The organism is Acetobacter lambici (genome assembly GCF_011516885.1).
Classification (GTDB): domain Bacteria; phylum Pseudomonadota; class Alphaproteobacteria; order Acetobacterales; family Acetobacteraceae; genus Acetobacter; species Acetobacter lambici.
In genome coordinates this window covers 1-57,671 of the sequence record NZ_WOTD01000011.1, presented here as the reverse complement: position 1 = coordinate 57,671, position 57,671 = coordinate 1, and the positions used below count along the sequence as shown (strand labels likewise).

At 60.3% G+C, this 57,671-nt stretch carries 49 protein-coding genes, 3 tRNA genes and 1 pseudogene (1 of these 53 running past the window's edge); 26 read left to right on the top strand and 27 right to left on the bottom strand.

Features of this window, described 5'->3' with window-relative positions:
* The 3 genes in view from GOB86_RS07430 to dnaE are tightly spaced (at most 3 nt apart) and all read right to left on the bottom strand, a layout consistent with a single transcriptional unit that may run on beyond the window.
* On the bottom strand, positions 1-144 hold the 5' end (the start) of the coding sequence (locus tag GOB86_RS07430; RefSeq protein WP_165991721.1) for an aminotransferase class IV. 654 nt of this gene lie to the left of the window's left edge; only the first 144 of its 798 coding nucleotides appear in the window; its start codon is at positions 142-144; the stop codon falls past the left edge of the window.
* Entirely contained in the window at positions 141-1,517 is a 1,377-nt protein-coding gene (locus tag GOB86_RS07425; protein WP_165991720.1) for a chorismate-binding protein, read from the bottom strand. The genes GOB86_RS07430 and GOB86_RS07425 overlap by 4 nt, the downstream gene beginning before the upstream one ends.
* A 3-nt stretch (positions 1,518-1,520) precedes the next feature.
* Positions 1,521-4,940: a DNA polymerase III subunit alpha gene (gene dnaE, locus GOB86_RS07420; RefSeq protein ID WP_165991719.1), complete on the bottom strand. Its 3,420-nt coding sequence runs from the start codon at positions 4,938-4,940 to the stop codon at positions 1,521-1,523.
* Positions 4,941-5,186: 246 nt separating this feature from the next.
* Between dnaE and panC the strand changes: the two genes are divergently transcribed.
* On the top strand, positions 5,187-6,026 hold the full coding sequence (panC, locus tag GOB86_RS07415) for a pantoate--beta-alanine ligase (protein WP_165991718.1): 840 nt from the start codon (positions 5,187-5,189) through the stop codon (positions 6,024-6,026).
* A 40-nt stretch (positions 6,027-6,066) separates the two neighbouring features.
* The gene (locus tag GOB86_RS07410; RefSeq protein WP_165991717.1) at positions 6,067-6,417 is read left to right on the top strand and encodes a RidA family protein; all 351 of its coding nucleotides are present in this window, start codon (positions 6,067-6,069) and stop codon (positions 6,415-6,417) included.
* Positions 6,418-6,551: 134 nt separating this feature from the next.
* On the opposite strand, the gene GOB86_RS07405 is transcribed toward GOB86_RS07410, so the two are convergent.
* Positions 6,552-6,627, bottom strand: a tRNA-Asn gene (locus GOB86_RS07405).
* Positions 6,628-7,061: 434 nt separating this feature from the next.
* Between GOB86_RS07405 and GOB86_RS07400 the strand changes: the two genes are divergently transcribed.
* Positions 7,062-8,099, top strand: coding sequence for an ABC transporter substrate-binding protein (locus tag GOB86_RS07400; RefSeq protein WP_165991716.1), 1,038 nt, complete (start codon positions 7,062-7,064; stop codon positions 8,097-8,099).
* Positions 8,100-8,201: 102 nt separating this feature from the next.
* Here GOB86_RS07400 and GOB86_RS07395 read toward each other — a convergent pair whose 3' ends face one another.
* From GOB86_RS07395 to gluQRS, 4 genes are all read right to left on the bottom strand, one after another.
* A complete protein-coding gene (locus GOB86_RS07395) occupies positions 8,202-9,116 on the bottom strand; it encodes a DMT family transporter (RefSeq protein ID WP_253544002.1) in 915 nt (304 codons plus the stop codon).
* Positions 9,117-9,162: 46 nt separating this feature from the next.
* Entirely contained in the window at positions 9,163-10,368 is a 1,206-nt protein-coding gene (locus GOB86_RS07390; RefSeq protein ID WP_165991715.1) for a pyridoxal phosphate-dependent aminotransferase, read from the bottom strand.
* Positions 10,369-10,371: 3 nt separating this feature from the next.
* On the bottom strand, positions 10,372-11,574 hold the full coding sequence (locus GOB86_RS07385) for a pyridoxal phosphate-dependent aminotransferase (protein WP_165991714.1): 1,203 nt from the start codon (positions 11,572-11,574) through the stop codon (positions 10,372-10,374).
* Positions 11,575-11,796: 222 nt separating this feature from the next.
* On the bottom strand, positions 11,797-12,756 hold the full coding sequence (gene gluQRS / locus GOB86_RS07380) for a tRNA glutamyl-Q(34) synthetase GluQRS (RefSeq protein WP_165991713.1): 960 nt from the start codon (positions 12,754-12,756) through the stop codon (positions 11,797-11,799).
* A 189-nt stretch (positions 12,757-12,945) separates the two neighbouring features.
* Between gluQRS and GOB86_RS07375 the strand changes: the two genes are divergently transcribed.
* Positions 12,946-13,509: an HNH endonuclease gene (locus GOB86_RS07375; protein WP_025826712.1), complete on the top strand. Its 564-nt coding sequence runs from the start codon at positions 12,946-12,948 to the stop codon at positions 13,507-13,509.
* A 22-nt stretch (positions 13,510-13,531) separates the two neighbouring features.
* On the opposite strand, the gene GOB86_RS07370 is transcribed toward GOB86_RS07375, so the two are convergent.
* Positions 13,532-13,798 carry a hypothetical protein gene (locus GOB86_RS07370; protein WP_165991738.1) on the bottom strand — a complete coding sequence of 89 codons (267 nt, stop codon included), beginning with the start codon at positions 13,796-13,798 and terminating at the stop codon, positions 13,532-13,534.
* Between the two features lie 187 nt (positions 13,799-13,985).
* A complete protein-coding gene (locus tag GOB86_RS07365; protein WP_165991711.1) occupies positions 13,986-14,198 on the bottom strand; it encodes a heavy-metal-associated domain-containing protein in 213 nt (70 codons plus the stop codon).
* 140 nt (positions 14,199-14,338) lie between these two features.
* Here GOB86_RS07365 and GOB86_RS07360 point away from each other — a divergent pair, with 140 nt between their 5' ends.
* On the top strand, positions 14,339-15,004 hold the full coding sequence (locus tag GOB86_RS07360; RefSeq protein ID WP_165991710.1) for a hypothetical protein: 666 nt from the start codon (positions 14,339-14,341) through the stop codon (positions 15,002-15,004).
* Between the two features lie 76 nt (positions 15,005-15,080).
* Here GOB86_RS07360 and hpnR read toward each other — a convergent pair whose 3' ends face one another.
* Together hpnR and ndk are read right to left on the bottom strand one after the other, a co-directional pair.
* The gene (gene hpnR, locus GOB86_RS07355; protein ID WP_165991709.1) at positions 15,081-16,622 is read right to left on the bottom strand and encodes a hopanoid C-3 methylase HpnR; all 1,542 of its coding nucleotides are present in this window, start codon (positions 16,620-16,622) and stop codon (positions 15,081-15,083) included.
* Positions 16,623-16,845: 223 nt separating this feature from the next.
* Positions 16,846-17,268 carry a nucleoside-diphosphate kinase gene (gene ndk, locus GOB86_RS07350; RefSeq protein ID WP_165991708.1) on the bottom strand — a complete coding sequence of 141 codons (423 nt, stop codon included), beginning with the start codon at positions 17,266-17,268 and terminating at the stop codon, positions 16,846-16,848.
* Positions 17,269-17,407: 139 nt separating this feature from the next.
* Between ndk and GOB86_RS07345 the strand changes: the two genes are divergently transcribed.
* Entirely contained in the window at positions 17,408-19,300 is a 1,893-nt protein-coding gene (locus GOB86_RS07345; protein WP_165991707.1) for an ABC-F family ATP-binding cassette domain-containing protein, read from the top strand.
* Positions 19,301-19,370: 70 nt separating this feature from the next.
* On the opposite strand, the gene GOB86_RS07340 is transcribed toward GOB86_RS07345, so the two are convergent.
* Both GOB86_RS07340 and GOB86_RS07335 read right to left on the bottom strand, forming a co-directional pair.
* The gene (locus GOB86_RS07340; RefSeq protein ID WP_194301124.1) at positions 19,371-19,763 is read right to left on the bottom strand and encodes a hypothetical protein; all 393 of its coding nucleotides are present in this window, start codon (positions 19,761-19,763) and stop codon (positions 19,371-19,373) included.
* A gap of 97 nt (positions 19,764-19,860) precedes the next feature.
* Entirely contained in the window at positions 19,861-21,045 is a 1,185-nt protein-coding gene (locus GOB86_RS07335) for an MFS transporter (protein WP_165991706.1), read from the bottom strand.
* Positions 21,046-21,201: 156 nt separating this feature from the next.
* Here GOB86_RS07335 and GOB86_RS07330 point away from each other — a divergent pair, with 156 nt between their 5' ends.
* The 5 genes from GOB86_RS07330 (at position 21,202) to GOB86_RS07310 (ending at position 25,684) form a co-directional block, all read left to right on the top strand.
* Positions 21,202-22,302, top strand: a complete 1,101-nt coding sequence (locus GOB86_RS07330) for an AI-2E family transporter (protein WP_165991705.1) — start codon at positions 21,202-21,204, stop codon at positions 22,300-22,302.
* Between the two features lie 82 nt (positions 22,303-22,384).
* On the top strand, positions 22,385-23,062 hold the full coding sequence (locus tag GOB86_RS07325; protein WP_165991704.1) for a winged helix-turn-helix domain-containing protein: 678 nt from the start codon (positions 22,385-22,387) through the stop codon (positions 23,060-23,062).
* Positions 23,059-24,495 (top strand): HAMP domain-containing sensor histidine kinase, encoded by a 1,437-nt coding sequence (locus GOB86_RS07320; protein ID WP_165991703.1) that lies wholly within the window; start codon positions 23,059-23,061, stop codon positions 24,493-24,495. Before GOB86_RS07325 ends, GOB86_RS07320 begins: the two co-directional genes overlap by 4 nt.
* A 113-nt stretch (positions 24,496-24,608) precedes the next feature.
* Positions 24,609-24,953: a hypothetical protein gene (locus GOB86_RS07315; RefSeq protein ID WP_165991702.1), complete on the top strand. Its 345-nt coding sequence runs from the start codon at positions 24,609-24,611 to the stop codon at positions 24,951-24,953.
* Positions 24,950-25,684 (top strand): SIMPL domain-containing protein, encoded by a 735-nt coding sequence (locus GOB86_RS07310; RefSeq protein WP_253543998.1) that lies wholly within the window; start codon positions 24,950-24,952, stop codon positions 25,682-25,684. The genes GOB86_RS07315 and GOB86_RS07310 overlap by 4 nt, the downstream gene beginning before the upstream one ends.
* Positions 25,685-25,839: 155 nt before the next feature.
* Here the strand turns inward: GOB86_RS07310 and infC are convergent, their stop codons facing one another.
* The 4 genes from infC to GOB86_RS07290 form a co-directional block, all read right to left on the bottom strand.
* A complete protein-coding gene (infC, locus tag GOB86_RS07305) occupies positions 25,840-26,376 on the bottom strand; it encodes a translation initiation factor IF-3 (protein ID WP_165991736.1) in 537 nt (178 codons plus the stop codon).
* 156 nt (positions 26,377-26,532) lie between these two features.
* Positions 26,533-28,464 carry a threonine--tRNA ligase gene (gene thrS, locus GOB86_RS07300; protein ID WP_165991701.1) on the bottom strand — a complete coding sequence of 644 codons (1,932 nt, stop codon included), beginning with the start codon at positions 28,462-28,464 and terminating at the stop codon, positions 26,533-26,535.
* A 54-nt stretch (positions 28,465-28,518) separates the two neighbouring features.
* Entirely contained in the window at positions 28,519-29,445 is a 927-nt protein-coding gene (locus tag GOB86_RS07295) for a glycosyltransferase family 9 protein (protein WP_165991700.1), read from the bottom strand.
* Entirely contained in the window at positions 29,442-30,266 is an 825-nt protein-coding gene (locus tag GOB86_RS07290) for a tetratricopeptide repeat protein (RefSeq protein WP_165991699.1), read from the bottom strand. The genes GOB86_RS07295 and GOB86_RS07290 overlap by 4 nt, the downstream gene beginning before the upstream one ends.
* Positions 30,267-30,365: 99 nt before the next feature.
* Between GOB86_RS07290 and GOB86_RS07285 the strand changes: the two genes are divergently transcribed.
* The 3 genes from GOB86_RS07285 to GOB86_RS07275 all read left to right on the top strand — a co-directional run bounded on the left by GOB86_RS07285 (position 30,366) and on the right by GOB86_RS07275 (position 33,423).
* Positions 30,366-31,595: a glycosyltransferase family 4 protein gene (locus GOB86_RS07285; protein WP_165991698.1), complete on the top strand. Its 1,230-nt coding sequence runs from the start codon at positions 30,366-30,368 to the stop codon at positions 31,593-31,595.
* Positions 31,596-31,631: 36 nt separating this feature from the next.
* Positions 31,632-32,444, top strand: coding sequence for an NAD kinase (locus GOB86_RS07280; protein WP_165991697.1), 813 nt, complete (start codon positions 31,632-31,634; stop codon positions 32,442-32,444).
* 85 nt (positions 32,445-32,529) lie between these two features.
* Complete coding sequence (locus GOB86_RS07275; protein WP_165991696.1) at positions 32,530-33,423, top strand: OmpA family protein; 894 nt, start codon at positions 32,530-32,532, stop codon at positions 33,421-33,423.
* Positions 33,424-33,524: 101 nt separating this feature from the next.
* Here the strand turns inward: GOB86_RS07275 and rnhA are convergent, their stop codons facing one another.
* The 3 genes from rnhA to ispH are packed head-to-tail and all read right to left on the bottom strand — an operon-like array spanning position 33,525 to position 35,988.
* Entirely contained in the window at positions 33,525-34,013 is a 489-nt protein-coding gene (rnhA, locus tag GOB86_RS07270; RefSeq protein WP_165991695.1) for a ribonuclease HI, read from the bottom strand.
* Positions 34,003-34,977, bottom strand: coding sequence for a homoserine kinase (locus GOB86_RS07265; RefSeq protein ID WP_165991694.1), 975 nt, complete (start codon positions 34,975-34,977; stop codon positions 34,003-34,005). Before GOB86_RS07265 ends, rnhA begins: the two co-directional genes overlap by 11 nt.
* 9 nt (positions 34,978-34,986) lie before the next feature.
* The gene (gene ispH / locus GOB86_RS07260) at positions 34,987-35,988 is read right to left on the bottom strand and encodes a 4-hydroxy-3-methylbut-2-enyl diphosphate reductase (protein WP_165991693.1); all 1,002 of its coding nucleotides are present in this window, start codon (positions 35,986-35,988) and stop codon (positions 34,987-34,989) included.
* A gap of 240 nt (positions 35,989-36,228) precedes the next feature.
* Here ispH and GOB86_RS07255 point away from each other — a divergent pair, with 240 nt between their 5' ends.
* Positions 36,229-36,819: a hypothetical protein gene (locus GOB86_RS07255; protein ID WP_165991692.1), complete on the top strand. Its 591-nt coding sequence runs from the start codon at positions 36,229-36,231 to the stop codon at positions 36,817-36,819.
* Between the two features lie 74 nt (positions 36,820-36,893).
* Here the strand turns inward: GOB86_RS07255 and GOB86_RS07250 are convergent, their stop codons facing one another.
* The 5 genes from GOB86_RS07250 to GOB86_RS07230 all read right to left on the bottom strand — a co-directional run bounded on the left by GOB86_RS07250 (position 36,894) and on the right by GOB86_RS07230 (position 47,398).
* The gene (locus GOB86_RS07250) at positions 36,894-38,258 is read right to left on the bottom strand and encodes an ABC1 kinase family protein (RefSeq protein ID WP_165991691.1); all 1,365 of its coding nucleotides are present in this window, start codon (positions 38,256-38,258) and stop codon (positions 36,894-36,896) included.
* A 2-nt stretch (positions 38,259-38,260) separates the two neighbouring features.
* Positions 38,261-40,105, bottom strand: a complete 1,845-nt coding sequence (locus GOB86_RS07245; RefSeq protein WP_165991690.1) for a M3 family oligoendopeptidase — start codon at positions 40,103-40,105, stop codon at positions 38,261-38,263.
* Between the two features lie 137 nt (positions 40,106-40,242).
* Complete coding sequence (gene gltB, locus GOB86_RS07240) at positions 40,243-44,799, bottom strand: glutamate synthase large subunit (protein ID WP_165991689.1); 4,557 nt, start codon at positions 44,797-44,799, stop codon at positions 40,243-40,245.
* Positions 44,799-46,244 carry an NAD(P)-dependent oxidoreductase gene (locus GOB86_RS07235; RefSeq protein WP_165991688.1) on the bottom strand — a complete coding sequence of 482 codons (1,446 nt, stop codon included), beginning with the start codon at positions 46,242-46,244 and terminating at the stop codon, positions 44,799-44,801. The genes gltB and GOB86_RS07235 overlap by 1 nt, the downstream gene beginning before the upstream one ends.
* A 197-nt stretch (positions 46,245-46,441) precedes the next feature.
* Positions 46,442-47,398, bottom strand: coding sequence for a complex I NDUFA9 subunit family protein (locus GOB86_RS07230; protein WP_165991687.1), 957 nt, complete (start codon positions 47,396-47,398; stop codon positions 46,442-46,444).
* A 189-nt stretch (positions 47,399-47,587) separates the two neighbouring features.
* Here GOB86_RS07230 and GOB86_RS07225 point away from each other — a divergent pair.
* Positions 47,588-47,674, top strand: a tRNA-Leu gene (locus GOB86_RS07225).
* Positions 47,675-47,860: 186 nt separating this feature from the next.
* Here the strand turns inward: GOB86_RS07225 and GOB86_RS07220 are convergent.
* On the bottom strand, positions 47,861-48,661 hold the full coding sequence (locus tag GOB86_RS07220) for an N-acetylmuramoyl-L-alanine amidase family protein (protein WP_408737348.1): 801 nt from the start codon (positions 48,659-48,661) through the stop codon (positions 47,861-47,863).
* A 588-nt stretch (positions 48,662-49,249) separates the two neighbouring features.
* Here GOB86_RS07220 and GOB86_RS07215 point away from each other — a divergent pair.
* The 10 genes and pseudogenes from GOB86_RS07215 to GOB86_RS07170 form a co-directional block, all read left to right on the top strand.
* Positions 49,250-51,946 (top strand): Rne/Rng family ribonuclease, encoded by a 2,697-nt coding sequence (locus GOB86_RS07215; RefSeq protein WP_242012544.1) that lies wholly within the window; start codon positions 49,250-49,252, stop codon positions 51,944-51,946.
* A gap of 127 nt (positions 51,947-52,073) precedes the next feature.
* Positions 52,074-52,799: an ATP phosphoribosyltransferase gene (hisG, locus tag GOB86_RS07210; protein ID WP_165991685.1), complete on the top strand. Its 726-nt coding sequence runs from the start codon at positions 52,074-52,076 to the stop codon at positions 52,797-52,799.
* A gap of 22 nt (positions 52,800-52,821) precedes the next feature.
* A complete protein-coding gene (hisD, locus tag GOB86_RS07205; protein ID WP_165991684.1) occupies positions 52,822-54,135 on the top strand; it encodes a histidinol dehydrogenase in 1,314 nt (437 codons plus the stop codon).
* A 69-nt stretch (positions 54,136-54,204) separates the two neighbouring features.
* Positions 54,205-54,423 (top strand): translation initiation factor IF-1, encoded by a 219-nt coding sequence (gene infA / locus GOB86_RS07200; RefSeq protein ID WP_003623225.1) that lies wholly within the window; start codon positions 54,205-54,207, stop codon positions 54,421-54,423.
* A gap of 2 nt (positions 54,424-54,425) precedes the next feature.
* The gene (locus GOB86_RS07195; RefSeq protein WP_165991683.1) at positions 54,426-55,058 is read left to right on the top strand and encodes a Maf family protein; all 633 of its coding nucleotides are present in this window, start codon (positions 54,426-54,428) and stop codon (positions 55,056-55,058) included.
* Positions 55,059-55,093: 35 nt separating this feature from the next.
* Positions 55,094-56,140 carry a ribonuclease E/G gene (locus GOB86_RS07190; protein ID WP_194301125.1) on the top strand — a complete coding sequence of 349 codons (1,047 nt, stop codon included), beginning with the start codon at positions 55,094-55,096 and terminating at the stop codon, positions 56,138-56,140.
* Positions 56,137-56,322: a DNA gyrase inhibitor YacG gene (locus GOB86_RS07185; RefSeq protein ID WP_165991681.1), complete on the top strand. Its 186-nt coding sequence runs from the start codon at positions 56,137-56,139 to the stop codon at positions 56,320-56,322. The genes GOB86_RS07190 and GOB86_RS07185 overlap by 4 nt, the downstream gene beginning before the upstream one ends.
* Positions 56,323-56,378: 56 nt before the next feature.
* A tRNA-Phe gene (locus tag GOB86_RS07180) sits at positions 56,379-56,454 on the top strand.
* Positions 56,455-57,117: 663 nt separating this feature from the next.
* Positions 57,118-57,588 (top strand): hypothetical protein, encoded by a 471-nt coding sequence (locus tag GOB86_RS07175; RefSeq protein ID WP_165991679.1) that lies wholly within the window; start codon positions 57,118-57,120, stop codon positions 57,586-57,588.
* Positions 57,516-57,671, top strand: a pseudogene (locus GOB86_RS07170) (IS5/IS1182 family transposase); the annotation flags it as partial. The gene GOB86_RS07175 and the pseudogene GOB86_RS07170, both read left to right, overlap by 73 nt.

Below are 57,671 nucleotides of genomic sequence, written 5' to 3'. Positions count from 1 at the left end.
ATGCAGGGGCAGATGCAAAACCCGCCCCCCTACAACACGCATGGTCTCGAACACACCATCGCCCAGCGTAAACCCTCTGTCGGCGGGGCTTATGCGGGCTTCGGCCTGCGTGCAAAGGCGGCCATTGAGCCAGACAAACATCATACTCCCTCCGCAAAGGCGGCAAAGGGTGCCAGTTTAAGCCGCATTTCCTCATATTCCTTTTGCGGGTCGGACAGCATGGTAATTCCTCCCCCCGTGCCCATGCGCAGTTGCCCCGCATGGGCCACAAAGCTGCGGATAATGACTGAACTGTCCATTCGTCCGTCCACACCAATACAGAAAAGCGTGCCACAATAGGCCCCCCGGGGGGTGGCTTCGAGTTCGTCAATAATTTCCATGGCCCTGTGTTTGGGCGCACCTGTTACAGAGCCGGGCGGCAGGGTGGCCGCCAGCAGGTCAAACACGTCGTGCTCCTGCCGCAGGTGCCCTCGCACTTCCGAGACAAGGTGATGCACATGCGCAAACCGTTCCACCGCCCATAATTCGGGCACACTCACACTGCCAATACGGGCCACGCGCCCGATATCGTTGCGCATCAGGTCTACTATCATCAGGTTTTCGGCGCGTTCCTTGTCATCACGCGCAAGATTTTGGGCCAGATGCTGGTCCTCGGCCTCTGTCTGCCCACGCGGGGCTGTGCCTTTTATGGGGCGGGTGGCAATGTGCCCGTTGCAATCGACCTGCAAAAAACGCTCTGGTGAGCAGGAAAGAATGGAAAACCCCTCCCCGCAGGACAAATAAGCCCCAAAGGGTGCTGGGGCAGCCCGCCGCAACCTGCGATACAGGCCGGGCGTACAAACGCTAGCGGGCAGGTCAGCCACATGCTGGCAGGTCATGTTGACCTGAAAAATATCCCCCTGCGCTATATAATTTTGCGCAGCACTCACAGCCTGACAATAAGCGGCCCGCATCTGGCTGGCCCGTAAAGGCAGGGGCTGCACGGGCGGGAGCGGCACGCCCTGTTCGGGCAGGGCGTGCCACCGGGCCTCGGCCCTGTCACAGGTTTGTGGGGCCAGCGCACCGCGTTCCAGACCGGTAAGGGCCGCACGCCGGGTTGTCCGGTCCCACACATAGGCATGATCATAAAAAGCGGCGGCAAACACAGGTTCGTCAGCACCTGTCTGGCGGGAGGGAATACCCTGCAACGCCATGCCAAACGTATAGCTGGCAAAACCTACCCAGCCCCCGCAAAACGGCAGATCACCCTCTGGGGCATCCCCTTGGTAATCCTGTTGAATTTTACGAAGACTATCCAGTATCTGCTCAGGCGCGCCAAAAGCCTGCGGCACGCCATCCAGCTCAACCCTGTTTGCAAAAACAAGCAGGGTATGCCGTGGGTTATGGCAGAATATCTGCCAACGGTTACGCCCATCGAGCGCACCACCACTATCGAGCAGAACGCACCATGGCGCGCTCCCCCACATAGCCAGAACCGTATCAGGCTCCCGCCATGGCAGTGCACGCACCCATGCCACGGGTCAGACCTGCTCCACGCGAGAGATACCCGCCAGTGTACGCAGCTTCTGCCCCAGTAGCGGAGTAACCTTGTAGCCCCCGCGCAGCCGGATTTCCACATCGCAGCTTTCGGCCACGCCGGGGAGCAATACAATACGGCCTGCACCACCTTTTTGTTCGCTCAACACGGTTTGCAGGGCTGGCAGGGCATCTTCCTTTTCCAGCCATATCCGCATTTCGCTCTGGCCCTGTGCGGCGGCCTGCTCCAACTCCACAATGTCGGACGCGGTAATGCGCATGGCCTCGCCCTCCAGCTTGAGTTCTGCCGTAACCAGCACGGCGCGCCCGGCCACCAGACTTTCCCGCACACGAGTCAGCACTTCGGAAAACACCGTGACCTCGCACCCACCTGTGGCATCGGACAGGCGCACCCAAGCCATTTTGTTGCCTGTTCGGGTCGGGCGCTCCTTACGGTCCACAACACACCCTGCAATTTTAACACGGCCCACCCCCGCTTCCGCCGCCGACAGCAGTTGGGAGGACTTGATAACCCCCAACCTGCGCAACACGGAGCCGTAGGAATCCAGCGGGTGAGCAGTCATATGGAAGCCAATAGCTTCTGCCTCCATCGCCAGTTTTTCAAACTCTGGCCAGTCCGGTCCCTCGGCCAGTCGCAAGGGTTCTTTCTCTCCCCCACCACCGAACAGGCCAATCTGCCCGGACGCAGCCTCCTGCGCCTGACTATGGGCACGGCGCAACAGTGCGTCGGCGGAATGGAAGACACGGGCGCGGTTTTTATCCAGACATTCAAATGCCCCGGCCTTGGCCAGATTTTCCATTTGCATGCGGTTGATGTGCTTGGGGTCTATGCGCGTTGCAAAATCGGCCAGATCGGCAAAGGGTTTATCCCCCCTTGTTGCGACCAGAACCTCCATGGCTCCAAAACCAACTTTTTTAACTGCCGCCAGTGCGTAGCGAATAGCGTATTCCCCATTCGGCAGAACTTCCACGGCAAAGTCGGCCTCCGATCGGTTGATGTCTGGCGGCAGCACGCTAATGCCCATGCGCTCGGCCTCCTGCCGCAGGGCTGCCAGCTTTTCCGTCCGCTCACGCGCAAGCGACATACACGCAGCAAGGAAAGCCACAGGATGGTTCGCCTTCATCCACGCGGTCTGGTAGGAGACCAGGGCGTAAGCTGCGGCGTGGGATTTGTTAAACCCGTAATCCGCAAACTTGGCCATGAGGTCGAACACCTCTACCGCCTTGTCGTGGTCAATGCCGCGACCGGTGGCCCCTTTTGTAAAAATCTCGCGCTGGTGGTCCATTTCCGAGCGGATTTTTTTACCCATGGCGCGGCGGAGCAGATCGGCCCCGCCAAGGCTGTAGCCCGCCATTTTCTGGGCAATCTGCATGACCTGTTCCTGATAGACCATAATGCCGTAGGTCTCTTCAAGAATTTCACGGATTTCCTCGTGCGGGGGTTCCCAGGCCTCCCCATGTTTCCGGCGGCAGTAATCGGGAATGTTGGCCATGGGGCCGGGGCGGTACAGGGCCACGGCGGCAATCAGGTCTTCCAGCCGGGTGGGGCGCATCTGTTTGAGCACGTCGCGCATGCCCGCGCCTTCAAACTGGAACACGCCTGCCGTATCCCCCCGGCTGAGCATGTCGTATGTCCGCGTATCGTTCAGGGGGATGGAGGCCAGATCCACCTCCTTGCCCATACGGTGGATAAAATCCACACCGCGTTTGAGAATAGTTAGTGTTGTCAGGCCCAGAAAGTCGAACTTGACCAGACCGGCCTGCTCAACAAACTTCATGTTATACTGGGTGACCAGCGTATCGCTCTTGGGGTCTCGGTACAGCGGCACCAGTTCCACCAGCGGACGGTCCCCGATCACAACACCTGCGGCATGGGTGCTGGCGTGGCGGAACAGGCCTTCCAACTGCTGGGCAATTTCGAGCAGTCTGCGCAAAGCCTCGTCGTTATCGCGCATTTCCTGCAATTTGGGCTCGCCCGCTATGGCCTCCTTGAGTGTAACGGGCTTTGCGGGGTTGTTGGGTATAAGCTCGGCCACACGGTTGACCATGCCGTAAGGCAGGCCCAGCACACGCCCTACGTCCCGCACGGCCGCGCGGGCCTGCAACTTACCAAAGGTAATAATCTGGGCTACGCGGTCAGCCCCGTATTCGCGCCGCACATAGGCAATAACCTCATCGCGCCGGTCCTGACAGAAGTCGATATCAAAGTCAGGCATGGACACACGTTCGGGGTTGAGGAACCGTTCGAACAGCAGGTTAAAGGGGATAGGATCAATATCCGTAATGGTGAGCGCCCATGCGGCCAGCGAGCCAGCGCCCGACCCACGCCCCGGCCCCACGGGAATGCCATGCGCCTTGGCCCACTGAATAAAGTCCGCCACGATCATAAAGTAGCCGGGGAACCCCATTTTGGAGATAATATCCAGCTCGAACGTCAACCGCTCGCGGTAGCGGGTCTGCAACGCCTCATCCAGCGTCATGGTGGCCATGCGGCGTTCCAGCCCTTCCCATGCCATGGCGCGCAGGGTCTGGTCCTCGGTCGCGCCCTCGCGCACCTTGGGGCACACGGGCAACAGAGGTTTGCGTGTTTCCACCTTTATGGCGCAGCGGCGGGCAATTTCGAGCGTGTTGTCACACGCATCGGGCAGGTCCGCGAACAGGGCGCGCATCATCTGCGGGGGCTTGAACCAGTGTTCAGGCGTTACGCGAAAGCGGTCTTTTTCCGCCATGGTGCGGCCTTGGGCAATACACACCAGCGCATCATGCGCCTCGTACATTTCGGGCTTGGGGAAAAAGCACTCATTGGTTGCCACAAGGGGTAGGCCAAACTGGCTGGCAAGGCCGATTACACCCGGCTCCACCGCTCTTTCAATCGCCAGATTATGGCGGTGCAGTTCCACAACCAGCCTGTCACCAAACGCTTCGTGCAATTGGCTCAGCCAACGTGTGGCCTCGTCCTTCTGCCCTTCGGCCAGCATCTGGAACAACGGGCCGCGTGTGCCGCCAGTCAGCAGCATCAGCCCTTCGGCGCGTTCGCACAAAACGTCCATCCCCACAAACGGGTCGGATGGGTCGGATGTTTTGAACCCTTCGGAGGAGAGAAACTGGAGGTTGGCCAGCCCCACTTCGTTTTGCGCCAGCAACACGACAGGCTCCGCCGGAGCACCCGGCTTGTCGTTACGGGCAGGCAGGCCGATCTGCCCACCAATAATGGGCTGAATGCCGCTTTTTGTGCAGTATTGCGAAAATTCCAGCGCCCCGAACAGATTGCCCGAATCGGCAATAGCCACGGCAGGCATACGCATTTCCTGCGCCAGAGAAGCAATTTCCGGCACCCGGATTGCACCCTGACTAAGCGAGTAAGCAGAGTGCACACGAAGATGGACAAAATCAGCGTAGGACATACGCCCCCTATAGCACAGGCCCGCCCCCCCTCCACCGGATTGTCAGCATTTTAATCCTGCCTGCACAGCCCCTATGGGCAGAGCCCTTCTCCGCATGACACTGCCATGGCTCCTTTGCCCGCACAGCCCAAAGCACAAGACAGCCAACCCCGGCTAGAACCCCACGCCAATCGGCACTAGACTATGGGTCTCTCCCCCTTTGGGGCGCTCCCCTTACGGGGGTTCATCTGCTTTTCAGGATTTTTTATGCGGATTATCAGATCCAGAACCGAACTGGCCACGCTGGTAGCCCAATGGCGCAACGCGGGCGAAACCATAGGGGCCGTGCCCACCATGGGTTCGCTCCATAACGGGCATCTGGCCCTTGTTAACGCATTGGATGGGCAGGCCACGCGCCGGATTGTGAGTATTTTTGTCAATCCGATCCAGTTCAACAACGCAACTGATTTTGAACTCTACCCACGCGGGCTGGAAGCGGATGCCGCCCTACTGGACGGCACCGGCAAGGTGGACGTGCTCTACGCCCCCGATGCAGCAGAGATGTACCCCCAAGGCTTTGCAACACGCATAATGGTGAGCGGGCTGGATGGCATGCTCTGCGGCGCGGACCGGCCCGGACATTTTGATGGCGTGGCCACCGTTGTGACCAAGCTGCTCCTCCAGACCGGGGCCGACATTGCCGCCTTTGGTGAAAAAGATTACCAGCAGCTCTGCCTGATCCGCCGCCTTGTGCAGGACCTTGACCTGCCTGTGCGTATTCAGCCCGTCCCCACGGTGCGGGAGGCCGACGGACTAGCCCTGTCCTCGCGCAATCGCAGGCTCACACCCCAACAACGCCAGCAGGCCCCTTATCTGCCAGCAGCCCTGAAGACCTGCATTGCAGATCTTCAGTCCGGCAAGCCAGTGAACACCTGCCTAAACACCTGCCACGAAAACCTGAAAAACCATGGTTTTAACGTGCATTATCTGGACCTGCGCACAGGTGATACATTGCTTGAAGCCACAAAGCCGGAACCCGGCACGCGCCTGTTTGTGGCCGCCAGTCTGGGCGACATCCGCCTGATAGACAACATGGCAGTTGCGTAAACATATTTGTACATAAGTCTTTTACACAATGGAGACCACAATGAGCATAACCCGCCTTGAGCCTGAAGAACGTCTGTGTGGCGCGGTCATTCACAACGGACTTGTTTATCTGGCAGGCCAGATTGCCGATGACGCCACACTGGATGCACAAGGGCAGATGGCTGATATTCTGCGCCAGGTTGATGCCATTCTGGCCAAAGCAGGCACAGATAAAAGCCGCCTGATTTCAGTTCAGATTTTTCTGGCTGACATGAACGATATGGCAGGCATGAACCGCGCATGGGACGCATGGCTGGACCAGAGCAACAAACCCGCCCGCGCAACAGTAGAAGCCCGACTTGCCGACCCGTCGTGGAAAGTGGAACTGACCGGCATAGCCGCCCAGCGCTGATACAACGGACGCACCCCAACCTGCGCCGCCCGTGCTGGCCATGCCACACGGGCGGCAGACAGACACACAAAAACAGGCGCAAAAACTTGCAGCCTGTTCATAAGGGCAGAACAATTTTTAGGGGGGGGAAAGTGTGGCTCCCGAAGTAGGACTCGAACCTACGACCCAGCGATTAACAGTCGCTTGCTCTACCAACTGAGCTATTCGGGAACAGTTATTTTTCAACCACTTGGCAGCATTTTGTGGCGCAATCTTTTGCAAGACGTGCCCCTCTGTGCTGCTGTGTGGGTGTATAACCACAACGCTTTGAGGGTGCAAGACCCTTTTTATATTACAAAATATTAATCATCGTTCCTGCCAAAATCGAACATGTCTCCTCCCCTGCCCCTCTGCATCACCACCCTGACGGGCAGAACCAAAAGAACGCCGCACGCGCCCTGTTCTTCCACACACAGGCAAATGTCTCACAGACATATAGCGCAACAGGACCGCCCCAAAAATTCAGAACACCACCGCCATACAAAGCCGGAATAACAAGCCACCTCCTCGCACATCCCCTGTGGCCGCAGCACCAATAGACGGTTTTTTTCATTTTCCGCCCCCTTAACCGGGACACCTCCTCCAACACGGTGTAAGAAAGGGGCATGAGCGCACCTGTATCTTCCCCCCTTTCGCGCCGCGCCCTGCTCTGGGGGGCCGGAGGTTGCGTTGCCGCGGGTGGCGTTGTGCTCCTGACACGCCAGCGGCACCCCCGCACACCCCGCAAACAGCCCGATGGTGTTTATCGCAAGCTCAAGATCGGCTGGCCGGAGGCCGCCATGTCCCCCGTGCTGGCTGCGGCTCTGGAGAAGAACTTTTTTGCCCAGTACAATCTGGATGTGGATCCCCTGCCCAACATCCATAACGGGCAGGAAGCCCTTGCAGCGCTGACGGAACAGAAAACCTCCTACGCTGTAGCTCCCGCACTGACGTGGCTCCAGCACCTGCATGCGGGCCTGCCCGCCCATCTGGTCATGGGGGTGCAGTCCGGTAGCCGCCGCCTGCTGGTGCGGCGCAGCAGCGGCATTACGCGGCTGGACCAGCTTATGGGCCGCAACGTGGCCGTGCCCGACCAGAATGCGGCGGACAAACTGTTCTTCTGTATTATGATGCGCCGTAAAGGCATGGATGCGCTGACCCACATTAACTGGGTCGATCTGCCCATCCAGCAGATAGAACAGGCTCTCCATGACCAGAAAATAGACGCCGTGGTCACGCATGATCCCGATGCGTGGAGCCTCCTCCAGAACCACCCTGACCTTGTATACGAACTGGTAGGCAGCGATACAGGGCATTACGCTGCCCGCACCAGCCTTATTCTGGGCGTTGCGGATACAGCGCAGGAAAAAGACCCAACGGCTGCCACCGCACTGGTGCTGGCCCTGCGTGATGCAGCACTTTGGGTCAATACCCACAGGGATGACGCCGCAACCCTGATAGCCGACAACGCCGCAGGCCTGCCTGCCACAAGTGCGCGCAACATGCTGCGTAACGAGCCGGTTATCCGCCCCCTTATGGGCCGTGGCCTGCGGGAGCAGATTGCGCAGTACTGCGATGAACTCCAACTTGTCGGCATGATGGCTGATGGCGAGGATTCCACAGCCCTCGCACGCAGCTATACGCTGAATGTGCTGCACGAATAATACCGCCATGCCCCTGCCGGTTAAACACCAGATTCAGCAGACCTTCCGCCTAACGCCGTAAAATATCTTTTGCAGCAAAGCCATGTTGCCTAATCCGGGGGACTAGCCGCGCCCCTGTTTGCGCGGCAGACGGACTTCGCTGGCCAGCACACCCAGAATAACCAGCGCCCCACCCACCAGTGCGCGCGCAGGCAGAACATCCCCCGCCAGACGGCCCACAAGCCCGGCCCACACCGGCTCGCCCGCGTAAATAAGCGTGGCCCGTGTGGGAGAAACCGTTTTCTGCGCCCAGTTCATGACCAGTTGAATAACGGCACTCATCGCCCCAAGGCCCAGACCGGGCACAACCCACCACCACGCAAAGGCAGGCACACGTTCACCCATCACAGGCATGGCCGCAAACGCCAGTAACCCGGCCACAAACAACTGCACAATCGCGACCCGAAAGCTGTTAATGGCGGGGGAGGCAAAGCGGCTGATCAGCACAACCTCCATGGCTATGGCTATGGCGCTGATCAGGGTCACGACCTCACCAAACTGGAGGTGCAGGTGCGCTATGGCCTGTGGGCCGGTCAGCAACACCAGACCAGAAAAAGCAAACAGCACCCCCAGCCAGACCATAAGGTGCGGTGGCCTGCGCAAAAAGAACCACTGCAAAAATGGCACAACAGGCACATACATGGCGGTAATAAAGGCGGACTGACTGCTGGAAATACTCCCCAGCCCCAAGGTTTGCAGCGCATAGCCGAAAAAGATGGCCACACCCACGCAGGCCCCCGCCCACACTTCCCGCATACTCAGATCCAGCAACAACCGACGGAACAGCAGCATGGAAAGCAGGGCCGCCGTGGTAAAACGCACCCCCACAAAAAACATGGCCCCCGTATAGCGCATGGCCGTATGCACGATCAGGAACGTAACGCCCCACAGAACGGTAATGCAGACCAGCGCCACTTCCTCGCGCGAGAAACTCCGGATTACTGCTCTCTCCCGCGCAGGCAGGGACTGGTCAGGCACGTTCAGGCACTCCTGCCCGGGCGATAAAAACAGCCCGGACCTGTTTTTATTTTAGACCGGCAACAAAGCGCGCCATACGCTGGCAGGCCTCGGCCAACACGTCGTCCGACGTCGCACAGGACAAGCGCAGATAGGGCGACTGCCCAAAGGCGCTGCCGGGCACCGTTGCTACATATTCCTCGTCAAGCAAAGCCGTTGCAAAATCATGGTCTGTCTCAAGCAACCGCCCGCCTGCCGTTGTGCGCCCAAGGCAGGCCGCAACACCGGGATAGGCATAAAAGGCCCCTTCGGGCATGGCGCAGGTCAGGCCCGGCACCGCACGCAGGGCCTGCACCACGTTGGTGCGGCGGCGGCTGTATGTGGCCACCATGGTCTGCACAAGGTCTGGCGGGCCATCCAGCGCGGCGGCGGCGGCGGCCTGCGCAATAGAGCACACCCCCGATGTCGCATTCCCCTGCACACCCCGCATGGCGGCGATCAGGTCGGCTGGTCCACCAGCAAAGCCCACACGCCACCCGGTCATGGCATAAGCCTTGGAGACACCATTGAGCGTAATGGTGCGGTCCTTAAGATCGGGGGCAATGGCGGCAATCGAGGCGGAATGTGTGCCATCAAACACAAGATGTTCGTAAATCTCGTCCGATAGAATCCACACATCGGGGTAATCACGCAGGACTTTGGCAATATCGGCCAGATCCTCCGCCGGGCAGATAGCCCCGGTCGGGTTGTTGGGGAAGTTCAGCACAACCCAGCGCGTGCGCGGCGTAAGAGCTTGGGCCAGCACATCCGCCCTGAGCCGAAAACCGTCTTCCTCCCTGCACGGCGCAAACACGGGTGTGCCCCCGAACATGCGCGCAATCAGCGGGTAACTGACCCAGTAGGGGGTCGGCACCACCACCTCGTCCCCTGCGTTCAGGGTTGCCATAAAGGCGTTGAAGATGACCTGCTTGCCCCCGTTGGAGACCATAATCTGCTCAGGCGTGTAATCCAGCCCGTTTTCCCGCGCAAACTTGCGGGCAATGGCGGCCTTGAGTGCAGGCGTGCCATCCACGGGTGGGTATTTGGTCTGCCCGGCCAGCGCGGCCTTATAGGCGGCCTCCACCACAGCGGGGGGCGTTGCAAAGTCCGGCTCCCCTAGAGCGAGGGAGATTACGGGCCTGCCCTCCGCCTTAAGGGCCCGGGCACGCCGGGCCATTTCTATTGTTGCGGGGGCGGGCAGACCGTTCAGGCGATGCGCAAAACTCCGGGCCATGGCTTATTGCAGGCCTTCACAGAATTTCTGGATACGGGTGCAGGCATCCCGCAGGCTCTGCGTATCGGTTGCGTAGGAAATACGCATGTAACCCGGATACATGAAGGCCGAACCATGGACGGCGGCAACGCCTTCCTCTTCCAGCAGTGCAGTTACAAAATCCTCATCCGTTTTAAGCAGTTTTCCACCCGGAGAGGTTTTTCCAAGGCATTTTTCAATGCAGGGGAACACATAGAACGCGCCTTGGGGCATGTCGCATTCCATGCCTTTGGCCTGATTGATCATGGCCACCACCATGTCCCGCCGCCCCTGATAGGTATCGACCATGGTCTGGATAAAGTCCTGCGGGCCGGTCAGGGCTTCCACCGCTGCGGCCTGTGCAATGGAGCAGGTGTTGGAGGTGGACTGCCCCTGCAACTTGTTCATGGCCTTTGTCAGTTCCACCGGAGCGCCGGAAAAACCAATGCGCCAGCCGGTCATGGCATAGGCCTTGGACACGCCGTTCATGGTCACGGTGCGGCTACGCAGGCGGGGTTCGACCTCCACAAATGTTGCGGGGCGGAAGCCATCGTACACCAGCTTGGCGTAAATATCGTCCGTAAAAATCCATACATGCGGGTGGCGCAGCAGCACATCGCACAGCGGGCGCAGGTCCTCGGCCGAGTAAGCGACCCCCGTAGGGTTGCAGGGCGAGTTGAGGAAAACCCATTTGGTGCGCGGTGTAATGGCGGCTTCCAGTTCGTCCGCCTGTAAGCGAAAACCGTTTTCGCGCTTGCAGGGAACAACCACGGGCACGCCTTCCGCCAGCGTGACAATATCGGGGTAGGACACCCAGCAAGGCGCAGGAATAATGGCCTCATCCCCCGGATTAAGGGTGGCCATCATGGCGTTGTAGATGATCTGCTTGCCACCGGTGGAAACAATCACTTCCTCCGGTGTGTAATCCAGCCCGCTATCCAGGCGGAAGCGTTCGGCCACGGCCTTGCGCAGTTCGGGCGTACCCGCCACATCCGTGTAGCGGGTCTGGCCCGCGGCAATAGCCTTTACGGCGGCCTGAGCAATGTTGTCGGGTGTGTTGAAATCCGGCTCACCCGCGGAAAGGCTGATAATATTCCGCCCCTCCGCCTTCAACGCCCGGGCGCGCGTTGAAATGACGATTGTCTGGCTAGGACTGATCCTGTTCAGGCGGTCAGCAACAAGGCTCATGGTTTTCTTACTTTCCGACACAATATTTTTTAAGACATCCTGCACCTGAGCGGGCAAAAAGCCCGACCTGCCGCGCGGATGTGCTGCTCCGGGGCGCACAGTAATCCTCTTCCGCTCAGGGCGGAACCGGAGATTCCACCTGCTCTATCTTTTTTGTTCTGCGCGGCTCCCTCCCCTGTCATGCAAAAACAGGGTCCACAGCTGGCGGGCCAAAGGCTGGCGCTAGGGCGCGCCACCACACGGCATAGCCGCAAACACGGCTTTGGCGCGCACCTGCGCCGCACTCAACCCGCTCTCCCGCATGGTGCGTACACTCAGTGCGCCATCACGCTTGGCCAGACGGCGGCCCGTGGCATCACACAGCAGCGGGTGGAACGCATAATGCGGCGCGGGCCAGCCCATAAGGGTCTGCAACAGCCGGTGCAGGCTGGTGGCCGGGCGCAAATCCTCCCCCCTTGTAACCAGCGTTACACCCTGCGTCGCATCATCACACGTTACGCACAGGTGGTAGGACGCGGGTACGTCGCGCCGGGCCAGAACCACATCTCCAAACAGTTCGGGCTGGCAGGTGCGCGGGCCATGGGCCAGATCGTGGTAGCTCAGTGGCCAGCCAGCGCCCCCTTCCACGCCAGCCCCCGCCGTGTTCGGGGCAGCCACCAGCGCGCGGGCCTGCTCCACAGCACGCGCCATGTGCAGGCGCAGCACATAAGGCTGGCCCGCCTGCATACGCGCCAAACGCTCGGGCGCTCCAATGTGGCGGCAGCGACCGGGGTACAGCACGCTTCCATCGGGGGCGGTATGGGGGGCGGAGAACATGGCCGCACTCTCCCGCGCAATATCCGAGCGGGTGCAAAAGCAGGGGTACAGCACGCCCATATGCTCCAGAGTATCCAGCACATTCCCATAAACCGCCATGCGCGCGGACTGGTGCAGAACAGGCCCGTCCGGCACCAGCCCCAGCCATGCCAGATCCTCCATAATGGCGGAGGCAAAAGCGGGCTTGCAGCGCTGGGGGTCTATATCCTCCATCCGCACAAGCCATTGCCCGTCTGGCTGCGCCAGCTCCCACCCGAACAGGGCAGACGCCACATGCCCCAGATGCAGCGCCCCCGTGGGGCTGGGTGCGAACCGGGTGACCCATTCTGTTTTACAATGTTCATAGTACTGTAATCGAATAGTCATAATGACCTTACCAAATGTCTAAGGCCGCCAAATATCCATGACTATTGCCCTGCATTTTCTTGCCACACCTTCTGACGTCTGCAATAGTCTTGGCGGTAATTATCTCGACGACGCACTTCTGCTGGCGGTCGGCTTGAGTTTTTTTGACCCCCTCGGAACTGTGTTCTCGTGCATATGGGGAGACACGTCTTGGCGGATGGCAGTACTCTAAACTACCCAGCCCTTGTTCTGAATGCAGACTTCCGACCACTTTCCTACTTCCCGCTATCCCTATGGGGGTGGCAGGACGCCATAAAAGCGGTGTGCCTCGACCGGGTTTCGGTCCTGAGCGAATATGACATGGAAGTCCACTCACCCAATCAGGCCTTCCGCCTACCCAGCGTGATTGCCCTCAAGGACTATGTGCCCGCAGCCCGCAAGCCGGCCTTTACGCGCTTTAATGTTTTTTTGCGCGACAACTTTTCCTGCCAGTATTGCGGGGAGCGCCACCCCACGCAGGAACTCACGTTTGACCACGTTATTCCCCGCTGCAAGGGCGGGCGCACAAGCTGGGAGAACGTGGTTACCGCCTGCGGCTGCTGCAACCTGCGCAAAGGACCGCACATGCCCCACCATATTGGCATGCTGCCCCGCCGCACCCCCGTGCGCCCCACATCGTGGGAGTTACAGGAAAACGGGCGGGCCTTCCCCCCCAACTACCTGCACAAAAGCTGGCGTGACTATTTATACTGGGATGCGGAACTGGAGGGCTGACCCCTCCTCTCCCCCTCCCCATTTACCGGGTGTAGGTGTAACCGTATTCATCCGCCTGTTTTTGCAGGTCCGGCGCGCCCTTAAGGTCAAGCGGCAGGGGTTTGGCCTTGGCCTCGCCCAGCACAAATCCGCCGTTGCTCATGCGCTGGCAGGTATTGGCCGCAAGCGGAAAACTCAAAAACATGGGACCAGCCATCTGCTTGTGCAGGCAGGTTATGTCCGTATCCAGCATGGGCACACGCCCGATCTCGGATGAACACCCAGCCAGCAGCAAGCCCCCCGCCACCATTACCCCCAGAGCAAATGTGTTTGTTTTCTGCGTCACGGACCAGCTTACCTTTGTTTTTGCCTGTACGAGCGGCCTTTTGCCACCGGTTGCTCCGGCGTAGCCCATGGTGCCATGCCCGGCCACCAACAACCAGAGAGCGCAGGTCACGCCCCCTTTCCGCTGGCTGCATGACACGCCACGGAGTTGTTCAGCTCACTTCGTAACCCGCGCCGCGAATGGCGTCGCGCAGGGAAGAAACACCAACACGCGCGGGGTCATACGTTACATTGACTTCGCCATTGGCCAGATTCACGTCCGTGCCATCCACGCCGTCAATTGCGGCCAGCGCACGTTTTACGGACGAAACACAACCGTCACATGTCATCCCTTCGACCATAAAGCTTGCTGTCGTCTGGCTCATTGCGTTTGCATCCTTTTTATCAAATTCCATACATGGCGCTTTTACACGGCCATTCTGCTTCTTCCATAACGCAACTCCACCGGGATGCGAAACAGAGATGTGCACCCCATACCTGCCCAAAAGCATGATATAAGGCCAATATGCCTCACTTTGTGCCCCCACAGCCTGCCACGGCACCCCAGCCCCCCCAGTGGCGGAACAGCTTTTTGCACCGGCTTATGCTGGCAACCCTGATCAGCCAGATGGAAAACCGCCTGCTGGCTGAAAGCAGCGCCACACGCACGCTGGAAGACTGGCTGCACGAGCACAAACTGCTGGATCAGCACCAAACCCTGCGCGCCGAGCGCGAGGCAGACGCACAGCGCCCCTGCCCCCCCGATCTGGCGGCAGCACTGGACATACCAGCCCACCACGGCACCAACGCCCTGCGCTACCGCAAAATTCGGCTTGTGGGGCACAACCACATTTATTCGGAAGCGGAAAACTGGTTTGTGCCACAACGCCTGACCAAAAATATGACGGACACGCTGGAGCAGACCGACACCCCTTTTGGCCGTGTTGTCTCCCCCCTGCGGTTCACCCGCCAACTCATCCGGCGTGAAACCCTGTGGTCCCCCCTGCCAGATTTATGGGAAACACAACCCCAGCCTCCAAACAGCAAAGAAGGGGCGGAGCCACTGGCCCTGCCCCTTCACCTGTTCCGGCACATAGCACTTTTGCGCACCCATACGGGCGCACCGTTCAGTCTGGTCGTGGAAACCTATACCCCACAGGCTTTTGCTTTTGGCCCGCCACCCCAGCCCTGAACACACCGGGCCGAGGCAGAACCAGCCGCCGGGCACACGACCCGGATGCAACTGATGCGGTTAAGAAGAGGTTTGGTTAAACCTCTTCCCCCATACGGGTCTTGTCCACAAAGGTTTCTGTCGCATCATCCAGCGCGCGGGTCTTACGTCCGCCCGGACCATGCACATACAGGTCGTTGCGGTCGATGTTGTCCACGGCATCGGGCTGCATGGGCATAAGGTAGCGTGCGGGGCGCTGGTGGTCGGCCAACTGCAGGTCGGGATTGAACACCGAGTTGAACTTCCACAGCATTTTTACAAAGTTGGTCTGGCCGTTCTTGAGCAGATTGACCGCAATCCCGGCTGTATCCTTGAGCGCCTGCCAGCCCATGTGCTTGGTGTTGAGCACCTGCTGGGTTTTGACCAGTTCCTCATAGAACTCGGGCAAAGGCAGCGTGGTGGGCAGCACGGCGTGCTGGATGTCAAACAGGCGATAGTCACGCGTGGTCAGGCGGCGCGCTTCCTTGTGCCAGATTTCCGTTCCCGGATAAGGGGTTGTGACGGAAATATTCACGATGTCAGGAATTTCCAGGCACCACTGCCGCACGGCCTCAAACCGCGCACGATCCCATGACGGATCGGCAATAATGTTAATGGCCACAATCAGCCCCAGCGAACGGGCGTATTCGAGTGCCTCGAAGTTCTTGTCGAGCGAGACGCGCTTGCGGAATTGCTTCAGCCCTTCCTCATCCACGGCTTCCATGCCGATGAAGATGTAGGAGAGACCGATCTCGCTCCAGACCTTGAACACTTCTTTGTTGCGCAGCAGCACGTCTGCGCGGGTTTCAAGGTAATATTCCTTTTTAATGCCACGCTTTTTAATTTCGTTGGCAATGGCCATGCCGTGTTCTTCATGCACAAAGGCCACGTCATCCACGATAAAGATACCGGGTTCCTTGATTTCCTCCAGCTCATCCGCAATCACCTGCGGGCTGGCTGTGCGGTAGGAACGGCCATAAAAGGTCCATGCCGAGCAGAATGTGCAGTCCCACGGGCAGCCACGGGCAAATTCGATGGAAGCGGCCGGGTCGAGCGTACCAATAAAGTACTTGTTGCGGTGGCGCAGCAGGTCACGCGCGGGGCGTACCTCGTCCAGCGATTTCACAAAAATGGGGGGCGGGCCTTCACCGTCCAGCGTGACTGTGCCCGGGACTTCCAGAATATCCTTGCCGTTCTGCACCGCATCCAACAGCAGGCCGACCGTGGCGTCGCCCTCGCCCTTGAGAATGCAGTTGACCGTCCCCTCGGAGAGTTCAAGCACGTCCTTGGCAATGAACGAGACGGAGTGACCGCCAATAAACTGGAACACCAGCGGAAAGCGGTAACGCGTTTCGCGGCACAGATCGAGGATTTCGGGCACATTGGCAAGGTAGCTGCCGGAATAGCACACCGCGTCGGGCTGGAATTCCTCAATCAGCTCCCAGTAATCTTCGTGCGTTTCGGCCTGAAGGTCGATAATCCGCACGTCGTGTCCGGCATTCCGCGCAGCACCCGCCACCAGTTCCATGCCCAACGGCTCAAGCCGTAGGAAAACCTTGGTGTACATCAGGGCGCTGGGATGAACCGCCAGAACTTTCATGACATTCCTTTCTGCCTACTGCGGGCCGGGAATGCGAACGGCATCCCACCTTGCCTCATAACGCTAGAGCATAAGAAATGGTTATATAAGGAATGCGTTAATATTGCCCTATCCTGCGGCCGGGTATCTCCCATGCACAAGACGTCTGGCTCGGCACTTAACCGCCATTGTAGCGCCCCCGACGTATGCACAAGGCACAACGCCGGGGTGTGACCTGACCGTATTAGGGCAGGATTTCCGTTTCAGCAAAGAAGAAGCGGATTTCGTTCGCTGCATTTTCCGCGCTGTCAGAACCATGCACGGAGTTTGCTTCAATGCTTTCAGCAAACTGGGCGCGGATGGTCTTGGGGTCGGCCTTCTTGGGGTCGGTCGCACCCATGACTTCGCGGTTCTTGGCAACAGCGTTTTCGCCTTCGAGCACCTGCACCACAACCGGGCCGGAGATCATGAAGGACACCAGATCGTTATAAAAAGGGCGTTCCTTGTGCACGGCGTAAAAAGCACCAGCCACAGCGTGGGACAGCTGCACGCGCTTTTGGGCAACAATGCTCAGGCCTGCATCTTCGAACACGGCGTTGATCTTGCCGGTCAGGTTACGACGGGTTGCATCCGGCTTGATAATGGAAAGAGTACGTTCTTTAGCCATAAGGCCCTCCTTGGGTATAAACGCAGATATCCGCCCTGATCTGGCGAACGTTCAGCGTTTCCATCTAGAGCATATCGGCGCTGGCTGGTAGGTACCACACAGAATGTAATCTATAATTCCAGAAGAAACGAGAGTTGCGTTGAGCCTGCTTGTCATCTCCAACCTTAGTCTGCGTATGGCTGGCCGCGTTCTGCTGGACCAGGCGAGCCTTTCCATAGACCCCGGTCGCAAGGTTGGGCTGGTCGGGCGCAATGGTGCTGGCAAGTCTACCCTGCTGGCCGCCATTGCGGGGGATATTGCCCCCGATGGGGGGGAAATCCGCCTATCCGCACGCGCGCGCATGGCCCGCGTCAAACAGGAGGCCCCAGCAGACGGCGCCAACCTGCTGGACACAGTTCTGGCGGGGGATACCGAACGCACGGCCCTGCTGGCCGAGGCCGAACAGGCCACGGACCCCATGCGCCTTGGCGAAATACACGAACGCCTGCGCGCCATAGGGGCCGACAGCGCCCCCGCCCGCGCCGGGGCCGTACTGGCCGGGCTTGGGTTTAGCGCGGAGGCGCAATTGCGCCCGGTGTCGGACTTTTCTGGCGGGTGGCGCATGCGCGTATCACTCGCCACCGCCCTGTTTTTGGAACCCGACCTGCTGCTGCTGGACGAACCAACCAACCACCTCGACCTTGAGGCCACGCTGTGGCTGGAGGACTGGCTCCGCCGATTCGCAGGGGCGGCCCTTATTGTCAGCCATGACCGTGGGCTGCTCGACTCCTGCGTGGACGCCATTGCCCACCTTGAGCGCGGCAAACTGAACCTGACCCCCGGTGGCTACGAAAACTTTGTACGAATCCGCACCGAGCAGGCGTTGCAGCAAAACCGGCAGGCAGAAAAAATTGCCGCGCGCCGCGCCCATATGCAGTCCTTTGTGGACCGTTTTCGCGCCAAGGCCACCAAAGCCAAACAAGCACAGGCCCGGCTGAAGGCACTGGAAAAACTGCCCGTAATCGACGCCGTGGTGGAAGATACGGCAGCCCATTTTGCCTTCCCCGAACCCGAACAGCTTCCCCCCCCCATTCTGAGCGTCAACCGCGCAAGCGTTGGGTATGACGGCACGCCGGTTCTGAGCAACCTCTCCTTCCGGCTGGATATGGAAAGCCGCATTGCCCTGCTGGGGGCCAACGGCAACGGCAAGTCTACCCTTGCCAAAATGATTGCGGGACGGCTTGGCGCGCTTGCTGGCGATGTGGAGCGCAACCCCCGGCTCAAGGTTGGGTACTTCGCCCAGCATCAGGCCGAGGAACTGCACCTTGACCAAACCCCGATCGACCACATGGCACGCGCTCTGCCCAAAGCGACCCCGCATGTGGTGCGCGCCCAGCTTGCGCGCTTCGGGCTGGATGTGGACCGGGCGGAAACCGCGGTCAAAGACCTGTCAGGGGGCGAAAAAGCCCGCCTGCTCCTTGCCCTTGCCACGCGTGACGCCCCCCAGTTGCTGATACTGGATGAACCCACCAACCACCTTGACCTTGATGCGCGTGATGCGCTGATCCGCGCTCTGGCGGATTTTGAAGGGGCAATCGTGCTGATCAGCCATGACCCGCATCTGGTGGAACTGGTGGCGGACAGGCTGTGGCTGGTGGCCGACGGTCATGTCACCCCGTTTGAAGGGGACATGAGCGAATACCGCACATGGCTGCTTGAACGCAGCCGCGCGAACAACCGCACAAAGCCCGACAGCGCAGGCCAAAACAGCCGCAAGGACGAACGGCGCGACCGGGCCGAAGCCCGCAAGGCGCTCGCCCCCTTACGCAAAATTGTGAAGGATGCGGAGGCCAAACTGGCCAAGCTGGCAACCGAGCGCGCAAAGCTTGAAGCCGCGCTGGCGGACCCAGCGTTGTACGCGGATGGCACGACAGCGGAAGTGACCCGCCTGAACACACGGCTGGCCGCCATTGCCAAGGAAGAAGCCGAAACGGAAGAACGCTGGCTGACCGCCGAGGCGGAAATGGAAGAGGCCGCAGCCACCGACCCGTAAGCACACACCCAGCACGATCAGCCGCGCCCTCTGGCCACGCTGGAGGGGACGCTGGGGGGCTGGGCTGGCCCTACGCCGTTATGGATGTTGTGGAGGTGTAATTGACGTCGTTCTCCTCAAGAACCTTGCGGAGAGATTTCAGGGATTCAACGTTCTGCTGGACGTTGATGGTCCCGTTTTTTTCTTCATAGTCCAGTAGCGAATCGATCATTGAATACATGTTGGATGAGCCACTCACGAGCTTTCCACCATTCACACCCTCAAATACAAACCCGTCCATCAGCGCCATTGTAACGCTCTGATGGAGCGAAATTTTGCCATCCGCAGTCAGTTCCCGCCTTGCGGATTCCATTTCCTGCGGGGTCATGTCGCTAAAGTTCAGGCCCAATGATTTTTTGTTCTGGCTCTGTTGTGCCGGGTTCGCTGTACTGTTCAGTATCTGGTAGGGACTGCTGACCTGCATCTTCACTCACCTTAATATTGAACCGTTTTTTGTAAGCGCATGTTCAATGGTTATGAAAAACAGGGACACAGGCCAAGAAAAAACTGCCCCCCCCTGCTTACGCAGCGCCACCTTCCATCTGCGCGGTTTTTCTGGCGTCCCGCTCCTCCACCCGCAGCGAGAGCAGGAAGAGCACCAGCCCCACGACCGAGAGCGCCATGCCAGCCCAGCCCGTGGCCTCCAGCCCAAAACCCACGGCCAGAACCAGCCCGCCCAGCCACGCCCCAATGGCGTTGGCAAGGTTGAAGGCGGCGTGGTTCATGGAGGCTGCAAGGGTTTGTGCATCTGCCGCCACATCCATCAGACGGACCTGCATGGCCGGGCCAATGGCAATGCCGCCACCAAGCATAAAAACAGCCAGCGCCGTCAGCCAGACCGAGTGCGCGACCAGCGCAAACAGCCCAAGGGCCGCCGCATTCCACAGAAAGGCAAAAATGGTCGCCCATTTCAGGTTTTTGTCCATCAGGTGGCCACCGGCCCACGCGCCCACGCACATGCCCACACCCCAGAGCGGCACATGGGTTACGTCCTGCAATGTCACGGAAAAGTAGGTGTACACGCAGAACATGCCACCACACCCGACCGCCACAGTACCCATGACGTACCAGACCTGCTTGCGCGAAAAAGCCCCCAGTTCGGACAGGGCCGAGCGCGCCCGGTTTGGCGGGTCATACGGCACCCATGCCAGCACCATAAGGCAGCACACCAGACCAATCAGACCAATAAACAGGTAGGACAGCCGCCAGCCAAAATAGGACCCGGCATAGGTTGCAAACGGCGCGCCCACCACGTTGGCAATGGTCAGGCCCGAAAAAACGCGCCCCACGGCCCGCCCCCGGTAACCACGCTCCACCAGCCCCGCCGCCACCAGTGCCGCAACCCCCATAAAGGAGCCATGCGGCAACCCGGTAATAAAGCGCGCCAGATCCAGCATGCCCAGCGTTGCGGCAAGGGTGCCCAGCGCGTTGGCCAGGGCAAACCACGCCATAAGCATGACCAGCAACTGCCTGCGCGACATCTGTGCCGCCATGACCGACACAACAGGAGCCCCCACCACAACGCCCAGAGCATAGGCGGAAATGGCTTCACCCGTGCGTGGAATGCTGGCGTGCATGCTATCCGCCATCTGGGGCAACAGCCCCATGGCCGCGAACTCTCCCGTGCCGATGGCAAAAGTCTCCACCGCCAGAGCGAGAATGGCCTTGGAGGCTGCTGCCAGTCCACCGTCGTTCCCGCCAGACATGTCTGTTCGTGCTCCTGCAACTGTCAAAGAATTTTCTTCTCACATCCGTGCGTGAATGGATAAGATTACACAAAAAAGTAATAAGTCTTGTGCTTACAGACTAACGAACGGACAGCCGTTACACAGCCTCTCCCGATCCTGAAAGAGTTTTCTTGCATGCCATCAGATAGCGGTTCCCCACCTCCACACGCGCCACGACTGGACTCCCCCGTTTTTGGCCCAGAACATATCGCCCGCATTCTGCGCCTGTGCGTGGGGGCTGTATGTACCGGCCTGCTCATCTGGCTTCTGGGCGATGTGCTTATGGTGGTCTTTGCCTCCGTGCTGTGCGCGGTGGTGCTGTATGGGCTGTCCAGTATCCTGCGCCGCCGCCTTGGCCTGTCGCACGCATGGGCGCTGTCCATTGTTGTGCTGGCCCTGCTCTGTAGCGCGGCCCTGCTGGTCTGGAACAGCGGCCCCTCCATTGTGAGCGAGGCAATCCGCCTGCAAGAAGCCCTGCGCCAGCAGGAAATGGCCCTGCGGGACACCCTGCAAGGCAGCCCCACCGGGCAGATGATCCTGAACTACCTGCCCGCCTCCCTTGGAGGGCACCATACCGGGGGGGATAGCGGGCTGGCCAACCTTGGTTCCCGCATTGCCGGGTCCATGACCGGCATTCTCGGCTCCGCTTTTGGCGCCATTGGCACGCTGGTGGTGGTGCTTATTGCAGGGCTGTACTTTGCCATGTCCCCCGCCACCTATGCCAACGGCCTGCTGCGGCTGGTGCCAGAGGAGCGCCGCCCGATCATTCGGCAGTTGCTGCTGCGCGCGGGGCAGACCCTGTGGGCGTGGGTTGCTGGCCAGTCTCTGGACATGCTGGTGGTGGGCACGCTCTCGGGTATCGGGCTGTGGTTTATTGGTGTGCCTTTAGCGCTCGCGCTGGGTGTGCTGGCGGGGATGTGTAATTTTATCCCCTATATTGGCGCCATTATGGGGGCCGTTCCCGCCCTGCTGCTTGCTCTCTCCCTTGGCACGCGAGAGACCATTATGGTGGCCGTACTGTACAGCGTGATCCAGTTTTTTGAGGGCAATGTGCTCGCCCCCGTTATCCAGCGCCATGCGGTGCAGATGCCGCCCGCCCTGACCGTGCTCTCCCAGACCCTGTTTGGGGCCATTCTGGGCTTCCCGGGGCTGATTTTTGCATCCCCCCTTACGGCGGTTTTGCTGGCAATACTCGATTCCCTCACAAAACCTCTAGCCGAAACAGACCGTATATGAAACATTTCCGCACTAACCCGTGACAAGAACATATATTTCTTGTAAGAATTCGGTAATCCGTTTGGGTAATTGGGGTCTGTCTATGCGTGTTCTTCTAATAGAAGATGATCAAACGGTCCGTAATTTTGTTGCCAAGGGCCTGTCCGAAGCTGGTCATCTGGTGGAACAGGCCGCAGATGGCAAACAGGGGCTTGCCCTTGCCTGCCAGGATAAGTTCGACGTTATCATTCTGGACCGCATGCTACCCGGCGGGGTGGAAGGGCTCCATATTCTGGAAACCCTGCGCCGCGAAGGGAACCTGACCCCCGTACTCCTGCTGTCCGCCTTAGCGGATGTGGACGAAAAGGTGGCCGGGCTTAAAGCAGGCGGGGATGACTACGTCAGCAAGCCCTTCTCCTTTTCCGAGCTTCAGGCCCGGCTGGAAGCCCTTGTGCGCCGCAACCGCAATGAGGCCCAGCCCCTGACCAAACTGACCGTCGGTGATCTGGAAATTGACCTGCTCTCCCGCTCGGTCCGCCGGGGTGGGCAGAAAATAGACCTCCAACCGCGCGAGTTCCGGCTGCTGGAATTTTTAATGCGCCATACCGGGCAGGTCGTCACCCGCACCATGCTGCTTGAAGGTGTGTGGGACTACCATTTTGACCCGCAGACCAATGTGATTGACGTCCATATTTCGCGCCTGAGACAGAAAATAGACAAGCCGTTTGAACACGCGCTGGTGCATACCGTCCGTAACGCCGGGTACATGCTACAGGAATGAACAAGGCCCAGCGCTTGGTGCAGACCAATTTCCGCAAGGTCCGCATACAATCGGTCAGCCTGCGTTTTGGCCTTGTTTACAGCGCTCTGTTCATCAGCTCCGCTGTCATGTTTTTATCGTTCGTATGGTGGGGCACAATTGGCCTGCTGGACCAGCGTGTCCGCCATTCCATAGCGCTTGATGCCCACGCCCTGCTCACGGAGTGGACGCGCGAGGGCATTCTGGGGCTGGAAAACCTGATCAGCAATCGTCTGGCGCAGGATATAGACGATAACGCCATTTACCTGCTGAGCGCACCAGACGGCAAACTGCTGGCGGGCAATCTGGCCCACTGGCCCGTACGGCTGGACCCGGCCCTAAGCTGGCAGACCCTGCCTGTACTGCGTGATGGGCAGCTCAACCTTGCTCAGGTCCGGATATGGACACTTCAGGGCGATTATCACCTGCTGATCGGGCGCGATATTAGCGAACGCACCCAGATCCAGCGGATGCTTACGGATGCCATGCTCTGGACGTGCCTTATGGTCGGGTTACTGGCCGTTGGCGGCGGCTGGATTGTGCGCACCCTGTTCCGGCGGATTATTCACTCCATCAACCGCACCACTCTGGCCATTACACAGGGCGATATGTCCCGCCGTATTCCCGTATCCGGCACGGGGGACGAACTGGATGATGTGGCCCTGACCATAAACCAGATGCTCGACCGCATTACCCGGCTGATGGACGGGGTCAAACAGGTCTCCAACTCCATTGCGCATGACCTGCGCACCCCCATTGCCCGCGCCCGCGCGGAGCTGGAAGACGCCTCCAGTTCCGCCACAAGCGAGCAGGCCCTGCGCGCCGCCATTGATCAGGCCGTGATCAATCTGGACAACGTGACCGGCATTTGCGAAGCCCTGCTGCGTATTGCCCAGATCGAGGCAGGCACCCGCCGTTCGGCTTTTGCCATATTTGATCTGGCCACCACCTTGCGCGACATAGCCGAACTGTATGAGGCCGTGGCCGATGACCACGACCTAAAATTACAGACAGACCTGCCCGCCCACCTGCCCTTCTGGGGGGATCAGGCCATGTTCCAGCAGGCTTTGGCCAATATTCTGGACAACGCCATTAAATTCTCCCCCCCGCACGGCTCCATCAGCCTGAGCGCGTGGATCCTTCCTTCCACGACCGCCCACGAGCGCGAACAGGCTGGCACCATTCGCATTACGGTCGTGGATTGCGGCATTGGCATGAACGAGGCAGACCTTGCCCGCGCGGCGGAACGTTTTTTTCGGGCCGAACGGGCACGCCATACCCCCGGCTCCGGCCTTGGGCTGGCCCTTGTGCAGGCCATTGTGGAACTGCATGGTGGCACGCTGCGCCTGTCGCACAACAATCCCGGTCTGGCCGTTACTATTGATGTGCCTGCAATACATGATTTCCATGACTAAAACTAAAATATACGTAATATTACAATGATGACCTAAATCTATTAACGTTAATAGATCGTTTTAGATGGATAGATTTGTTGAAATAACAGGCAATTGTGTTTCTTAGTGTTTGTATGAAGTTCCGCTTACCTCTTGTTCTGGCTCTTGCTCTGGTGTGCGTTGTCGCTGGCGGCTCCGTTACCCTTGCCAGTAACCAGCATCTGCCCACATCGCTGCCGTTTGGCTGGCATTTTTTTCCGTCGTCCAGATTATCCTCCCCGGTGGTTGTGACCTCCGACAGTCTCTCCTTCTGCCTTGAACTTGCCCATTTGGTAGATTCTTATTCAGCCACAAAACCTTCCGCCTCCGTTTCCAACCTGAAAACGGAAGGCATGACCCTTTGTGAAAACGGGCATGTCCGCCCCGGACTGGTGCGCTTGCGCCGCGCCTTACTGAATGCAAAAGGAGCACCATCGTGACTCTCCCCTCCATTTTTCGGCCCGTGGGTCTTCTTGCTCTGGCCTCGGGCGTGGCTGTTATGGCTTGCAACGCCCCGGCCTACGCCGAGGACAGCAGCACCGCGCCCTATACCCGGCTGGAAATCCACGCCACGGGCACAACGCAGGCAGCACCCGACAAGCTGAGTGCGCGCTTTAGGGCGGAAAGCCAGAACAAGAACGCAGCCTCCGCCCAAGGGGACGTCAATGCCGTGGTCAAAAAAGCCACGGATGAGGCCGCCAAAAATACCGATATCAAAGCCGCCGTCCTCCAGTATTCCGTGTACGAGACCCGGCCCGAAAAGGCCCGCCCATACTGGACCGCCAGCCAGACCCTGAGCTTTTCGGCCACAGACGGCAAAAGCCTGCTGCCACTGGCCGGGCAGTTGCAGGCTCAGGGCCTTATTCTGGAAGGGCTGGACTGGTCTCTCTCGGACGAAAAACGACAGAGCCTGTTTCTGGAAGCTGAAAAACAGGCCGTAACGGAACTGAAAAAGCAGGCCGATACACTCGCAGCCTCACTTGGCCTGCATGTGGCACGGTTTACGCAGATCAGCGTGTCTGATCAGGGCTACCCGCACCCTATGCCCATCATGCTCCGTGCCGCATCTGCTGGCATTGCAAACGATTCGGTTGGCTACAGCCCCTCCAGCACGGCAGAAAACCAGACCGTTCGTGCCGACCTGCGCGCAACCGTGCTGCTGGCCCCCTAAAATACCGCATGCTGGGGCAAAAAGCCCCACATGGCCCAAAGCCGGCCCATAACGCGGCAAAAACACCGCGCATGCTGGGCCAGACAGAACAAAAAACCGCCCGAAGGTTATCCCTCGGGCGGTTTTTTTGTAACCAATCCAAATAGGAATGGTGCTTAGCGGGGGGCCAGCACCATGATCATCTGGCGGTTTTCAAGGCGGGGCATCTGCTCCACCTTGGCCAGTTCATCAATTTCCATCCGAATCCGTTCCAGGACCTTGATCCCCAGTTCCTGATGCGCCATTTCGCGCCCGCGGAAACGCAGTGTGACCTTGACCTTATCCCCGTCGCCAATAAAGCTTTTTACAGAGCGCATTTTGACCTGATAGTCATTTTCGTCGATATTCGGACGAACCTTGACTTCCTTGATCTCAATAACTTTCTGCTTCTTTTTGGCTTCGTTGCGCTTTTTCTGCTGCTCGTACTTGAACTTGCCGTAGTCAAGAATCTTTACAACCGGCGGCTCAGCATTCGGGCTTATTTCCAGCAGGTCCAGCCCAACGCCATAGGCACGGGCCAGTGCATCACGCACGGACATAACGCCCGCCATTTCGCCTGTTTCATCAATCAGGCGAACCTGCGGCACACGAATTTCTTCATTCACACGCGGCCCTTCTTTGCTGGGCGCCGCGGGGTAAGGGGATCTGACTATGGTCGGCTCCTGTAATTCATTTCAAAAACAAACAGAGGCACCGTTATCCGGTGCATCCGCCTGCTGTTAGTATGTGCGCAATTCTCCGCTCTTTATCAAGCGGTCCATGCAATAAATCGGGGGCATTGCAGCATTGCCACAAAAACCCGGCCCGCTTCACGCCTTTTTGCGCAAATCGGGGGGAGTGGCCTCGTGGCTGAGCGTGGCAATAGCCTGATCAAGCGTGAGCACTTCCTGCGCCTGCGAGCCAAGGCGGCGCATGGCCACCGTACCTTCCTCCGCCTCGCGCCGACCAACGACCAGAATAACCGGCACACGCCCCACGCTGTGTTCGCGCACCTTGGCGTTGATCTTGTCATTCCGCACGTCGGCCTCTGCCACCAGACCGGCGTTGCGCAGCGCTGCGGCAACTTCCTGCGCGTAGGGGGCGGCATCACTGACAATGGAAGCCACAACAACCTGCACGGGGGCCAGCCACAGCGGGAAGCGCCCCGCGTGCTGCTCGATCAGAATACCAAGGAAGCGCTCGAACGAACCCAGAATGGCGCGGTGCAGCATAACGGGGCGGTGCTTGGCCGAGTCCTCGCCCACATAGCTGGCGTCCAGCCGTTCGGGCAGCACAAGGTCCACCTGCAAGGTGCCGCACTGCCAGTCCCGGCCAATGGCGTCACGCAGCACAAATTCAAGCTTGGGGCCGTAGAACGCACCCTCGCCCGGATTATACTCATATTCCACACCCGCCACTGTGCAGGCTTCCTTCAATGCGGCTTCGGCCTTGTCCCACACGGCTTCGCTACCTGCGCGCTGTTCGGGGCGGTCGGCAAACTTGACGCGCACATGCTCGAACCCGAGATCCTGATACACTTCATGCAACATCTGCACGAACTGCACGGTCTCGGCGGCAATCTGGTCTTCGGTGCAGAAGATATGCGCATCATCCTGCGTAAAGCCGCGCACGCGCATCAGCCCATGCAGCGCGCCCGAGGGTTCGTAGCGGTGGCATGCGCCAAATTCCGCCATACGCAGCGGCAGTTCGCGGTAAGAGCGCAGGCCGTGGCGGAAAATCTGCACATGGCATGGGCAGTTCATGGGCTTGAGGGCGAGGGTTTTGTCCTCATCCTCCACCGTGGCCACAAACATGTGGTGGCGGTATTTATCCCAGTGGCCAGAGGCTTCCCACAGACCACGGTCAACCAGTTGGGGGGTGCGGACTTCCTGATACCCGTGGCGGGTCTGCGCACGGCGCATATAGTCCTGCAACACGGAGTAAACGCGCCAGCCCTTGGCGTGCCAGAACACCTGCCCGACCGCCTCTTCCTGAAAATGGAACAGGCCCATTTCCCGCCCGATGCGGCGGTGGTCGCGCTTTTCGGCTTCCTCAAGCTGGAGCAGGTAGGCGTCCAGTTCCTTCTGGTCGCGCCATGCGGTGCCATACACGCGGGTCAGCATGGGGTTGCGGTGGTCGCCCCGCCAGTAAGCGCCTGCCACCTTCATGAGTTTGAAGGCAGTGCCCACATCCTTGGTGGTGCGCAGGTGCGGGCCACGGCACAGGTCCAGCCACTGGCCCTGACGGTAGATGGAAATATCTTCCGTTTCCGGCAGGTCACGGATCAGTTCGGCCTTGAACGATTCGCCACGTTCCTCAAAGAACGCAATCGCGGCTTCGCGCGGCCAGACTTCACGCTCGAACGGCTCTGCCCTTGCCACGATCTCCTTCATCTTGGCTTCGATCGCGGCAAAGTCTTCGGGGGTGAAAGGTTCGGGGCGGAAAAAGTCGTAATAGAACCCGTGTTCAATGGACGGGCCAATGGTAACCTGTGTGCCGGGGAAGAGTTCCTGCACGGCTTCGGCCAGCACATGGGCCGCATCGTGGCGGATAAGCTCCAGCGATTCCGGGTCTTTTTTGGTAATAAAGCGGATTTTGGCATCGGCCTTTATGGTCTGGCGGATGTCGCTCAACTGGCCGTCCACTTCCATGGCGAGTGCCGCCTTGGCCAGCCCCGCACCAATGGATTCCGCCACCGTAGTGCCCGTGACTGGCCCGTCAAAACTACGAACAGAACCGTCAGGCAGGGTGATAGCGGGCATGGGTGCAAGCTCCAGAAGAAAGGGGAGAATAAAAATAGAGGATGTTTAATGGCGCTACCAGAGCGCGGCTGCAACCCTCTGGACCGAAAGGAATGCAAGATCACGCGCCCACAGTACCTCCACCTGCCCCGGCGCATACCCCAATGGGGCGGTACGCGCAGGCGTACTCTCGCGCGAAAACAGGACAAGGCAGCGGCACCCGACCTCGGCCGCCAGATGCATGGGTCCGGTATCGTTCCCTACCGCACCCCATGCGCGCGCGGCCAGTCCGGCCAGTTCTGGCAGGCTGGTCTGGCCGGTCAGGTCGCGCACTTGTGGGCATAGCTGCATAATCTGTGCCGCCAAAGGCTGCTCCCCCGCACTGCCCACCACAACGGGCGTTATGCCACGCGCCACCAGTTCGCACGCAAGCTGACCATAATGCTCCGCGGGCCAGCGCTTGGCAGGGCGATGGGGGGCCGCGCCGGGTACAAGCAGGGCATAGGGCTGGGGCAGACGTGGCCCTGCATGCACCAGCCACGCAAGGTCCGACCGCTCCGCTGGGGCAATGCCCGCCATACGCAACTGATCACGCTGGCGGGGGCGCGTGTGCATGATGTTGCGCCACGGGTTGGCGTGGGGCAAAGCCGCCGCCGCCACATGCCCCGACCACACCGGCCTGCCCGCCAGCCAGAAATACCGCGCCGTGCGCCCCGATGTCTGCAAATCGTAAACGCGGTCATACCCGCGCAACTGCCGCCGCAGGGCATGCAGCCCGGCAAGGTCGGTCCAGCGGGGGCGGTGGTCCGCCTCCACATGGTCAAACCACGGAGCAAGGCGGGCCAGTTCCACAAAGGGGCGGGTTGTGAGCAGGGTTATGTCGGCATTGGGGTGCGCGCGCCTTATGGCCTCGAACGGGCCAAAACTTTGCACAAAATCGCCCAGTGCGCTCAGGCGGATAACCAGAATACGCGCCCGCTCTGCCCCTTGCCCCACGGTCATGGAGAATCGGGGTCTGCCGCCATAACGGCAAGGTCTTGCCGCGCCAGATCGGCCTCGTGGCTGTCTGGGGACAGATCAAGCACTTTCTGCCAGTCCTGCTGGGCACCGGCGGCATCGCCCTTGCGCTCACGGATAATACCGCGCTCAAGCAGGGCGGCGGCACTGTCTGGGGCGACCACCAGCGCGTGGGCAACATGCTGCAAGGCAAGGTCGAGCCGCCCCATTTTGCGCTCGGCCTCGGCCAGCAGAACGTAGGCTTCGGGCATGGCGTCGGGCTGGCGGGCGATCAGGGTGGTCAGTTCCTGCTCCGCCAGATCAGCCCTGTTCTGCGCCAGCACGCTGCGGGCACGGGCAACCTGCAAAGCCTGATCACCGGGTTGGGCCAGCAGGCCATAATCCGCGCTGGCCTGCGCCTTGACCGGCACCCCGGCGGAAAGCCACGCCTCGGCGGCTTCCTCCTCCATGGTTGCGCGCAGGGCGGGCGGGGGAATATCCCCTTTTGGCGCGTTCTGGGCCAGTTCATCCAATTCCCGCGCGGCGGCATCCTCATCCCCGGCTTCCAGCAGGGCCAGAGCGTGGCAGTGCCGGGCATCACGCCCGCCGCCATGGTGCTGCCAGTCCAGTGCGTAATCCCGCGCGCCGTAGGGGTCGTCACCTATCATGGCCATGCAGGTGGTTACGGACCAGACCTGTTTTTTACCCCCCAACGCCTGTTGCGTGCGGGCCTGCGCAACATCTTCGAGGGAAGATGCTCCCGCCAGAACAACAGCGCCAGCCAGCATGCAAGGCAAGGACCGACGCGCAGAGAAGACTGCTTTCATATACCATCCATAGCAAACTCTGGCCCATAGCGGTCAAGCGCGGACCCAGCGTGTTCAGAATATGGCACTTTTACCCCTGTGCATGATAATAGGAGCAACATGGCCAGTTTTTTAAGCTCTCCGGTTATTTTGCAAATCCTTCCCGCCCTGCAACAGGGCGGGGTGGAGCGGGGCACGCTGGAAATGGCGCAGGCCATTACCCAGGCGGGTGGCAAAGCACTTGTCGCCAGCAGCGGGGGGCGGCTTGAGCCCATGCTGCGGAGTCTGGGTGCAGAACATATTACCCTCCCCGAATGTGGCAGCCGCAATCCCGCACATGTGTTGCGTAATGCCCGCATGCTGGCCCGAATACTGGGTGAGCACAATGTTGCTCTGGTGCATGCCCGCTCCCGCATTCCCGCGTGGACGGCCAGAATGGCGTGCAGGCGCACCCGCACGGCGTTTGTAACCACATGGCATGGTGTGCATGCCAACACCGTGCCGGGCAAAAAACTCTACAACTCCGTTCTGGCCAGCGGGGACCGGGTTATTGCCATAAGCGCGCATATCGGGCGGATGCTCCACAAGGATTACAACGTCCCGCCCTCGCGCCTGCGGGTTATTCCGCGCGGGGCGGACATCGGGCAGTTCAGCCCCCATGCGGTCAGCGGGCAGCGCATGCACCAGCTTGCCGAACAATGGAACATTCCCGCAGGCTCGGCCATTATTCTCATGCCCGGCAGGCTGACGGCATGGAAGGGGCAGGCCCTTGTGTTGCAGGCACTCGCGCAACTGGAGGCAGGGCTACCCGACCAGCCCTGGCACTGCGTGTTCGCAGGCTCCGACAAGGCGGACGGGCGCTACGTGCGCGAACTGACCCAACTGGCCCACAGCCTTGGACTGGACGACAGAATCCGCTTTGCCGGACATTGTGACGACATGCCCGCCGCCATGGCGCTGGCTACCATGGTGCTTGTACCCTCCCTCCGCCCCGAACCATTTGGCCGGGTTGTGGTGGAGGCGCAGGCCATGTGCCGCCCGGTCATTGTCTCCCACCACGGTGCGGCGGTGGAGACTGTGGACAACGGCGTGACCGGCCTGTCCGTCCCCCCCAACAATGCGGCGGATCTGGCGGACGCCATGTTCGCAGTGCTCAGAGCCCCCGCCACAACACTGACCGACATGGGCGCAAACGCCCGGCAGGCCGTGCTGGCGCACTACACAACACAGGCCATGCAGCACGCAACACTGGGAGTGTATGACGAGGTTCTGGGCACGCAGATGGCCCCTACCTTCCTCCATGCCAAAAATGCGCCCGCCCCCTTTCAGGACCACGGCCTTGCGGGGTAAGACACACTCTTCCTTCCTCCACCCACAGGGCAGAGCATGAGTGCCGCATCCACCTCCACGCAGCCCCTTTTTGCCCAGACGCCACGCAGACTGGCCTTTATGGCCGCCCCTACGCACGAGGCACGGACGGAACTGGACCGGCTGGTCGCCCATTATGGCAACTGCCATCCGGGGGATGCGGAGATTATTGTCTGCCTTGGCGGGGATGGCTTTATGCTCGAAACCCTGCGCGTGGTGCTGGAAACCCAGCTAACCGCCCCCGTTTACGGCATGAACTGCGGCTCCGTTGGTTTTCTGATGAACCCGATGGACGAGGAAGACCTGCCCCACAGGCTGTTCCACGCACAGGCCGCCACCTTGCACCCACTCCGCATGACGGCCACCACGCGTGACAACGAAACGCACGAAGCCCTTGCCCTGAACGACGTGTACCTGTTCCGCCAGACCCGGCAGGCCGCCAAGCTCCGCATAGATGTGGACGGGCTTGTGCGCGTGCCCGAACTGATCTGCGATGGCGCGTTGCTGGCAACGCCTGCTGGCTCCACCGCCTACAACCTTTCGGCCCACGGGCCGATTGTGCCGCTCTCGGGCAATCTGCTGCCGCTTACGCCCATATGCGCCTTCCGCCCCCGCCGCTGGCGTGGCGCATTGCTGCCCTCTGCCGCCCATGTTGGCTTTACGGTCATGGAATCCGAAAAACGGCCTGTGGCCGCCGTAGCCGATTCGGTGGAAGTGCGTGACGTGATCTCCGTTCAGGTGCGCGAAGACCGTAACCTGACCGTAACCTTGCTGTTCGATCCGGGGCAGACACTCTCCGAACGGATTGCCGAAGAACAGTTTTCCGCATGACGGCGTGCCTTTTTGCCGCGCCTTGCCAGAATATCCCGTTTTATCCCTCCCACCTTCTGGGCTAGTCTGCACCGCAATGAAAAAAATGCTCTCCCTTTCGTGCCGCCTTTCCCTGCTCTGCGTAGCAGGACTGGTCGGAGCAGGCACAGCCCATGCCCAGATCACAACCAATGCGCAGGCACTTGACAGTCTGGCAGGTGCCCGGCCCGAGGCAGGTGCCACACAGGCGGGGCAGAGCGTAACGCAGCACATCCGCACACAGCGCCACGTAGCCCCACGCCCGGCACAGCGCCCTCAGGCGCAGACGACCACAACACCCAAAACAACCCAGCAGGCAGCCGCATCAGGCACGCCCGCCACACAGACCACACAGCCACCACAAGCGCCAGCCACCACCACAACCGTGGCCCAACCTGCTGCTCCTGCTCCTGCTCCTGCTCCTGCTCCTGCGGGTGGGGCCAATCAGGCACCGGGGCAAACGCCCGTTGCGGCACCGGTTCCGGTTCGCCCCCCTCCGGCCGCCACCATTCCCGATGCGCCCCCGGCAGTGCCGCAGCTTACGCCCCCGCCATCCGAGGTAGAGGTGCACCCCTTCCCCATTCCGCCGCAGCCCACGGTGCAGGTGCAGGCCAAGGGAACGCTCACCCCCATTCCCGGTGGCATACGCCTGACATTTGCCCCCGGATCAGCCGATCTGAACCCCGAGACCCATCAGGCCATTCTGGCATTTGGGCAGAACCTTGCTTACAAGCCGCATGTCCGCGCCCTAGTGAACGCCTATAGTTCGGGCACGGCAGACGACCCTTCGCTCCCGCGCCGCATGGCGTTGACCCGCGGCTTGGTCGCACGCAGCGTGCTGATGAACGGTGGTACGCCCTCCACCAGAATTTATGTGCGGGTTATTGGCCAGCCCAAAGATGCAAAGCCGGGTACGTCAGAAGATTATCTCGACATCTACCAGTCCGACGCGGAGCCATAAAAGGGGCTTTACCCTTCGGGCAGCACCGGCACCTACCGAGCAGGCAGCCTGCCACAAAGGCGGTCTTCTGGTTTTTGGAGGCATGGCAAAAAGCTGGCGGGTTACGCGCCTGCTTTTTGCTCCTCCATGCGTATGCGGGCCTGTGTGGCCAGTTGGTCCACCTGTTCGTTCTCCGGCACGCCAGAGTGGCCCTTAACCCAGTGCCATGAGACATCATGCGGTTTGGCTGCATCCAGCAACCGCCGCCACAGGTCCATATTGGCGACCGGGTCCCCTGCCGCGTTACGCCAGTTGCGGCGCACCCAGCCCGTATGCCAGCGCGTAATGCCATTACGCACATATTCGCTATCGGTGTGCAGATTGACCGTGCAGGGTTTTTTCAGCGCTTCCAGCGCCTCGGCAGCGGCAGTCAGTTCCATGCGGTTGTTGGTAGTCGCCAGCTCCCCGCCGGAAAGCTCACGCTCAACGCCCTTGCAACGCAGCAGCACGCCCCAGCCACCGGGGCCGGGGTTGGGCCTGCACCCGCCATCGGTCCAGATTTCAACCTGCATCCGGTTTTCGGGGCTGGGGGAAGAGTTGTCAGAGTCCATAACCACCCACACTTTGCGTTGCCAGATGGAACCGCAACCGTTTGAGGTAATCCAGCGGGTTTTTGGGGGTGACCAGCGCATCGGCCGGCGTGTTGATCCAGTCATATAACCGGGTCAGCAAAAAGCGCATGGCCGCCCCCTGCGCCAGAACGGGCATGGCGCGGCGCTCGGCGTCATCAAGCACACGCACCTCCTCATACCCCAGCAGCATCTGGCGGGCGAAGGTCACATTGAACGCACCATCGGGCTGGAAGCACCAGGCATTCAGGCAGATGGCCACATCAAAGGCCAGATAGTCCGTGCAGGCAAAATAAAAGTCGATCAGCCCCGAGACGGAATGATTGAGAAAAAACACGTTATCGGGGAACAGATCGGCATGGATCTGCCCACGCGGCAGGGTGGCATTACCACCTTGGCCCGGCCATGCGGGCACAATGCGGGCCAGAGCCTGCTCCAGTTCCGCCTGCAAACCCCGCTGGATTGTATCCGCCCCACCCGCGCAGCTTTGCAGCAGGGGGGCCCATGCATCCGGCCCCAGTGCATTGGGGCGCTCGGGCGCGTAGGAGCGGCCTGCGGCGTGCAGTTGGGCCAAGGCGCGGCCAAGCGGGCGGCAATGCTCGCCCCGCACGGTGCGCGGCCATACACCGGGCAAAAACGTGGTAATGGCCGCAGGACGACCGGCTAGGGTTTTAAGCGTGAGTCCCTGCCTGTCAGCCACGGGCTGCGGGCATGTTACGCCCTCACGCGCAAGGTGCTGCATCAGGCCCAAGAACCAGGGCAGTTCGCGCGCGTTCACCCGCTTTTCGTACAGAGTGAGAATAAAATCTCCCTCGGTTGTACGAAGCTGGAAGTTGGTGTTTTCAACCCCCTCGGCAATGCCACGGAACGCTACAAGGGACCCTATGGCAAAATCAGCCAGAAAATCCTGCAACGCCTCGTCGCTAACGTCCGTATAAACGGCCATGAACCACCTTTAGCCCAAAGGTGCGGGAAGACGGAACGTTACGTTTTCTTCCTTCACGATCCGCTCTTCAATGCACAGGGTGTAACGCTTGGCCATTTCGGCCACCATTTCCTGCACCAGTGCTTCTGGTGCGGAGGCACCTGCCGTAATGCCCAGCGTGTTCACACCATCCAGCACGGACCAGTCCAGCGCATCCAGGCGGGGCACCAGCAAAGCACGCGCAGCACCCGAACGCTCCGCCACTTCACGCAGCCGCTGGGAGTTGGAGGAGTTGGGCGAGCCAATAACAATCACCAGATCACACTCGGGAGCGATGGTCTTGACCGCTTCCTGCCGGTTAGTGGTGGCGTAGCAGATATCCTCGCGCTTTGGCCCTTCGATCAGGGGGAAGCGCTCGCGCAGGATGTCCACAATTTCCGCCGTATCATCGACCGAAAGGGTGGTCTGGGTAATAAACGCCAGCATGGACGGGTCGGCAGGCTGTACGCTGCGGGCTTCATCCGCGTCGTTAATCAGGGTTACAGCCCCTGCGGGGAGCTGGCCCATTGTGCCAACAACCTCGGGGTGACCGGCGTGGCCGATCATCAGGATGTGGCGGCTTTCCGGGCCACCTGCGGCATAATGGCGCTCGGCCTCGCGGTGGACCTTGGAGACCAGCGGGCAGGTTGCATCCAGATAAAGCAGGTTGCGGCGCTCGGCTTCGGCAGGCACGGTTTTGGGCACGCCATGAGCGGAAAAAACAACATGGCCATCTGCGGGAACTTCGTCCAGTTCCTCCACAAAGATGGCTCCCTGTGCTTCCAGTTCCTCTACAACGGTGCGGTTATGAACAATTTCGTGGCGGACATAAACCGGCGCGCCGTAACGGCGGATGGCTTCCTCCACCACGCGAATGGCGCGGTCCACCCCGGCACAAAAGCCACGAGGGCCAGCCAGAAGGACCTTGAGTGAGCGGCCATGCTGCGCATCCGTGTTCTGGGAGGTCGTAAGGGTGTCAGTTTGATCGGGCATGGTGTTCCCCAAAGTTGCAGCGGGCTGTATAGAAGAAAACTGGCTATGAAGAAGCATATTGAAAACAGGCTATGCCCGAAACCCGGTAAAGGCCGTGGCAGTTGTGGCCTACGCAAAGGACGCATGTGATGCAACCCGTTTTGCAGCATTCAAGACGTGAAACACACGCCCCAAAGAGCGTGGCGGGTTGGTGCGTCACCCGTTTTTGTTCCTCCACCCCCTATAATGCCGGATCACTCCATGCCTTATGATCTTACCCGCCTGCGCAGCCTGCTCCCCCGCGTAACCGCTTCTGGCGCACTGGCCGTGGGCCTGTTAACGGCTCTGACAGACTGCGGGGGCGGAGAAAGTGCCTCGATGGAGTTTGCGCCAGCCTGCCCTATTACGCATATTCCATCCGAAGCGGCGGATTATTACCTGTATAAGGGTAAAAGCACCGATTATCGTGATCTGGTGGCGCGGGCCAGCATTGTCAAGCTGGAGGGCGACTGCTTGGCCGGTGGCCCCAAGGACCTGAAAACCCGAGTCGTACTTCACATTACGGTAGAACGTGGCCCTGCCTCCACCACCGAGGCACTGAGCATGCCGTGGTTTATTGCCGTGCTGCATGGCGACCGGATTGTGAACAAACACATCTTCCGCCACACAATTACGTTCCCGGCCAATCTGGCAACGTTTGATACGACCACCAAGCTGATTACGATCGACCTGCCGATCCCTCCCCGCAATGTCGATTCCGACTACAGGTTTGAGGTGGGCTTCCAGCTCAGCCGGAGCCAGTTGGAATACAATCAGACACACCTTAAACGGGCGACCTATCAGGCTTACTAAGGCCCACGGGGCAGGCCCGGACCTGCCCCTTAACGCTCAATCAGCACTTTAAAGCCCTGCTCCGCGCGGCTTCCTCAGGTCGCGGGGGGTGCATCTGGTGGAAAGCGGGCCTCTTGTATGGCCGCGTTCTGCCGGTCGGTCAGAGCCTGCTCATCAAACCCTTCCACAATTTCGTGGAACAGTTCGCTCCAGTTCATTTTAACCTTGAGCCGCATGAAGACCGACCCAAGCCCAATGGCCGAGCGGTCCACCAGCACAAATTCGCGCGGCAGGCGCACACCACCTGTTTTTTGCAGCCCTTCATGCACGCGGCTCAGCACCTCACGCCCATGTTCGGGGTTGTTCTCGTCCTGAATATAGCGCTCGCGGTCATCCATGAGCGGTGCGTACAGCAGGCTGGCCCATTCATTAAGCACCCGCACCTTCTCGCGCGACAGGTCACGGAACCCCCATGCCTCGTACGCATGGGCGGCAAGGTCTTCGTCCTTGGTGCGCAAGGCGTTGTACAGGTCAATATTGCCCTTGATGAATGAGGGCCGAAAAATCCGAATCGCGCCAAAGTCCAGCAGGTTTAGCCCGCCATCTTCGCGCACGGTAAAGTTGCCCATATGCGGGTCGCCATGCACCACGCCATACTGGTAGAGCGGCACGTACCAGCCCCGGAACAGGGCGCGGGCGATTTTCTTTTTCTGCTCATCCGAAAGACCAGCCTTAATGGCGGCGTTCAGGTTCTGGCCCGCCACCCATTCCATGGTCAGCAGGCGGCGCGTGCTCAGCGCGTCCACCGGTAGCGGCACGGTCACGTCCGGGCAGGCGCGCAGAATGGCATGGTAGAGGCGCATATTGGCGGCCTCGCGCCGGTAATCCAGTTCCTCGCGCAGGCGTTCGGCCAGTTCCTCCACCACATCATCCTGACGGATGGCATTATCGAGCTTGTGGTAAACACCTATGGCCATGCGGAACTGCTTGAGGTCCGCCTCCACCGCCGTATTCATGTCCGGGTATTGCAGCTTGCAGGCAACCCGGCGACCATCGGCCAGAATGGCCTGATGCACCTGCCCAAGGCTTGCCGCAGCCGCGGCCTCCTTGCCAAAGGCGCGGAAGTTCTTCTCCCACCCGGCACCCAGTTCGGCCGTCATGCGGCGGCGTACAAAGTTCCAGCCCATGGGGGGCGCGTTGGACTGGAGTTGGGCCAGTTCCTCCGCATATTCCTCGGGCAGGGCACCCGGTATGGTGGCCAGCAGTTGGGCGGCCTTCATCAACGGGCCTTTTAGCCCGCCCAGCACGGATTTAAGGTCCTCCGCGTGGGTCACCCCACCCGAGCGCAGGCCCATTTTGTGCCCGGCCATGCGTGCGGCAATGCCCCCCACCGTGCCGGTGGTCTGCACCATGCGCCGCAGTTCGCCGAACATGCCGGAGTTATCAAGATCGCGCGCCATGCTCAGTCTTGCTCCAACTGGTCAATAAAGCCGGAAATCACATCCAGCCCCTTGCGCCAGAAACCCGGGTCCGAGGCATCCAGCCCGAAGGGGGCCAGCAGTTCCTTGTGGCGCAGTGTGCCACCCGCTTCCAGCATGCCGATATATTTATCCTGAAAGCCCGGAGCGCCTTCGCTGAACACCTTGTACAGCGCGTTCACCAGACAATCCCCAAACGCGTAGGCGTACACATAGAAGGGGGAATGGATGAAGTGCGGAATATAGGCCCAGAACACATCGTAATCAGAGGTAAAGTTAAAGGCCGGGCCAAGGCTCTCCGTCTGGACCGAACGCCAGATTTCTCCAATCCGTTCGGGCAGCAGTTCGCCTTTTTTGCGCTCGTCATGCACACGGGTTTCAAACTCGTAGAACGCAATCTGGCGCACCACGGTGTTGAGCATGTCCTCCACCTTGCCAGCCAGCAGCAGGCGGCGGCGGGTTGGGTCTTTTTCCCCGTCCAGCAGGGACTGGAAGGTCAGCATCTCCCCGAACACACTGGCGGTCTCGGCCAGCGTAAGCGGGGTATCCGACATCAGGTAACCCTGCCTGGCCGCCAGAACCTGATGCACACCATGCCCAAGCTCATGCGCCAACGTCATCACATCACGGATGCGGCCATGGTAGTTGAGCAGGATATACGGGTGGGCCGAAGGCACCGTGGGGTGGGCAAACGCACCGGGGGACTTACCGGGGGCGGGGGGCACATCAATCCACGGGTTGGTCAGAAAGGTGTTGATGACCTTGCCCATGCGCGGGTCAAACCCGTCATACGCCTTTTGCACAATGGTCTTGGCCTCGTCCCACGGAATCTGGCGGTCCTCGCAACCGGGCAGGGGCGCGTTGCGGTCCCAGTGCTCCAGCTTGTCCAGCCCCATCCATTTGGCCTTGAGGCTGTAATAGCGGTGGGACAGGCGGGGGTAGTCCGTGCGTACGGCAGAAACCAGCGCATCCACCACACCATCTTCCACCATATTGGACAGATTGCGCGAGGAGGTGGGGCGGGCAAAATGCCGCAACCCGTCGGATATGGATTTATCCTTGGCCAACGTGTTGGTAATGAGCGCGAACAGGCGGACATTGCCCTCAAACACAGCACCCACGGCCTTGCCCGCGCGCTCACGCACCGCACGGTCGGTATCGGACAGGCGGTTGAGCGCATCGCCTACCGGCATGGTCTGTCCATCGACCGTCACGCGCAGGGCGGCTATGGTCTCATCAAACAAACGGCACCAAGCCTGAGCACCCGTGACGGATTTTTCCAGCAGCACTTTTTCCACGTCATCACCAAGCTGGTGCGGGCGGTACATGCGCACGTCGCGCAGGTAAGGCTGCCAGCGGGCAAGAGCGGGATCTTCCATTTTGGTCTGTAGGTCGGCCTCGTCCAGCCGGTTCAACTCCAGCCCGAAGAACAGGAGGTCGGCGGAAATATCGGTCAGGCGCTCGTTAATGGACTGGCTGAAACGGCTGATGGACGCATCGGACGAATCCGCGGCAAACAGCAACGAGGCATATGAGCCCGCCCGGCCCAGTTTTTCCTCTATCTCTTCAAACTCGCTCATGGCCTGCGCCAGTTGCCCACCGCTCAGGCTGCTCAGGCGGCCTTGGTACAGTCTGGCAAAGCTTTTGGCCGCAGCAGCGGCAGCAGACAGATCGGCCTGTAGCGCTGGGTCATCCATGCCCGCGTACAGGGCCGACAGGTCCCAGCGTGGCAGGGTGGAAGCACCCTGATCGGAGGCAGAGGCAGGTCCGGCTTCCGCCGCCATGAGCGGAAGTGACAGCGAACGGGAAAAATGCGCGGTATGTTCCATGCCCCCACTCTACCGCGCAAATCCACCCGAGGCGAGAGCCCTTGCATGCAAAGACAAAGCACCAGAACACCAAAACGGGCGGGAGCCATAAGCCCCCGCCCGTTTTGCATACTCAGACCCGGTAAAGGCTGGCAGGCTCAGGCCGATTTGGCCTGCGCTGCCCCTTCCACACTAAAGCCAATGATCTTGGCGTAGTCCTTGGGCACAATCTGCCAGAACTGGGGCAGAACCTCGTCCCACTTGTGCAGCAGCATGGAGGCATAGGCCGACCCTGTTTCCTCCACATGGCGTTCCACCAGCGCACGCAGGCTTTCAGCCCACTTGGGGTCTGTTACACGCGACCACAGCAGGGCTTCGGGGTTGATGCGTTTGGTAAAGCCGCCCGTGCTGTCCAGCACAAAGGCCATACCGCCGGTAAAGCCCGCGCCAAAGTTGTCGCCCACTTCGCCCAGCACCACAACAGTGCCGCCGGTCATGTATTCGCAACAGTTGGAGCCGCACCCTTCGATAACCGCCGTGGCACCGGAGTTACGCACCGCAAAGCGCTCACCCGCCTGCCCTGCCGCGTACAGCTCACCCGCGGTCGCGCCATACAGCACCGTGTTACCAATAATGGCGTTCTGGTTGGACACCAGCGTGGAGGATGGAGAAGGACGGACCGTAATGGTCGCCCCCGACAGGCCCTTACCCACGTAGTCGTTGGCATCGCCCAGCACTTCCAGCTTGAGCCCCTGCACCGCAAACGCGCCAAGAGACTGACCAGCCGAACCACGCAGACGCACGGTCAAATGGCCCGGTGCCAGCGTTTTCATGCCGAACTGACGCACGATGAGCGAGGAAATGCGCGTGCCAATGGCGCGCTGGGTGTTCTGCACGTTGTAGTGCAGCTGCATTTTCTCACCATGGTCAAACAGCGGGCGGGCATCGTTGATCATCTGCGCGTCCAGCGAGTCTGGTACCTCGTTACGGCCCTCCAGTGTGCAGTAACGCGCAAACGGCCCCGGATCAGCCTGCGAAAGCAGGGAGTTCAGGTCCAGATCGTCCAGATAATCCGCCCCGCGCGAGACCTGACGCAGCAGGTCCGTGCGGCCAATAATCTCGTTAAGCGTGCGGAAGCCAAGGGAGGCCAGAATGTTGCGCACATCCTCCGCAATGAACGAGAACAGGTTGATCACCTTTTCTGGCGTGCCTTCAAACTTGGCGCGCATGGCCGGGTCCTGCGAGCACACGCCAACCGGGCAGGTGTTGGAGTGGCACTGGCGCACCATAATGCAGCCCATGGCCACAAGGCTGGCCGTGCCAATGCCAAATTCTTCCGCACCCAGCATGGCCGCGATCACCACATCCCGACCGGTTTTGATGCCACCATCAGCCCGCAGGCGCACGCGATGGCGCAGGCGGTTGAGCATGAGCACCTGATGCGTTTCCGCCAGCCCAAGCTCCCACGGCAGACCCGCGTATTTGATGGAGCTGACCGGGCTTGCCCCCGTGCCACCAGAATGGCCGGAAATAAGAATGGCGTCGGCCTTGGCCTTGGCCACACCCGCGGCAATGGTGCCAATACCAGAGCGTGCAACCAGTTTGACGGTCACGCTGGCATCGGGGTTGATCTGCTTGAGGTCGTAAATAAGCTGGGCCAGATCCTCGATGGAATAAATATCGTGGTGCGGAGGGGGCGAGATCAGCGTGACCCCCGGTGTGGCATGGCGCAGCTTGGCAATAAGCTCAGTCACCTTAAAGCCCGGCAACTGCCCGCCTTCACCCGGCTTGGCACCTTGGGCCACTTTAATTTCCAGCTCGCGGCAATCATTGAGGTACTGCGCGGTCACACCAAAACGGCCCGATGCCACCTGCTTGATAGCGGAGGACGCGTTATCCCCATTGGGGCGGGGTTTGGCGCGTGCGGGGTCTTCCCCCCCCTCACCGGAATCGGACTTGGCCCCAATCCGGTTCATGGCGATGGACAGAGTTTCATGCGCTTCGGGGCTGAGAGCACCGAGCGAGATAGCGGGGGAGATCAGGCGTTTACGCAACTGCGTAATGCTTTCCACCTCGTCCACCGGAATGGGCGTGCGCCCATCGCGGAAGTCGAGCAGGTCACGCAGGGCCACGGGCGGCTGGGCGCGCACGGCATCGGCATAACGCTGGTAGATGGTAAAGCTGTCTGTTGCCACAGCGGTCTGGAGCATATGGATCAGCCCGCCATCAAACGCGTGCTGCTCCCCGCTGCGGCGCAGCTTGTACAGCCCACCCACGGGCAGGGTCAGCGCGGAGGCCGAACCCCATGCCTGCTCGTGGAAGCTAAGCGCGTTGCGGGCAATACCGGACAGACCAATACCGGAAATGCGCGAGGGCATACCGGGGAAGAACTCCGCAGTCAGTGCGCGTGAGAGGCCCACGGCCTCAAAATTGCACCCGCCACGGTAGGACGCCACAATGGAAATACCCATTTTGGACATGATCTTGAGCAGACCCTTGTCCACCGCCTTGCGGTAGCGCTCCATGCATTCACGCAGGGTACGGCTGCCAAACAGACCACGGCGATGGCGGTCAGCAATGCTTTCCTGCGCCAGATACGGGTTGACCGTAGTAGCACCCACGCCAATGGTCACGGCAATGGCATGCACGTCCAGTGCCGTGGACGTCCGCACATTGAGCGATGTGAACGTACGCAGCGATGTGCGGACAAGATGGGTATGCACAGCCCCCGTGGCCAGAATCATGGGGATGGAGGCACGGTCGGGGGACTGGCCCTCATCGGTCAGGAACACATGGGTGCAGCCACCACGCACACTTTCCTCCGCCTCCCGGCGGATGCGGGCAATGGCCTCGCGCAGACCGGCCTCTCCATCACGCGCGGGGAAGGTGCAGTCGATCACGCTGGCGGACGCGCCACAGAAGCCACGCAGGGCCTCGTACTCGCCCGAGGTCAGGACCGGGCTGGGCAGTTGCAGCATGTCGCACTGCTCGGCCGACTGGTCCAGAATGTTGCCAAGGTTGCCAAGGCGTGTGGCAAGGCTCATCACACCCGCTTCACGCAGGCTGTCGATGGGCGGGTTGGTCACCTGGCTGAACATCTGGCGGAAGTAGTGCGACAGACCACGGTAACGGGGCGAAAGCACGGCCAGAGGCGTATCATCCCCCATGGAGCCAATGGCTTCGCTCGCGTCTTCCACCATGGGGTGGAGCAGGGTTTCCAGTTCTTCAAGCGTGGTGCCCACGGCCAGCTGGCGGCGGCGCAGTTCGTCCCCTTTGTAATAGACTGGCTCGGTCACTTCGGAGCGGACAAGGTGGCCGATCTTCTGGGTGCGTTTGATCCAGTCCGAAAAGTCCTGACGGGTGGACAGCACATCCAGCAGCGCACTGTTGCCGTACAGTTTGGCTTCGTCCAGATCCACACCAATCATCTCGCCCGGGCCAAGGCGCCCACGGCTGACAATGGCGTTTTCGGGCACGCGCACCATACCGGTCTCGGACCCGACGATCAGCAGGTCATCCGTGGTCACCGTATAACGCAGCGGGCGCAGGCCGGAACGGTCCAACCCGGCCACAACCCAGCGGCCATCGGTCGCACACAGGGCGGCGGGGCCGTCCCACGGTTCCATAACCGCGTTGCAGTAGGTGAACATATCGCGGTGTGCGGGCTTCATGGCCGCATTGCCACCTACGCTAGCCGGGATCATCAGCGCCTTGGCCGCAGGCGCGTCCCGCCCGGCAAAGGTCAGCAGTTCAAACACGTTGTCCAACGTTGCCGTATCCGACCCACCAGCCTGCACCAGCGGCTTGATGTCGGCCATCCACGGGTCAAGGTCGGGATGGGACAGGCGCGTTTCGTGGCTTTTCATCCAGTTGATGTTGCCCGAAATGGTGTTGATCTCACCATTATGGGCCAGACGACGGAACGGCTGTGCCAGCTTCCATGTGGGGAAGGTGTTGGTGGAATAACGCTGGTGGTAGATGGCAAACCGGCTGACAAACCGTTCGTCCAGCAGGTCGGGGTAGAACTCGGTCAGATGCTCGGCAAGGAACATGCCCTTATAGATAAGCGAGCGGCATGACAGCGAGCAGATATACAGATCCACCTGTGCTGCAATGGCGGCTTTTTCTATCCGGCGGCGAATAACGTACAGATCGCGCTCAAACGCTTCCTCCGTTTTGCCCGGCAGGTTGCGGATAAGAATCTGCTCGATTTCGGGGCGGGTTGCGTTGGCTTTTTCACCAATGCAGGAGGTGTCGATCGGCACCTGCCGCCAGCCGTAAATGCCGTAGCCAAAGGCCAGAATCTGGGTTTCGATAATCTGGCGGCACTGTTCCTGCGCCACAAAATCGGTCTTGGGCAGGAACACCTGCCCAACCGCAATGGGGCCATCGCTGGGCCGGTCGCCCGTGCTGGTAATGGCATCGGCAAAAAATTCCTGCGGAATTTCCACATGAATGCCCGCACCATCGCCCGTTTTGCCGTCAGCATCCACAGCGCCGCGATGCCAGATGGCTTTCAGGGCTGCAATACCGGCTTCCACCACCTCGCGGCGGCGCTTGCCGTCAAGGGCGGCCACAAGACCCACGCCGCAGGAATCGCGCTCGTCCGCCGGGTCATACAGCCCGTCGAGCGCCTGCACGTTGGCGTCCCACGCCTTGAGAAACTTTTCACCGCTTTCAGCGGAAACAGTGTGCGAAAACTGTTCCATATCCATTATCCCTGCTCCGCCGTACGAGCCATTGCATCGGCCTTGATCCACTCATGGATGCTCTGGGCGGCTTCCCGCCCGTCCTTGATCGCCCACACGACCAGACTGGCCCCACGCACAATATCCCCTGCTGCAAACACACCGGGCAGCGAGGTCATGAAGCTCTTCTGGTCCACCTTGAGCGTACCCCAGCGCGAGGCCGCCAGAGCGGGTTCATCCCACAACTGCGGCAGGGGTTCGGGGTCAAAGCCGAGGGCGGCAATCACCAGATCAGCATCGAGCGTAAAGGTGGAACCTTCCAGCGGTTCCACCGACTGACGGCCAGAAGCATCGGGCAGGCCCAGCTTCATGCGCGATGCCCGCACGCCCGTTACGTGTGTATCACCAAGGAACGCCTCGGGTGCGGCCAGCCATTCAAACTGCACACCTTCTTCTTCCGCGTTCTTTACCTCACGCGTGGAGCCGGGCATGTTGGCGCGGTCGCGGCGATAGAGGCAGCGCACGGACCTGGCACCCTGACGGATGGCAGTGCGCACGCAGTCCATGGCCGTATCACCACCACCCAGCACCACCACGTTTTTGCCTGCGGCATCCAGCGCCTGAGCCTCGTCTGGCAGCACGTCACCCAACGAGCGACGGTTGGAGGCGGTCAGGTAGTCCAGAGCTTTTTCAATCCCTGCAAGGCCCGCGCCGGGGCCACCAATTGCGCGTGACTTGTACACACCCGTTGCGATCAGCAACGCATTGTGCCGCCCGCGCAGTTCGGCAAAGGACAACTCACCCGCGCCCGAGCCAATACCCTGACCAAGGTGGAACACCACCCCACCTTCGGCCAGCAGTTCGTGCCTGCGGGCCACAATATGTTTTTCCAGCTTGAATCCGGGAATACCGTAAACCAGCAGTCCGCCCACGCGGTCATACCGATCATACACATGAACCTGATAACCCTGCGCGCGCAGCTGGTCGGCAGCCGCCAGCCCTGCGGGGCCAGCCCCGACAATGCCTATGGATTCCGTACGCTCGCGCAAGGGGGCCACGGGTTTGACCCAACCGTTCTCGAACGCTGTGTCCGTAATAAACCGCTCCACCGCGCCAATGGTCACGCTCTCGAACCCCGGCTCGATCACGCAGCTTCCTTCGCACAGGCGGTCCTGCGGGCAGATGCGGCCACAGATTTCGGGGAAGGTGTTGGTGGCGGAGGATACGCCATAGGCTTCCTCCAGCCGACCTTGCGCGGTCAGCATCAGCCAGTCGGGAATGTTGTTCCCCAGCGGGCAATGAACGGAACAGAACGGCACACCACACTGCGAGCAGCGGCTGGCCTGTTCGGTCGCCTGTTCTGGCTTAAAGTCCGTGTAAATTTCGTCAAAATCCGCCCGCCGATCGGCAGCCGTACGTTTTTCCGGCTGCTTTTGCGGAACGGAGACAAATTTCAGCATCTTGGTTGTCATACGCCATCCCCGGCTAACAAGGGCGCGGCAGACAGTCCTCGCCCCCCCTAAAATCAAGCAGGAGGGAAAGTGCCCTTTATCCTCGCGGATAAAAAGACAGCATTGCTTACCTATTTTAATTTTAGGCCCGGAATAGCCTCAAATGGCGCATTTTTTATAAAATAAAAGGTTCCATTCCGGACCTTTGTTACTTCAACCTACCGCTGTGGAACAAAAATGCCAGACCGGCCACCACCAGCCCTGTACCGCTCCAGATAAAACGGCACACAGGACTCCACACTACGCGGCACAAGACCCAGCACATCAAACCCCGATTCCGTAGGGGGCACCATATTATCGCGCGAGAGCATGAGCAACTGGTCCCGCGTGAGCATTTTGCCGGGCAGACGCTCCAGCACGGCCGCCTGCAACCGTGCCAGCGCCATGGGCACACGCACCACTGGCCTGTCCCGCTGCGTCTGGCGCAGAACAAAGGTGGCAATATCCTGCATGGTCATCACATCCGGCCCGCCAAGCTGCCATTCCCGACCAGAAATCTCAGGCGTGGTGGCAAGCTGCGCCACAACCTGCGCCACATCCCCCACACAAACAGGCTGCACACGGGTGGTGGCACCATAGACCGGCATAAACGGCAGGTACCGGGCCAGCATGCCAAACAGGTTGAAGAACTTGTCCTCCGGCCCAAAAATAACGGACGGACGCACAATGGAGGCATCGGGCCGGTACTGGCGGACCAGCGCCTCCCCCGCAGCCCGGCTGCGGCCATAGGCGGAAGGAGCCTCGGCCGAAGCCCCAAGGGCAGACACATGCACGTAGCGGGCAACCCCCGCCTCCGCCGCAAGGCGGGCCACGCGCCCCGCCCCATCCACATTGACCGCCTGCAAACTCTGCGCGGAGGAAGAGGACAGGACCGCGGCAAGGTTGATCACCACCTCAGCCCCACGCACCACGCAGGCGACTGTCTTGTCATCCAGCACGGAGGCGTAAAAAGGCGCAACCTGCCCCACACGCCCCATGGGCCGCAGCAGAGCCCCCAGATCCGGCCTTCGGCTGGCCACACGCACCGTGTACCCCGCCTGCGCCAGACACTGCACAACATACTGGCCAACAAAGCCATTCCCGCCCAGTACGGCCGCAGTCCTGTTCCCACTCATGCCCGCATCCCCTTAACTCTCTATCTCGTGTTCTACACGACAGGCGCACTGTGTTGCATTCGCTCCCAACAGGCCAGAGCGGACGCTGACACAAATTCGTCAAAAAAAATCATTTTGCCTGTTGACGCTCCCATGTGTGCAGGGTAAATGCCTCTTCACCAGCCCGGAACACTCCGGGTTGCCATTTGAGCCCAGATGGCGGAATTGGTAGACGCGCAGGTTTCAGGTACCTGTGACCGAAAGGTTGTGGAAGTTCGAGTCTTCTTCTGGGCACCAAATTCTCCCCCGGGAATTTGTAAAGTCAAGCAGCCCCCGCAAGGGGGCTTCTACTTTTCTGACCTCCTGCTTTTCTACCCCTCCCCTATAGTATTATATTAAAGACGTAGCCCCTGCGGTTTCTTACGCTGGCCATAACCATATGGCCCGCCTGCACCCGGCCCTGCCATGCGGCTGCATTAAAGCCTACCCTGCCAGCCCTGCACCCGCGGAGGCAAAATACAGGTTAACGGCACGGCACATGGCCCCCGCCACCATGGCTCTGTGCCCGGCCTGCCGCAATGCGGCCTCATCCAGCCGGTTGGACATGAACCCCATCTCCACCAGAACAGACGGAATTTGCGCGGATTTGAGCACCGCAAAAGCCGCATGGCGGTGCGGATGTGTTAAAAGCTGCACGCGGGACTGAAAAGCAGACACAACAGCCTGCGCCATGTGCGAAGACCCCTTGCGGGTTTCCTCCGTAACCAGACTGGCCAGAATACGCTGCACCTCGGGCGAGGCCCCATGCACCATGGGGCCGCCAAAGCGGTCGGCACTGTTTTCCGTGCGCGCCAGATCGGCCGTCTGGCTATCGGAGGCACCGTGGGCATGGGTGTACACACTCGCTCCGCGCACGCCCGCGTTGTGCAGCGCATCCGCATGCATGGAAATAAAGAGCGATGCCCCATGCTGCTGTGCCATATCCACCCGGCTATCAAGCGGAATAAAATGATCACTTGCACGCGTAAGCGCCACACGGTAGCGCCCCGTGGCCAGCAACTGGCGCGAGAGTTCCTGTGCCGCGGCCTCCGCCACGTGCTTTTCATAGGTACCAGAAAACCCGATGGCTCCGGGGTCCTTACCCCCATGCCCCGGGTCCAGCATGACCAGCGGTTTGGGCGGCGCGGCACGCCCGACCACGGCTGGCGCAGAGGGGGCCGCCGCGCGGGTGGTCCGCGCAGACGCAGGAGCCGCAACACCAGCCGCCACCACCCCACCGGCCATTGTGCTCAGGAAGGTTCTGCGCGGCACGGACAGACGTATTGAAGTGGGGAGCAGCAGGTGCGTATCCGACCAAACGTGGTCCGGCCTGTGCGGTGCCATTAAGCGCGCCTTCATCCTTGGGTTGTCTACGTGACACTGTGCCCGAAAAATGGCAAAAAAATAACCACCCATTTGCAGCCCAAAGCCTTTATTACGAATAGCTTGCAGTCTTGCGGTATTTGGGTCATGCTTAATGTGCATGGCATCTGGGCATTAGTGTACCTGCCGTGCACCCTGCTTGTTGCTTTCTGGGCGTTGTGTCTGCGCGGCATTATCCGCCACCACCTAGCGACCAGAAGCCGAGCAACGCGATGACTGAAGGATACACGACCATAGTTCGCCCCATTGCCCTGAGTATCTCGGCCAGACCACAGGCATCAGCATGCCTGCCGGGCACTGGCGCGCGGCTGTCAGCGGGCTTTGTCGGCACCTTCGGTTTTCCAGTTCACGCCTGTTTATACCCGCTGGAAGCGCCCCTGCTCCGTGCTGCGCCACGTTGGCAAAAGCACCGCTCAGGCTGGCCACCAGCGCACCGGAGTTTTTCTTTTTATGTCAAAGCGGATGCTGATCGACGCAACGCACGCAGAAGAAACGCGTGTTGTTGTGATGGACGGAAATAGACTTGAAGATTATGATGTTGAATCTGCTGCAAAAAAGCAGCTCAAAGGCAATATCTACCTCGCCCGCGTTATTCGCGTAGAGCCCAGCCTGCAGGCCGCCTTTGTTGAATATGGCGGCAACCGGCACGGCTTTCTCGCCTTTAGCGAAATTCACCCGGACTACTACCAGATCCCGGTTGCCGACCGCGAAAAGCTTCTGGCCCTTCAGGCCGAAGAAGAAACCCTGATGGACGACAGCGGTGCCGACTCCGATGAGGACGACACCACCGAACGTGACGGGGACACCGATGCGGACGACACCCGCAACGCGGCCGATAATGATAGCCGTGAAGATGGCGAAGAGCGGCAGGAAGCCCCCGAATACGTAAGCGGTGAAACCGATACGGGTGAGGAAGCGCTTATCCAGAAGCGTATTGCACGCTTCCTGCGCAACTACCGTATTCAGGAAGTCATCCGCCGCCGTCAGGTCCTGCTGGTGCAGGTGGTCAAGGAAGAGCGCGGCAACAAGGGTGCTGCACTCACCACCTACGTCTCGCTCGCTGGCCGTTACTGTGTGCTCATGCCCAACGCGCTGCGTGGGGGTGGGGTATCCCGCAAGATTACGTCCGTTGCCGACCGCCGCCGCCTGCGTGATATTGTGAGCAGCCTGAACCTGCCACGCGGCATGGCCATGATCGTGCGCACAGCCGGTGCCCAGCGCCCTGGCCCCGAAATTACGCGCGATTGCGAATACCTGCTCCATCTGTGGGACGACATTCGCGAGCATACGCTCCAGTCCATGGCCCCGGCCCTGATTTATGAGGAAGCCAGTCTGGTCAAACGCGCCATCCGCGATGTGTACACGCGCGATGTGAGCGAGATCGTGGTGGACGGCGAAAACGGGTGGAAAGCAGCGCGCGACTTCATGCGCATGCTCATGCCCCAGCACGCGGAAAAAGTGCGCCTGTGGAGCAAGGAGCACCAGCCGCTCTTTACCCACTACCATGTGGAAGGGCATCTGGACGCCATGTTCTCCCCCGTGGTGTCGCTGCGCTCGGGTGGGTATCTGGTCATCAACCAGACCGAAGCGCTGGTCGCCATTGACGTGAACTCCGGCAAGGCCACCAGCCAGCGTAATATTGAGGAAACCGCGTTCCGCACCAATCAGGAAGCCGCGGACGAAGTGGCCCGCCAGCTCCGCCTGCGCGATCTGGCCGGGTTGATTGTCATTGACTTTATTGACATGGAATCCCGCCGCCACAACGCCACCATTGAACGTCGCCTGAAAGACGCACTGCGCCACGACCGCGCCCGTATCCAGATCGGTTCCATCTCCCATTTCGGGCTGCTGGAAATGTCGCGTCAGCGGCTGCGCCCCTCTGTGGCGGAAGCTGCCTTTACCGTCTGCCCGCATTGCAACGGCACCGGCATGACCCGCAGCGTGGAAAGTTCCGCCCTGCATGTCCTGCGCTCTGTGGAAGAGGAAGGTGCACGCCGCCGCGCTGGCGCCATTACGGTGCATGTTGCGGCCGAAATTGCGTTCTACATCCTCAACAACAAGCGCGACTGGCTGGCCAATATTGAGCAGCGCCACCAGATGGAAGTGCTGTTCTCGCCCGACAACTCGCTCCCCGCGCCGGAAATCCGCATCGAAAAGCGTGCCCATGCCCGCCCGATGCCCGCTGCCCAGCAGCAGTTGCCGCCAGTTGAAAATGTGGATGTGGACGTGGAAACACCCGCACTCGCAGCCCCAGCACCGGCCTCCAACACCAGCGCACCCGCTGCCGCCCTGCCCGAAACGGCAGAAACAGCCGTGGGGGATGAGGAACCACGCCGCCGCCGCCGCCGCCGCCGCCGTGGAGGGAATGGCAATGGTAACGCCAATGCGCAGAACCAGAACGACACGGCGACCGACGCCAGCGCGGATGATGCGGACGAAACCGCAACCACCCGTACGAGCGAAGAGGAAGCCCCTTCCAGCCCCGCCACCCAGCAGGGTACGGATGGGCAGCACCTTGTGCCCGGTCGCCGCCGCACACGCCACTCGCGCGTGCAGCGTCAGGCTCCCGAATCGGCTCCTGAACAGCAGCGCGTGGCTATAGAAGAAGGCCCTGCCCCCCGTCCGCAGCGCGCGGTCTGGACCGGGCCGACCCCAGCCAACCCGTTTGGTGATGGGCCGGATATTTTTGAACTGCTGGAAAACAGCGCGCAGGCTACCAAGCCCGCCCCTGCTCCCGTAGCCAAGGAAGCCGGCCGCACGGATGTGGTTGCAGAGGCCACACCGGCTCCGCAGGCCAAAGCCGAGGTTGAGGAACAGGACGCGCCCAAAAAGCCCACCCGCCGCCGCGCAGCACGCAAACCTGCCGCTGCCAAGGTGGACAAAACCGCTGAGGAAGCAACGGAGGCTCCCGCCGCCAAGGCCGCCTCGGCAGCAGCCGAACCGGCTGAAGCTGCCGAGATCGCCGAGCCTGCGCCCAAAAAGCCTGCCCGCCGCCGCACAACACGCAAGGCCAGCACAGAGACCGCCCCTGCGACCGAGGCAGCAGCACCTACCACGGAAGACAAGGCCGAACCTCTGGTGCAGCCGATCGTGATTGAGGACAGCCCACCCGCTACCCGCCGCCGTACAGGGTGGTGGAAACGCTAAAACCCGCACCATATTCGGGGTGGGAGTTTTTTCTTCCACCCCGAATAAAGGCTGCCGGTTTTTCTTCCCGGCCACCTTGTGCTAGGAGAGCAGGCCGCATTTCAATGCCTTGCCTGCCGGAGTTTGCATGAACCAGCCCTTTCCAGACCCCCAGACCACCAACACGCTTGGTTCGGGCCATGATGGACAGATGGTTCTGGCCCTGCCCAAGGGTCGTATTCTCAAGGCCGTAACCCCCCTTATGGCGGGCACGGGCATGGCCCCTTCGGCCGACTGCCTTGGCGATAGCAGCCGCAAGCTGCGCTTTTCCACCGAAGACCCCGGTGTGGACATTGTACGTGTCCGCTCGTTTGACGTGGCGACCTTTGTGGCCGCTGGTGGTGCGCAGGTTGGCATTTGCGGCTCAGACGTGCTGATGGAATTTGACTACCCCGAAATTTATGCCCCCCTCGACCTTGGAATAGGCGCATGCCGCATTGCCGTGGCCCAGCCAGCTCACCTGCCGCATGACCCGCAGGAATGGGCGCGCTGGTCGGAAGTGCGGGTAGCAACCAAATACCCCGCCATTACCCGTCGCTTTTTTGCAGCACGCGGCATTAACGCCACCATTGTGCATTTGCATGGGGCTATGGAACTGGCCCCCATGCTTGGCCTGTCACGCCTGATTGTGGATCTGGTGGATACCGGCTCCACCCTGCGCGCCAACGGGTTGAAAGAGGTGGAGACCATAGCTCAGGTTTCCAGCCGTCTGATCATTAACCGCACGGCGCTCAAAACCCGTCCGGACCAGATTGACTGCATTCTCTCCCGCTTCCGCACTGCACTTGCGGAAAGCACGACCGCTGCAAAATAATGTGTAAGGCAGATCGGATTCCATGAAACGGCTTGATACGCGTGATGCTGGTTTTGAAGGTGCCTTTAGCGCCCTGCTGACCAACCGGGAAGAACAGGGGCAGGAAGTAACCACCCCTGTGGCCAATATTCTGGCCGCTGTGCGTAAAGAGGGCGATGCCGCCCTGTGCACCCTGACCGAACGCTTTGACCGCCTGCCCGTAACGCCGGAAAAGCTGGCCTTTACCGCGCAGGAAGTTGCCGACGCCAAGGCGCAGGTCAGCCCCGAACTGCTGGATGCGCTGGACGTAGCAGCCCGCAGGATTGAGAGCTTCCACCAAAAGCAGCTCCCATCGGACATGCGTTACACGGATGATGAGGGCATGACCCTTGGCATGCGCTGGATCCCGCTGGATGCTGCGGGCCTGTATGTGCCCGGTGGCAAGGCCGCCTATCCCTCCTCCGTGCTTATGAACGCCATTCCCGCCAAGGTTGCTGGCGTCAAACGGCTGGCCATGTGCGTGCCAACGCCTGATGGTGTGATCAACCCGCTGGTGCTGGCTGCCGCAGACCGCGCGGGTGTGACCGAAATCTACCGTGTGGGCGGCGCACAGGCCGTAGGCGCCATGGCCTATGGCACCCGGACCATCCGCCCCGTTGACCGCATTGTTGGCCCCGGCAACGCCTATGTGGCCGAAGCCAAGCGGCAGGTCTTTGGCCATGTGGGGATCGATAGCATTGCTGGCCCGTCCGATGTGGTGGTCATTGCCGATTCGGGGTCCGACCCGCGCGTGATCGCACTCGACCTGCTGGCTCAGGCCGAGCATGACGAACTTGCTCAGGCCACGCTGATCACCCCCGATGCAGCCTTTGCCGATAAGGTGATTGCCGCAGTAGAAGCCGAACTTAAAGTGCTCACCCGTACCGCCATTGCCAGCGCAAGCTGGGAGCGTAACGGTGCCGTGCTGATTGCGCGTGATCTGCTGGAAGCCGTGGAACTGGCCAACCGTCTGGCACCCGAACATCTGGAACTGATGGTGGACGACCCGGAGGCCCTTTTTGTGCATGTTCGGCACGCTGGAGCGGCCTTCCTTGGCCGTTTCTGCCCCGAAGCGGTGGGGGATTACGTGGGGGGGCCAAACCATGTTCTGCCCACGTCCCGCACCGCGCGCTTTGCCTCTGGCCTGTCGGTTTACGACTTTATGAAGCGCACCACATTCCTTTCCGGCGGGCCGGACGCCCTGCGCCGGATTGGCCCTTCCGCCGTGGCTTTGGCCCATGCCGAAGGGCTGCAAGCCCACGCCCTTAGCGTTTCTGCCCGGCTGGATGCTCTGGCAGAGCAAACACCTAATGCTTGACCGCCAAGCGCCCCTCAACCATACCTGCTGACCAAACTCCCGTCAGTTTTAACATACACGAAGGATGCAATGTCTAAAGAAGACATGATCGAATTTAGCGGCACAGTGACCGAACTGCTGCCAAATGCCATGTTCCGCGTAAAGCTGGACAACGAACACGTTATTCTCGCCCATACCAGTGGCAAGATGCGCAAGAACCGTATTCGCGTTCTGGCGGGTGACCGGGTGAATGTGGAAATGACCCCCTATGACCTGTCCAAGGGTCGTATCACCTTCCGCTTCAAGTAAGCATGACTTCCTCTAGCCAGACACAAGCGGGGCAGAATGTGGCCCCTCTTCTGGTTCTGGCGTCCGCCTCCCCCCGCCGTATTGCGCTTTTGGAACAGATCGGGCTTGTGCCCGACCGCGTTCTGCCCGCCAATATTGACGAAACACCCGCAAAAGGTGAGACGCCACGGGTCTATGCACAACGCATGGCGGCTGAAAAAGCCAGATGCGTTGCCGCCACACTGGGCGAACCGGCACTTGTGCTGGCGGCAGATACGGTTGTGGCTCTTGGCCGCCGTATTCTGCCCAAGGCGGAGGACCGGGAGAGTGCACGTTTCTGCCTTGAGCGCCTCTCTGGCAGGCGGCACACGGTGCTGACCTCTGTTGTGGTCACGCCTACCGCTAACTGGGAATCTGGGCGGCACGGCGCACGACTGGTGGAAACTGCGGTAACCTTCTCACGCCTGACCCCATACCAGATTGATGCCCTGCTCGATGCGGGGGACTGGTCCGGCAAGGCGGGCGGCTACGCGTTACAGGGCCATGCAGCGGGTTTTATCCGCGCACTCTCTGGCAGTGCATCTGCCGTTATTGGCCTGCCTTTGTTTGAGACCGCTCAGCTCCTGCGTGGTCAGCCCGGTGGCTGGCTAGCGTGAGCCTGTTCCTGCGCATTGCCACATTTCCGGGCGAAATGCGCATTGCCGTTACCAAAAACGACACCTTACTGGATTTTGCACTCTGGCGGCCCGCCGCCCCCGACATGGTGGGCAGTGTGTACCACGCCCGCATAGAGGCGCTGACACCGGGCATGGGTGGTGCCTTTGTGGCTCTTGGCGCTGGCCAGAGCGGGTTTTTACCCCTCCAGAACGGCGCGCCCACACTCAACGAGGGACAGGCCGTTACGGTGGAGGTCAGCCGCGCGGCACAGGGCGGCAAAGGCGTGCGCCTGCGCCTGATTGCCCCTGATGTGGCGAGTGAGCAGAAAGGCCTGATCACTCCCGGCCCGACCCCACTGGACCGGCTGGCGGCCTTGTGGCCCACAGCAACGCTGGTGACGGACAGCCCGGCCGCAGCAGCGCACATCCCCCCTCCCCTGCGCGCCCGACGCGAACAGGGCTTTACCCCCTACCCCGATTCCATTGCCGCCGCGTGCGATGCGCTGGAAGACCCCACGGTGCACCTGCCCGGTGGTATGGAAGCCACCATTACCCCCACCCCGGCCCTGATTGCGATTGATATGGATGCCCCGCCCGCGCAAACGGGCCGGGCCAAGCAGACCGCGCAATTTGCTGCCAACCGCGATGCCCTGCCCGCACTCATGCGCCAGATCCGGCTGCGCAACCTGTCTGGCGCAATTCTGATCGACCCGGCGGGCCTTGCCACCCGTAAACGACAGGCCCTGTTGGACCCGGTTAAAGACGCGCTCAGGCCAGACCCGCTCAACCCCCGCTGTTTGGGCGTTACGGCACTAGGGCTGATCGAAATTGTGCGTGCGCGTATTTACCCCTCCCTCCCCGAACTCCTGACCAGCCCACATGGCCGTGCCCTGCGGGCATTGCGGCGTATTCTGGCCAACGCCCCGCACACAACCCGGATATGCGGCGGAGCGGGCATTATACGCGCGCTGGAGCAGGACCCCGAGGCACTGGCCGATTGCGCCCGCCAGCTTGGCAGGCCGCTCAGCCTGCAAACGGACCACGCCTTGCCGGATTTTACATGGATGGCTCAGGATTCATGATGACTAAATCAGCCAAATGCCCGATCTGTGGGCAACCCGCCTCGCCAGATTACCGCTCCTTCTGCTCCCGCCGCTGCGCGGATGTGGACCTTGGCCGCTGGTTTGGTGGCAACTACCGTATTCCCGGCCAACCCGTCGCAGAAGGTGATGGCGAAAAAGCTGAAATAAATGATGAAACATGACTTGATCTCAACAGCTAGCTGAGATAAATCCTCTTTCACGCCGCAAGGCTTGCGGTGCCCAAGTAGCTCAGTTGGTAGAGCATGCGACTGAAAATCGCAGTGTCACTGGTTCGATCCCGGTCTTGGGCACCATTCATTTCCCCCTAAAATTTTAATGCTTCTGGTTGCTCCTCGCCCACTTGCATTTTATGGCTCCTGCTACACCTCTGGTGTTCCGGCCCATGCATGGCTGCATTCTTTTCACTGTTTTCCGCGTAGGCCAATGCTCAGCGTTCTGCTGCCGCTGCTTTGGCATATTGATTAACCGTGATGACCTTGGCCTACGGGGTATCCGTCATGCGGAGTTCAGGCACGCACACTCACCTTGATGGTCAGTAAAATGGCATGCAGCCACCAGTGCCCCGATAGAAAAATCCCCCCCTTCCTGCACGGCCTACCATAAAAACGACCCGGCACCGTCCGGTGGGGATGGACGCTGTGTTCTTGAGCACCATCGGGTAACAACGCCCCCCTCCCTACCGCGCGACCTTGCTGCCTAGGCAATGCCCACCGCACTGACCGCTGCCAAAATGGGAACGCGCATGGGTTATTTTGGCAGATATATCTGGCCAGATTCAGATAAAAATCAAAATATATTGTAAATAAAAACCAAACAAAAACCTAAATTTATAAATAACAAATAGTGTTAAGAAAATAATATCAAATAATACATTCGCGACAATTAGATTATTATTAATTAATTATTGTTAACATCCCCATCTGAATTTTGACCGTGCCCGCGCAGGAGAAAGCCGTATGATGGGAAAATCCTTGATAGTTTTCCAAAGAATAAAAACAAGCGGGCTCCGATTTTATCTTTTTGCAAGTTCATTATTCATCTCTACCCCTTCTTTCGCGTCTGGTAGCGCTACAAATTATACCGTGAATAGCGGGCAGACCTATTCGGTCACCAGTGCCCAAAATTTAAACCTGATCAACAATGGCAACCTGTCCGTTGCCACGTCTGGGACTGTTTCTGGGACAATCACCAACAACAGTCTTTTAAGTAACTCTGGAACGATCGGTGACTTAACAAATAATAGTCTCGCTTTTATTACAAGAGGAACAACAGGTAATATTGTCAACCTTAGAGCCCTTTTGGAAATTCGCTGTGATAGGTTTTCAAGAGGTTTTGCGCGTGATTCAAAGGCAGGATGTGGACGCCAGCACAACGAGGCCGCATGGCCGGAATTACACGTAAGACGAAACGCTATCCGTCTGATCTGACAGATGAGGAATGGGAGCGCATAGCGCCTCTGATGCCCCCTGCGAACCGGCGTGGTCGGAAACGGACAACCGATTTCCGTGAG

Coding starts and splice junctions, on each gene's coding strand:
- gluQRS (WP_165991713.1), bottom strand. CDS start 12,756: ATGACTATTCGATTACAGTACTATGAACATTGTAAAACAGAATGGGTC.
- GOB86_RS07245 (WP_165991690.1), bottom strand. CDS start 40,105: ATGGAACATACCGCGCATTTTTCCCGTTCGCTGTCACTTCCGCTCATG.
- GOB86_RS07410 (WP_165991717.1), top strand. CDS start 6,067: ATGAGCATAACCCGCCTTGAGCCTGAAGAACGTCTGTGTGGCGCGGTC.
- infA (WP_003623225.1), top strand. CDS start 54,205: ATGTCTAAAGAAGACATGATCGAATTTAGCGGCACAGTGACCGAACTG.
- GOB86_RS07290 (WP_165991699.1), bottom strand. CDS start 30,266: ATGAAAGCAGTCTTCTCTGCGCGTCGGTCCTTGCCTTGCATGCTGGCT.
- GOB86_RS07275 (WP_165991696.1), top strand. CDS start 32,530: ATGCTCTCCCTTTCGTGCCGCCTTTCCCTGCTCTGCGTAGCAGGACTG.
- GOB86_RS07390 (WP_165991715.1), bottom strand. CDS start 10,368: ATGGCCCGGAGTTTTGCGCATCGCCTGAACGGTCTGCCCGCCCCCGCA.
- GOB86_RS07315 (WP_165991702.1), top strand. CDS start 24,609: ATGAAGTTCCGCTTACCTCTTGTTCTGGCTCTTGCTCTGGTGTGCGTT.
- panC (WP_165991718.1), top strand. CDS start 5,187: ATGCGGATTATCAGATCCAGAACCGAACTGGCCACGCTGGTAGCCCAA.
- GOB86_RS07295 (WP_165991700.1), bottom strand. CDS start 29,445: ATGACCGTGGGGCAAGGGGCAGAGCGGGCGCGTATTCTGGTTATCCGC.
- rnhA (WP_165991695.1), bottom strand. CDS start 34,013: ATGGACTCTGACAACTCTTCCCCCAGCCCCGAAAACCGGATGCAGGTT.
- GOB86_RS07175 (WP_165991679.1), top strand. CDS start 57,118: ATGATGGGAAAATCCTTGATAGTTTTCCAAAGAATAAAAACAAGCGGG.
- GOB86_RS07215 (WP_242012544.1), top strand. CDS start 49,250: ATGTCAAAGCGGATGCTGATCGACGCAACGCACGCAGAAGAAACGCGT.
- hpnR (WP_165991709.1), bottom strand. CDS start 16,622: ATGAAAGTTCTGGCGGTTCATCCCAGCGCCCTGATGTACACCAAGGTT.
- GOB86_RS07195 (WP_165991683.1), top strand. CDS start 54,426: ATGACTTCCTCTAGCCAGACACAAGCGGGGCAGAATGTGGCCCCTCTT.
- thrS (WP_165991701.1), bottom strand. CDS start 28,464: ATGCCCGCTATCACCCTGCCTGACGGTTCTGTTCGTAGTTTTGACGGG.
- hisG (WP_165991685.1), top strand. CDS start 52,074: ATGAACCAGCCCTTTCCAGACCCCCAGACCACCAACACGCTTGGTTCG.
- GOB86_RS07230 (WP_165991687.1), bottom strand. CDS start 47,398: ATGAGTGGGAACAGGACTGCGGCCGTACTGGGCGGGAATGGCTTTGTT.
- GOB86_RS07255 (WP_165991692.1), top strand. CDS start 36,229: ATGCCTTATGATCTTACCCGCCTGCGCAGCCTGCTCCCCCGCGTAACC.
- GOB86_RS07250 (WP_165991691.1), bottom strand. CDS start 38,258: ATGGCGCGCGATCTTGATAACTCCGGCATGTTCGGCGAACTGCGGCGC.
- GOB86_RS07330 (WP_165991705.1), top strand. CDS start 21,202: ATGCCATCAGATAGCGGTTCCCCACCTCCACACGCGCCACGACTGGAC.
- GOB86_RS07190 (WP_194301125.1), top strand. CDS start 55,094: ATGCGCATTGCCGTTACCAAAAACGACACCTTACTGGATTTTGCACTC.
- GOB86_RS07335 (WP_165991706.1), bottom strand. CDS start 21,045: ATGTCTGGCGGGAACGACGGTGGACTGGCAGCAGCCTCCAAGGCCATT.
- GOB86_RS07220 (WP_408737348.1), bottom strand. CDS start 48,661: ATGGCCGGTGGGGTGGTGGCGGCTGGTGTTGCGGCTCCTGCGTCTGCG.
- GOB86_RS07365 (WP_165991711.1), bottom strand. CDS start 14,198: ATGAGCCAGACGACAGCAAGCTTTATGGTCGAAGGGATGACATGTGAC.
- dnaE (WP_165991719.1), bottom strand. CDS start 4,940: ATGTCCTACGCTGATTTTGTCCATCTTCGTGTGCACTCTGCTTACTCG.
- GOB86_RS07360 (WP_165991710.1), top strand. CDS start 14,339: ATGCCTCACTTTGTGCCCCCACAGCCTGCCACGGCACCCCAGCCCCCC.
- GOB86_RS07340 (WP_194301124.1), bottom strand. CDS start 19,763: ATGCAGGTCAGCAGTCCCTACCAGATACTGAACAGTACAGCGAACCCG.
- GOB86_RS07325 (WP_165991704.1), top strand. CDS start 22,385: ATGCGTGTTCTTCTAATAGAAGATGATCAAACGGTCCGTAATTTTGTT.
- GOB86_RS07235 (WP_165991688.1), bottom strand. CDS start 46,244: ATGACAACCAAGATGCTGAAATTTGTCTCCGTTCCGCAAAAGCAGCCG.
- GOB86_RS07385 (WP_165991714.1), bottom strand. CDS start 11,574: ATGAGCCTTGTTGCTGACCGCCTGAACAGGATCAGTCCTAGCCAGACA.
- GOB86_RS07320 (WP_165991703.1), top strand. CDS start 23,059: ATGAACAAGGCCCAGCGCTTGGTGCAGACCAATTTCCGCAAGGTCCGC.
- GOB86_RS07370 (WP_165991738.1), bottom strand. CDS start 13,798: ATGGTGGCGGGGGGCTTGCTGCTGGCTGGGTGTTCATCCGAGATCGGG.
- gltB (WP_165991689.1), bottom strand. CDS start 44,799: ATGGATATGGAACAGTTTTCGCACACTGTTTCCGCTGAAAGCGGTGAA.
- GOB86_RS07265 (WP_165991694.1), bottom strand. CDS start 34,977: ATGGCCGTTTATACGGACGTTAGCGACGAGGCGTTGCAGGATTTTCTG.
- ispH (WP_165991693.1), bottom strand. CDS start 35,988: ATGCCCGATCAAACTGACACCCTTACGACCTCCCAGAACACGGATGCG.
- GOB86_RS07280 (WP_165991697.1), top strand. CDS start 31,632: ATGAGTGCCGCATCCACCTCCACGCAGCCCCTTTTTGCCCAGACGCCA.
- GOB86_RS07400 (WP_165991716.1), top strand. CDS start 7,062: ATGAGCGCACCTGTATCTTCCCCCCTTTCGCGCCGCGCCCTGCTCTGG.
- ndk (WP_165991708.1), bottom strand. CDS start 17,268: ATGGCTAAAGAACGTACTCTTTCCATTATCAAGCCGGATGCAACCCGT.
- hisD (WP_165991684.1), top strand. CDS start 52,822: ATGAAACGGCTTGATACGCGTGATGCTGGTTTTGAAGGTGCCTTTAGC.
- GOB86_RS07285 (WP_165991698.1), top strand. CDS start 30,366: ATGGCCAGTTTTTTAAGCTCTCCGGTTATTTTGCAAATCCTTCCCGCC.
- GOB86_RS07185 (WP_165991681.1), top strand. CDS start 56,137: ATGATGACTAAATCAGCCAAATGCCCGATCTGTGGGCAACCCGCCTCG.